This is a genomic window from Streptomyces sp. NPDC088910, from assembly GCF_044749865.1.
Classification (GTDB): domain Bacteria; phylum Actinomycetota; class Actinomycetes; order Streptomycetales; family Streptomycetaceae; genus Actinacidiphila.
Genome location: NZ_JBIVIV010000010.1, coordinates 171020 through 227543 on the forward strand (window position 1 = coordinate 171020; position 56524 = coordinate 227543).

Annotated in this window: 48 protein-coding genes and 8 pseudogenes (1 of these 56 only partly in view); 19 read left to right on the plus strand and 37 right to left on the minus strand. The window is 70.9% G+C overall.

The genetic code is table 11. The features are described from left to right. The 5 genes and pseudogenes from ACIP4Z_RS23210 to ACIP4Z_RS23230 all read right to left on the minus strand — a co-directional run. Positions 1–366 carry the beginning of a hypothetical protein gene (locus ACIP4Z_RS23210; protein ID WP_401311017.1) on the minus strand. Its footprint begins 936 nt before the window's first position, so the window shows 366 of its 1302 coding nt (coding positions 1–366); its start codon is at positions 364–366; its stop codon lies beyond the left edge, outside the window. Positions 367–458: 92 nt separating this feature from the next. Beyond that, positions 459–1424: a hypothetical protein gene (locus tag ACIP4Z_RS23215; RefSeq protein WP_401311020.1), complete on the minus strand. Its 966-nt coding sequence runs from the start codon at positions 1422–1424 to the stop codon at positions 459–461. Beyond that, positions 1421–1951 (minus strand): hypothetical protein, encoded by a 531-nt coding sequence (locus ACIP4Z_RS23220; RefSeq protein ID WP_401311023.1) that lies wholly within the window; start codon positions 1949–1951, stop codon positions 1421–1423. The genes ACIP4Z_RS23215 and ACIP4Z_RS23220 overlap by 4 nt, the downstream gene beginning before the upstream one ends. 853 nt (positions 1952–2804) lie before the next feature. Beyond that, complete coding sequence (locus tag ACIP4Z_RS23225; RefSeq protein WP_401311026.1) at positions 2805–3086, minus strand: hypothetical protein; 282 nt, start codon at positions 3084–3086, stop codon at positions 2805–2807. 37 nt (positions 3087–3123) lie between these two features. Next, positions 3124–3311: pseudogene (locus ACIP4Z_RS23230) on the minus strand (IS5/IS1182 family transposase); the annotation flags it as partial. A 540-nt stretch (positions 3312–3851) separates the two neighbouring features. Between ACIP4Z_RS23230 and ACIP4Z_RS23235 the strand changes: the two are divergent. After that, a complete protein-coding gene (locus ACIP4Z_RS23235) occupies positions 3852–6326 on the plus strand; it encodes a SufS family cysteine desulfurase (protein WP_401311028.1) in 2475 nt (824 codons plus the stop codon). A 355-nt stretch (positions 6327–6681) separates the two neighbouring features. Here ACIP4Z_RS23235 and ACIP4Z_RS23240 read toward each other — a convergent pair whose 3' ends face one another. The 9 genes and pseudogenes from ACIP4Z_RS23240 to ACIP4Z_RS23280 all read right to left on the minus strand — a co-directional run. Beyond that, on the minus strand, positions 6682–7845 hold the full coding sequence (locus ACIP4Z_RS23240; RefSeq protein ID WP_401311031.1) for a hypothetical protein: 1164 nt from the start codon (positions 7843–7845) through the stop codon (positions 6682–6684). Positions 7846–8304: 459 nt separating this feature from the next. Continuing rightward, on the minus strand, positions 8305–9666 hold the full coding sequence (locus ACIP4Z_RS23245; RefSeq protein ID WP_401311034.1) for a hypothetical protein: 1362 nt from the start codon (positions 9664–9666) through the stop codon (positions 8305–8307). 169 nt (positions 9667–9835) lie between these two features. After that, entirely contained in the window at positions 9836–10585 is a 750-nt protein-coding gene (locus tag ACIP4Z_RS23250; RefSeq protein ID WP_401311037.1) for a class I SAM-dependent methyltransferase, read from the minus strand. 113 nt (positions 10586–10698) lie between these two features. Beyond that, the gene (locus ACIP4Z_RS23255; protein ID WP_355345479.1) at positions 10699–10896 is read right to left on the minus strand and encodes an MbtH family protein; all 198 of its coding nucleotides are present in this window, start codon (positions 10894–10896) and stop codon (positions 10699–10701) included. Between the two features lie 13 nt (positions 10897–10909). Then, positions 10910–12952, minus strand: coding sequence for a thioester reductase domain-containing protein (locus ACIP4Z_RS23260; protein WP_401311040.1), 2043 nt, complete (start codon positions 12950–12952; stop codon positions 10910–10912). A gap of 130 nt (positions 12953–13082) precedes the next feature. Then, positions 13083–13961 (minus strand): annotated as a pseudogene (locus tag ACIP4Z_RS23265) (AMP-binding protein); the annotation flags it as partial. Continuing rightward, entirely contained in the window at positions 13958–16033 is a 2076-nt protein-coding gene (locus ACIP4Z_RS23270) for a condensation domain-containing protein (protein WP_401311292.1), read from the minus strand. The gene ACIP4Z_RS23270 and the pseudogene ACIP4Z_RS23265, both read right to left, overlap by 4 nt. 75 nt (positions 16034–16108) lie before the next feature. Continuing rightward, positions 16109–17203 (minus strand): annotated as a pseudogene (locus ACIP4Z_RS23275) (AMP-binding protein); the annotation flags it as partial. A gap of 424 nt (positions 17204–17627) precedes the next feature. Further along, a pseudogene (locus ACIP4Z_RS23280) lies at positions 17628–18380 on the minus strand (transposase); the annotation flags it as partial. 117 nt (positions 18381–18497) lie between these two features. Here ACIP4Z_RS23280 and ACIP4Z_RS23285 point away from each other — a divergent pair. Then, complete coding sequence (locus tag ACIP4Z_RS23285) at positions 18498–18899, plus strand: hypothetical protein (protein ID WP_401311043.1); 402 nt, start codon at positions 18498–18500, stop codon at positions 18897–18899. Between the two features lie 286 nt (positions 18900–19185). Here the strand turns inward: ACIP4Z_RS23285 and ACIP4Z_RS23290 are convergent, their stop codons facing one another. Continuing rightward, positions 19186–19575: a hypothetical protein gene (locus ACIP4Z_RS23290; RefSeq protein ID WP_391045273.1), complete on the minus strand. Its 390-nt coding sequence runs from the start codon at positions 19573–19575 to the stop codon at positions 19186–19188. A gap of 255 nt (positions 19576–19830) precedes the next feature. Here ACIP4Z_RS23290 and ACIP4Z_RS23295 point away from each other — a divergent pair, with 255 nt between their 5' ends. Next, on the plus strand, positions 19831–20238 hold the full coding sequence (locus tag ACIP4Z_RS23295) for a DUF3224 domain-containing protein (RefSeq protein ID WP_401311046.1): 408 nt from the start codon (positions 19831–19833) through the stop codon (positions 20236–20238). Positions 20239–20380: 142 nt separating this feature from the next. Then, positions 20381–20947, plus strand: a pseudogene (locus tag ACIP4Z_RS23300) (transposase family protein); the annotation flags it as partial. Between the two features lie 132 nt (positions 20948–21079). On the opposite strand, the gene ACIP4Z_RS23305 reads toward ACIP4Z_RS23300, so the two are convergent. From ACIP4Z_RS23305 to ACIP4Z_RS23315, 3 genes and pseudogenes are all read right to left on the minus strand, one after another. Next, a complete protein-coding gene (locus tag ACIP4Z_RS23305; RefSeq protein ID WP_401311049.1) occupies positions 21080–21415 on the minus strand; it encodes a hypothetical protein in 336 nt (111 codons plus the stop codon). 646 nt (positions 21416–22061) lie between these two features. Further along, positions 22062–22202, minus strand: a pseudogene (locus tag ACIP4Z_RS23310) (IS5/IS1182 family transposase); the annotation flags it as partial. A gap of 84 nt (positions 22203–22286) precedes the next feature. Further along, complete coding sequence (locus ACIP4Z_RS23315) at positions 22287–22568, minus strand: hypothetical protein (protein WP_401311306.1); 282 nt, start codon at positions 22566–22568, stop codon at positions 22287–22289. Here ACIP4Z_RS23315 and ACIP4Z_RS23320 point away from each other — a divergent pair. Both ACIP4Z_RS23320 and ACIP4Z_RS23325 read left to right on the plus strand, forming a co-directional pair. Beyond that, a complete protein-coding gene (locus tag ACIP4Z_RS23320; protein WP_401311052.1) occupies positions 22545–22946 on the plus strand; it encodes a transposase in 402 nt (133 codons plus the stop codon). The genes ACIP4Z_RS23315 and ACIP4Z_RS23320 overlap by 24 nt on opposite strands. 70 nt (positions 22947–23016) lie before the next feature. Beyond that, positions 23017–23346, plus strand: coding sequence for a hypothetical protein (locus tag ACIP4Z_RS23325; protein WP_401311055.1), 330 nt, complete (start codon positions 23017–23019; stop codon positions 23344–23346). Positions 23347–23357: 11 nt separating this feature from the next. Here the strand turns inward: ACIP4Z_RS23325 and ACIP4Z_RS23330 are convergent. Next, a pseudogene (locus tag ACIP4Z_RS23330) lies at positions 23358–23458 on the minus strand (IS5/IS1182 family transposase); the annotation flags it as partial. Between the two features lie 252 nt (positions 23459–23710). Then, a pseudogene (locus ACIP4Z_RS23335) lies at positions 23711–23829 on the minus strand (transposase); the annotation flags it as partial. 502 nt (positions 23830–24331) lie between these two features. Here ACIP4Z_RS23335 and ACIP4Z_RS23340 point away from each other — a divergent pair. After that, the gene (locus tag ACIP4Z_RS23340) at positions 24332–25354 is read left to right on the plus strand and encodes a hypothetical protein (RefSeq protein ID WP_401311058.1); all 1023 of its coding nucleotides are present in this window, start codon (positions 24332–24334) and stop codon (positions 25352–25354) included. Between the two features lie 253 nt (positions 25355–25607). Beyond that, on the plus strand, positions 25608–26849 hold the full coding sequence (locus tag ACIP4Z_RS23345; protein ID WP_401311060.1) for a tol-pal system YbgF family protein: 1242 nt from the start codon (positions 25608–25610) through the stop codon (positions 26847–26849). 362 nt (positions 26850–27211) lie between these two features. On the opposite strand, the gene ACIP4Z_RS23350 is transcribed toward ACIP4Z_RS23345, so the two are convergent. From ACIP4Z_RS23350 to ACIP4Z_RS23375, 6 genes are all read right to left on the minus strand, one after another. Continuing rightward, positions 27212–28978: a thiamine pyrophosphate-binding protein gene (locus ACIP4Z_RS23350; protein WP_401311063.1), complete on the minus strand. Its 1767-nt coding sequence runs from the start codon at positions 28976–28978 to the stop codon at positions 27212–27214. Next, a complete protein-coding gene (locus ACIP4Z_RS23355; RefSeq protein WP_401311066.1) occupies positions 28971–29810 on the minus strand; it encodes a hypothetical protein in 840 nt (279 codons plus the stop codon). The genes ACIP4Z_RS23350 and ACIP4Z_RS23355 overlap by 8 nt, the downstream gene beginning before the upstream one ends. Then, positions 29803–30564, minus strand: coding sequence for a hypothetical protein (locus tag ACIP4Z_RS23360; protein WP_355350263.1), 762 nt, complete (start codon positions 30562–30564; stop codon positions 29803–29805). The genes ACIP4Z_RS23355 and ACIP4Z_RS23360 overlap by 8 nt, the downstream gene beginning before the upstream one ends. A 255-nt stretch (positions 30565–30819) precedes the next feature. Further along, positions 30820–32373 (minus strand): benzoylformate decarboxylase, encoded by a 1554-nt coding sequence (gene mdlC / locus ACIP4Z_RS23365; protein WP_401311069.1) that lies wholly within the window; start codon positions 32371–32373, stop codon positions 30820–30822. Then, positions 32364–33053 (minus strand): hypothetical protein, encoded by a 690-nt coding sequence (locus tag ACIP4Z_RS23370; RefSeq protein ID WP_355350257.1) that lies wholly within the window; start codon positions 33051–33053, stop codon positions 32364–32366. The genes mdlC and ACIP4Z_RS23370 overlap by 10 nt, the downstream gene beginning before the upstream one ends. A 9-nt stretch (positions 33054–33062) precedes the next feature. Further along, a complete protein-coding gene (locus tag ACIP4Z_RS23375) occupies positions 33063–34052 on the minus strand; it encodes a UbiA family prenyltransferase (RefSeq protein WP_401311072.1) in 990 nt (329 codons plus the stop codon). A 763-nt stretch (positions 34053–34815) separates the two neighbouring features. Here ACIP4Z_RS23375 and ACIP4Z_RS23380 point away from each other — a divergent pair. Continuing rightward, positions 34816–35427: a flavin reductase family protein gene (locus ACIP4Z_RS23380; protein ID WP_355350251.1), complete on the plus strand. Its 612-nt coding sequence runs from the start codon at positions 34816–34818 to the stop codon at positions 35425–35427. On the opposite strand, the gene ACIP4Z_RS23385 is transcribed toward ACIP4Z_RS23380, so the two are convergent. Next, on the minus strand, positions 35384–36187 hold the full coding sequence (locus ACIP4Z_RS23385; protein ID WP_401311075.1) for a TVP38/TMEM64 family protein: 804 nt from the start codon (positions 36185–36187) through the stop codon (positions 35384–35386). The two genes, ACIP4Z_RS23380 and ACIP4Z_RS23385, sit on opposite strands and share 44 nt — an antisense overlap. Before the next feature lie 199 nt (positions 36188–36386). Beyond that, on the minus strand, positions 36387–37622 hold the full coding sequence (locus ACIP4Z_RS23390; RefSeq protein WP_401311078.1) for an MFS transporter: 1236 nt from the start codon (positions 37620–37622) through the stop codon (positions 36387–36389). A 537-nt stretch (positions 37623–38159) separates the two neighbouring features. Between ACIP4Z_RS23390 and tuf the strand changes: the two genes are divergently transcribed. Continuing rightward, positions 38160–39347, plus strand: coding sequence for an elongation factor Tu (tuf, locus tag ACIP4Z_RS23395; RefSeq protein ID WP_401311081.1), 1188 nt, complete (start codon positions 38160–38162; stop codon positions 39345–39347). 372 nt (positions 39348–39719) lie between these two features. Beyond that, positions 39720–40520, plus strand: coding sequence for a spermidine synthase (locus ACIP4Z_RS23400; RefSeq protein ID WP_401311295.1), 801 nt, complete (start codon positions 39720–39722; stop codon positions 40518–40520). Here ACIP4Z_RS23400 and ACIP4Z_RS23405 read toward each other — a convergent pair. Both ACIP4Z_RS23405 and ACIP4Z_RS23410 read right to left on the minus strand, forming a co-directional pair. Next, positions 40460–41860: an MFS transporter gene (locus ACIP4Z_RS23405; RefSeq protein WP_401311084.1), complete on the minus strand. Its 1401-nt coding sequence runs from the start codon at positions 41858–41860 to the stop codon at positions 40460–40462. The genes ACIP4Z_RS23400 and ACIP4Z_RS23405 overlap by 61 nt on opposite strands. Before the next feature lie 90 nt (positions 41861–41950). Further along, positions 41951–43216 (minus strand): hypothetical protein, encoded by a 1266-nt coding sequence (locus tag ACIP4Z_RS23410; protein ID WP_401311087.1) that lies wholly within the window; start codon positions 43214–43216, stop codon positions 41951–41953. Positions 43217–43288: 72 nt separating this feature from the next. Between ACIP4Z_RS23410 and ACIP4Z_RS23415 the strand changes: the two genes are divergently transcribed. Both ACIP4Z_RS23415 and ACIP4Z_RS23420 read left to right on the plus strand, forming a co-directional pair. Continuing rightward, entirely contained in the window at positions 43289–43741 is a 453-nt protein-coding gene (locus ACIP4Z_RS23415; RefSeq protein ID WP_355341307.1) for a DUF4442 domain-containing protein, read from the plus strand. 163 nt (positions 43742–43904) lie between these two features. Further along, positions 43905–44567 (plus strand): DedA family protein, encoded by a 663-nt coding sequence (locus tag ACIP4Z_RS23420; RefSeq protein WP_355341304.1) that lies wholly within the window; start codon positions 43905–43907, stop codon positions 44565–44567. A 129-nt stretch (positions 44568–44696) separates the two neighbouring features. Here ACIP4Z_RS23420 and ACIP4Z_RS23425 read toward each other — a convergent pair whose 3' ends face one another. After that, the gene (locus ACIP4Z_RS23425; protein WP_355341366.1) at positions 44697–45209 is read right to left on the minus strand and encodes a gamma carbonic anhydrase family protein; all 513 of its coding nucleotides are present in this window, start codon (positions 45207–45209) and stop codon (positions 44697–44699) included. A gap of 143 nt (positions 45210–45352) precedes the next feature. On the opposite strand from ACIP4Z_RS23425, the gene ACIP4Z_RS23430 reads away from it, so the two are divergent. Both ACIP4Z_RS23430 and ACIP4Z_RS23435 read left to right on the plus strand, forming a co-directional pair. After that, positions 45353–46105, plus strand: coding sequence for an acyltransferase (locus ACIP4Z_RS23430; protein WP_355341301.1), 753 nt, complete (start codon positions 45353–45355; stop codon positions 46103–46105). Positions 46106–46169: 64 nt separating this feature from the next. Further along, positions 46170–46700, plus strand: a complete 531-nt coding sequence (locus ACIP4Z_RS23435) for a YbaK/EbsC family protein (protein ID WP_355341298.1) — start codon at positions 46170–46172, stop codon at positions 46698–46700. A 33-nt stretch (positions 46701–46733) separates the two neighbouring features. On the opposite strand, the gene ACIP4Z_RS23440 is transcribed toward ACIP4Z_RS23435, so the two are convergent. Together ACIP4Z_RS23440 and ACIP4Z_RS23445 are read right to left on the minus strand one after the other, a co-directional pair. Then, complete coding sequence (locus ACIP4Z_RS23440) at positions 46734–46970, minus strand: hypothetical protein (RefSeq protein ID WP_355341295.1); 237 nt, start codon at positions 46968–46970, stop codon at positions 46734–46736. A gap of 22 nt (positions 46971–46992) precedes the next feature. Further along, positions 46993–47400 (minus strand): CoA-binding protein, encoded by a 408-nt coding sequence (locus tag ACIP4Z_RS23445; protein WP_355341292.1) that lies wholly within the window; start codon positions 47398–47400, stop codon positions 46993–46995. 108 nt (positions 47401–47508) lie between these two features. On the opposite strand from ACIP4Z_RS23445, the gene ACIP4Z_RS23450 reads away from it, so the two are divergent. Beyond that, positions 47509–48141 (plus strand): YigZ family protein, encoded by a 633-nt coding sequence (locus ACIP4Z_RS23450; RefSeq protein WP_391045207.1) that lies wholly within the window; start codon positions 47509–47511, stop codon positions 48139–48141. A gap of 26 nt (positions 48142–48167) precedes the next feature. Here ACIP4Z_RS23450 and ACIP4Z_RS23455 read toward each other — a convergent pair whose 3' ends face one another. Then, positions 48168–48539, minus strand: a complete 372-nt coding sequence (locus ACIP4Z_RS23455; protein WP_391117895.1) for a MerR family transcriptional regulator — start codon at positions 48537–48539, stop codon at positions 48168–48170. 37 nt (positions 48540–48576) lie between these two features. Next, positions 48577–49638 (minus strand): MDR family NADP-dependent oxidoreductase, encoded by a 1062-nt coding sequence (locus tag ACIP4Z_RS23460; RefSeq protein WP_401311094.1) that lies wholly within the window; start codon positions 49636–49638, stop codon positions 48577–48579. 402 nt (positions 49639–50040) lie between these two features. Between ACIP4Z_RS23460 and ACIP4Z_RS23465 the strand changes: the two genes are divergently transcribed. Next, entirely contained in the window at positions 50041–51240 is a 1200-nt protein-coding gene (locus tag ACIP4Z_RS23465) for an exonuclease SbcCD subunit D (protein WP_401311097.1), read from the plus strand. Next, a complete protein-coding gene (locus ACIP4Z_RS23470; RefSeq protein ID WP_401311099.1) occupies positions 51240–54638 on the plus strand; it encodes an AAA family ATPase in 3399 nt (1132 codons plus the stop codon). The genes ACIP4Z_RS23465 and ACIP4Z_RS23470 overlap by 1 nt, the downstream gene beginning before the upstream one ends. On the opposite strand, the gene ACIP4Z_RS23475 is transcribed toward ACIP4Z_RS23470, so the two are convergent. After that, positions 54628–55074, minus strand: coding sequence for an Lrp/AsnC family transcriptional regulator (locus ACIP4Z_RS23475; RefSeq protein WP_355341274.1), 447 nt, complete (start codon positions 55072–55074; stop codon positions 54628–54630). The genes ACIP4Z_RS23470 and ACIP4Z_RS23475 overlap by 11 nt on opposite strands. Before the next feature lie 94 nt (positions 55075–55168). Here ACIP4Z_RS23475 and ACIP4Z_RS23480 point away from each other — a divergent pair, with 94 nt between their 5' ends. Beyond that, positions 55169–55687, plus strand: a complete 519-nt coding sequence (locus tag ACIP4Z_RS23480) for a rhodanese-like domain-containing protein (protein ID WP_401311103.1) — start codon at positions 55169–55171, stop codon at positions 55685–55687. Between the two features lie 25 nt (positions 55688–55712). Here ACIP4Z_RS23480 and ACIP4Z_RS23485 read toward each other — a convergent pair whose 3' ends face one another. Then, the gene (locus ACIP4Z_RS23485; protein ID WP_355341268.1) at positions 55713–56237 is read right to left on the minus strand and encodes a GNAT family protein; all 525 of its coding nucleotides are present in this window, start codon (positions 56235–56237) and stop codon (positions 55713–55715) included. Positions 56238–56524 lie beyond the last annotated feature (287 nt).

Here is a 56524-nt window from a genome sequence, read left to right on the forward strand (position 1 = left end):
CGTGCGGGGGGCACACTGCATCGCGATGCCGGGGCTGTCGTCGAAGGTGACCGTGACCCGTGCGCCCGGCCGCACACCGCGCAGACGCTGCTTGAACTCGTAGGACGAGCCGTTCTGGGGCAGCATCGCCGCGGCCTTCCCCCCGGGGTGGCCCGTGACGGTGCCCGCGTAGCGAAACACTCCGCTGGCGGTTCCGGCACCGTTGTTCGCGGACGTCGAACCCACCGACCATCCCGTGGGCGTGAGGGTGTTGCCGTTTCCGGTGATCGCCGGAAGCGCCAGGTCGCCGTTGATCACGGCGACCGGCTCGGGCGTGTCCGCCGAGGACGCCTCAGGAAAGGCGACGGCCACCAGGCCGAGACACATGGCCCCGACAGCGGCACGGCGAAGCACGGGGCGGGCTGTGGTCACGAGGGTCCTCTCCGGGGCCGGACCGTGCGGCGGCTTCGTGCGGGCGCTCACGAGGCGACGCCCGCGAGGTGAACGCGGTGCTTGAGCCAGGCGCCCGCGGGCAGCCTTTCGACGGTCAGGCCGGCGTCGGACCCGGCGCGCGCGCCGGCACGGCGGGCCGGAACGCTGCGGGTGGGCGGGGGCGTGGTGGTCTCGTCGATGGCGTCCCTGCCGCCGGGCCGCAGCCGCTGGCAGGTGTTGCCGGGCACGGTGTAGGTGTCCGCGACGAAGGTGCTGCGGTTGACGGTGGAAGGACCGTCCACGAAGACGTTGTGCGCCCCGAGACCGCTTCCGGTGAGGATGCTGCCGGCCACGCGCTGCATCGCAGCGCTCGCGCCGAACATGAGCGCGTCGCCCGGGGCGACGGTGACCTCGTATGTGGTGGACTCCGTCTGCTGGGTGCTCCAGTTCTTGGAGTACGACAGCTTGAAGGCGCCCTCGAAGGCGGCCCGCAGGCCCGCCGTGCCGGTCAGGGTGCCGCTGCCGTTGGCGGTTCCCTTCGCGGTGGCCTCGGCGCTGGGCCCCTTGGACTGGTCCGGGGTTTTGAAGGTCCCGCCGGCCTCGCCGCCGACGCCGGCGGTCACCGAGCCGGAGGCGTTCAGGCTTCCCTCGATGGTGATCTGCCCGGTGATCTCGCCGCCGAGGTTGTCGGAGCTGGAGACCTGGAGGGAGACCTGACGGCTGACCTTGATCGGCTCCTTGGTGCAGTTGAGGACCGCATTGCCCAGCGATCTGACAGCGGTGACGTACTCCCTGGAGGCGTCGCGGTTGATCTCGAAGCGGCAGGCACCGGCGTGTGCGGCACAGTAGTCGCTGATCTTCTGCGGGGAGTCCAGCGGCTTGTCGCCGTCGAAGGCCTGCGCGACGGGGACGGCGGGGTCGGGGCCGTCGGCCGCTGCGGCGGCCGGGGCGGACAGCGCGACCGCCAGGGCTGCGGCGGCGGCAAGGACTCGGCGGTTCGTCGTGGCGGTCATGGGTTCATCAACTCGCAGACGCGGGTGAGGTCGGCGGGGTCACCGGAGGACGACAGCGCGGGGGGCAGATCGGCTCCGAACGCGGAGCACTCGCCGCTGACCGCGGTCTGTGCGTTGTTTGAAGGAGCGGGGTGGACGCCTTCCAGTTCCTGCTGGGTCTTGGCCATGCCCTCCTTCTGCTCGTGGCCGTCCCCGGCGAGGTTGGTCATGCAGTCCTTCGAGGTGGGCGGGCACTTGGTGGCCTCGCCCTTGGCGGCGGCGATGTCCTCCTTGGCCTGCGCCTCGTCCTTCTCCACCTTGTCGCGCTGCCCGTCCACTTCCTCACGGTCCTTCGTGGACGCGGGGCAGGGCTTCTCCGCGCCGTCCGGGCAGGTCGAGTCGGTGGGGGAAGGCGTCGGATCGTCGGCCGCGCGGACGACAGCGACGGTGGGAGCGTCATGCAGAACTGCCCGGGAGGCGGGGAGGGCGGCAGCGGTGATGGCCACCGCGAGAGCGGCGATGCCGCGGGAGACAGGGATACGCGTCATGTTTCTGGGCACGACCTTTCCAAACACATGTTCATATACGGTGCATGTCGTCATGAACATATGAAAATCAGTACAATCTCAAACCCATCCGTGCCGCAGCCGGAAAACGATCACGCGATCGGCTCTGCGACCCGCCTCCTGAGCCCCGGCCACCGCCGGAACGGGGGCTGTAGACGCGGCCAGTGGACGTGGATTCGCGCGGTGGACGTCGTGGCGGACCCTGCAAAAGGGAGGCGTCGCCCTGACCTGGGGCCCCACGGGAGCGCAGATACTCCGCCAAGCCGTCGGGTCGAACCGTTATACCCGGGTGGAGTTGCTCGCGCCGCGCAAGCGCGTCCTGGGCGAACCACTTGCGTTTGAGCAGGTGTCCGCCGTCAGCTGTCGGGACAAAGGAGGCATAGCCGCGCTCGGCTTCGGGCCCGAAAACCTCGGCCAGTGCTGCCGCTGCGTGCGCTGCCAACGCCGGTCCGAGCCAGCACAGCGCCTCGGGGAATGAGCCTGCACCAACCGGCTCGTCGGTGGGGACGAAGCAGGCGTCCTCGGCGTGGGCGCGTCGCAGCCGAGCGCCTTACGAGGGCGACGAGCGGTCACAGTGACGGTTACCTCCGATCCCGGGCTCTATCGCTTACTAAGCTCGCGACCTTGACCATGGGTATGGGTGACCCCAGCGAAGCTGTAGCCACGGCCCAGAAAGCGCTCAGCGAAGTCGGCGGGTTGAGGTCCAAACGCGCTCTGACTGACGTGGCGGCGCTGTCCGATGCTGGCCGCCCCTTCGGGCGCAGGCCAGAGGCGGCCGAGCTGAGGCGGAGAATCGCCGATGTCGTCGCGCTATGGCCCGGCGCGAGTCGAAGCATCACGGCACATCCTTCAGGAAGCAGCCAGTACCGCCCACTTGGCAGCTGACGACGCCGAGCCGATCCGGTTCGCCGAAAACGATCTCTGGCGGATCCCTGGTGGCATCGTCGTGCGCATCGCCCGGCCGGGGCAGGACGCGGCAGCAGCGCGTGAAGTCGCCGTGGCAAGTTGGCTTGCCGGCCACGACGTCCGCGCGGTCGTGCCCCTGTCCATCGAGCAGCCCCTCATTGCCGCTGGCCGACCGGTGACCTTCTGGCATGAACTGCCCGAGCACCAGCACGGCACCGCCCGAGGACAGCCCTAAGCTCAACTGCCAGGCGCAGATGGATCAGCGTGGCCACCAGCCGATCGACGAACACCAGCTGGTGGCGAACTCCGGCACCCTCGGCCCGCTCGCGGATTCCGCCCCGCACAGCATGACGTCGGCCTGCCATGGCGCCGCCAACTCCTCGATCAGGCAAGCGAGATGACGCCGGGAGATCCCCGTGAACAGCCGGTGCGTCAGTACCGCCCGATTGACCTTGGGACCCGATGATGGTGGTGCGGCCGGACGCCGCTCGGCCGCGAATCGGAGACCGAAGCTTGAGCGCTCGGAGTGTGCAGGTTGTACGGCCTCACCCGCACCGGGGGCTTCGACGGGAACCCGTGAAGATGCTGGCTGCGCCAGAACGGGCGTCGGGGACTTGAAAACACCGGTGCCGGACCGTCCTGGTCGACAGACGGTCGAGCCGAGCGCCGTGCTCGGCCGACGCCGTAGCGCCCAAGCGCCACTGCCAGTGCGTCGGCGATGTCAGAGAGATTGACGAGATCGCCCTCGACCCGCAGCGGGTTGATGGGGATCACCGCGATGCCGTAGCAGCACGTCGCGGCAACTGAAGTTCTCCGCCGCCGCACCAGGCGCGTCCCGCGTGGCGTCAGCAATTGTAAACGTCCCGGCGCATTTAACACCTCCGTCACCGGCTTCTCTACACGTCCCCTGCGGAGAGTTGGTTAATGGGCGTGTTGCGGCCGTCCTCGAACTCATCGAATGAACTGGAGGGTGCATATGAATGCTGATTCTGACTGTCCGTGCGGTGCGCACTCGGCCCTGCGGGACTCTGTGCCGGGCGCGAGCCAGCGGGTGTTTGACCTTGACGAGATCCGGGCGGACTTTCCCATCCTTTCGCGCCGGGTCGGAGGCGGTGTTCCGCTGGTGTATCTGGACAGCGCGGCCACCGCACAGAAGCCGGAGATGGTCCTGGCGGCCGAGACCGACTTCTACCGTCTACACAACGCCAATGTGCACCGAAGTTCCCACCAGGTGGCGCGTGAGGCGACGGATCTGCTGGAGCGGGGGCGGGCCAGGATCGCCGGCTTCATCGGCGCCCGGCCGCAGGACATGGTCTTGGTGAAGAATGCCTCCGAGGGGCTCAATCTCGTCGCATACGCGTTGGCGAACGCCTCCCGTGCGGAGCGTGAGTTGCGTTCCATGGCGCTGGGGCCGGGGGACCGCGTGGTCATCACCGAGATGGAACACCACTCGAACCTGATGCCCTGGCAGCAGTTGTGCCGCCAGACCGGTGCGGAGCTGGCGTGGCTGACGATCACTCAAGAAGGGCGACTGGATCTGGACAACCTCGACGAGGTGGTCAACGAGCGCACCAAGGTTGTGGCCTTCACTCACCAGTCGAACGTGTACGGCACGGTGAACCCCTTGTCGGTGCTGGTGAAACGCGCCAAGGAGGTGGGGGCGCTGACGGTCCTGGACGCGTGTCAGTCGGTGCCGCACTTCCCCGTCGACGTCACCGAACTCGGGGTGGACTTCCTGGCGTTCTCCGGGCACAAGATGTGCGGCCCCACCGGGATCGGGGTGTTGTGGGGGAGAGGGGAACTCCTGCGGGCGCTTCCACCGTTCCTGACGGGCGGGGAGATGAATGACACCGTCGCCATGGGGCACTCCACCTACGCCGACCCGCCGCAGCGATTCGAGGCCGGCACTCCCATGATCGCCCAAGCCATCGGACTCGCCGCCGCCTGCGCCTACCTCGACACGCTGGGCCGCGATCGGATCGCCGAGCACTGCGCCCGACTGACCGCCCGCGCGCTCGAAGGGCTGGCGAACATCCCGGGCGCACGGATCGTCGGCCCCGCTGACAGCCGTGATCGCGGGCCAGCGATCTCTTTTGCGCTCAAGGGACGCTTTCCCGACGAGATCGGAGAACACCTGGACGAGCGCGGGATCGGCATCCGCGTCGGTCACCTGTGTGCCCGTCCGGCGTGTGTGCGCTTCGGACTGCCCGCCACCACTCGCGCTTCCTTCTACGCCTACAACACCGAGGACGAGATCGACGTGTTCCTCGAGGCGGTCGCCGAACTCGCCGAACACACCGGGCATCAGGCGGGCGGTCCACCCACGCGCGAGAAGGCGGAGGCGCGTGCGGTCGCCTCTCCCGAGCCCGCGGCGGCTTCGGCCCCGTCTGAGCTGGTGACGGCCTTTTCCGACCGGGTGTTCACCGACGCGGCGACCGCGGTGGGGGGACTGGCTGTCTCACTCGGCGACCGCCTGGGTCTGTACCGGGCGATGGCCGGCGCGGGACCGCTGACACCGGCCCAACTCGCCGAACGGACCGGTACTCAGGAGATCTACGTACGCGAGTGGCTGCACACCCAGTACGGCGCCGGATACGTGGTATCACCCGGCACCGAAGCGGACGGTCAGCGCACCTACGAGCTCCCCGACGCCCATGCCCAGGTCCTCGCCCACCCCGACGCCCCAACAGCCGGCGTCGGCATCTTCACCGCACTGCAAACCCTCTACCGGGTCGAAGACCGGCTCGCCCAGTGCTTCCGCACCGGCGAGGGCGTGGACTGGAGTGAATACCCGCCACAGATGTTCCGAGCCGTGGCGCGGTTCTTCCGGCCGGCCTACAACGCGAACATCGTCACTCGGTGGCTGCCCGCCCTCCAGGGAGTGCGCGAGCGCCTCGACAGCGGCGCCCAGGTCGCCGACATCGGCTGCGGGGTCGGCTACTCCACCATGCTGATGGCAGCGGCCTTCCCTCGATCTGCGTTCGACGGATACGACTACCACGCCGAGTCCATCGACCGGGCTGCGATCATCGCCGAAGAGCGCGACCTCGACGACCGCGTTCACTTCCACACCGTCGCCGCCGCCGACCTTGACGCCGACCGCCCGGCTTACGACCTGGTGACCTTCTTCAACTGCCTCCACGATATGGGTGACCCTCTCGCGGCCCTGAAAGGTGCACGCCGCATCCTCAAGCCGGCAGGCACGGTCATGCTCGTCGAGCCCAACGGAGAGGCGGATCCGACGATGAACACGCACCCCGTCAGCAAACTCTTCATGGCACTGTCCGTAGGGTTGTGCTTGCCCGCAGCGGTCGCCCAGCACGGCCCCCAGGCCCTGGGCAACCACGCAGGCGAACACGCGCTGCGTTCGCTGGCCCGAGAAGCCGGCTTCGCCCACTGGCGCCGTGCCGCCGAAACACCGCGCAGTGCCGTCTACGAAATCCGCGCCTGAACCCGGCGGGTAGGGACGATGCCCACCTGTACCCCCAGGGGGGCACACCGCGCGGCGGTATCCGTTCAGTCGCCCCGTCTCTCGGCTCGGTACCACCGCGCCGCCCTGGCATCGGGCGTCGGTATCTGCCGGTAGCGCCACCGTCGGGAGGGGCGGCCTGTCCAAGCCCTCCGCGGAACGACGCCGGGCCTGGGCCGGCGCGCCCACCGCGAAGGCCGGGGGAGGTCTGGATGGAGGGGCTCCGCCTTCTGTGCCTCCAGCATATGCCGTGGCCAGTCCCGAGTGATTTGCCTATATGTCAACTTACGCAAGGCCCCTCCCGTCCAGGTGCTCAGTCTCGGCATACGGCGCGGTACTACAGGTGCGCTCCGATCTCGTCCATGCGTCCGTCTGCCGACCGGAGGCCGGTAGTTTCAGTCGGGGAGGTCCTGGCCGACCGGAGGATGTGCTGGATGTCGTACTTCCGTGTCCGGTACTGCCGTTGGACGACGCTGAGCGGACCCAGCCCGGAAAGGGCGGTGAGGATCTGCCGGGTGAGGTGGGCGGAGTCGGGGCCACGTTCGACGAGCCCCAGGGTCGGTGCCTGCGCCAGATCGTCGGGGTGCAGGTCGCCGAGTCCGTCGATGTGCCGGTGCCGCTTGGGAGGCACGATGGCCCCGGCAGCGGGGAAGGGGCCGTGCCCGACGGTGATGAGCAGGTCGCTCGCGTCCGTGACCGAGGCGGACGCGGCACGGAAGTCCGATTCCGCGTAGCACCACTGGTCGGGATGCTGCCCGCGCAGCCTGGGGAAGCGAGTCCGCAAGACGCCGAGGATCTCTGCGGCCGGCTCGACCGGGGTGCACGGAGAGAGGACGAATGACAGCCGGTCGGGGTCCGCCGGCCGGAAGTGACGGGCGTGCTCCACGGTGGCGATGACGGTGACGGCGGTCCCACGTTCCCCTGCGGCACCGGGCACCTGGGGCACTCCGGACCGCCCGAGCACCACCACCGTCTCGCCCCGGGCGAGGAATTCGGCCGTCAGCATCTGGCTTGCGAGGCGGTGCGGGCATTGCCGGGACGCCCGCCCGCTCGGCAGGCTGCGGAGCGGGCGGGCGTCCTGAGCGGATCCGGCAGAAGCGGCCGGCCCGCGGAACAGCCCGGCGCACCGCTCGTCGGCGGAAACCAGAAGCACGCGCCGGGTCCTCATCGCCCGCGTCCACCGGTGCACCGCGTCCTCGGCCTCCTGCCAGTGCCCGGCAGACGCGACGGCGATGCCCACTGCCGTACCGTCGGGTTCGAGGTACGTAGTCCCGAAGACGGCTTCCGTGTCCCGCCGCGTCGGACCGTGAGCGTCGAGGGCTCCGAACGGCTCTTCCCGCACCTCGGCTCCCGCGCGTCCAAGCCACTCCGTCACCACGCCGGACGCCGGACACCGCACCTCGCCCCTGGTGGGATGGAGGAAAGTCGTGGCGATACGGAAGTCCGCAGTGGAGCGGTCTGCTGTGACATTGAAGCGCTCGGTCTTACGTGTCCTATTCATGCCCAGCCCTGCCTTACGCGATCTGTCCTATGTCCGAGTCATAGGACTGGCTCAAATCAGCAGAGCACAGACAGGTCTGCGCATAAAGGAAAAGGCCCGCTTTCGAATATATTTCCGGAGATTCCCAGCCACCTTTGACGGGCTGCGGTCAGCAGCGCACGGGGCCGTACTCCGCCGTGACCTGGGCTAGTTCGGAGGGGGACGTTTGCCCCGGCTTGCGCGGGCGGCGGTCAGAACGGCCGTGGTGGACGCCGGGCGCCCGCGTAGCCCGGCGGCGCGGGCGCTGACGCGGGCAATTCGACCGATTTCTGCCTCCGGCGCTGTCCTGCGGCCGGGTCGGCAGAGGGCTGGCCGGGCGGCGGGCCCGGCATGCGCGGCTTGAGAGCCGGCGCAGCCCAGTGCCGCACCGATTGTTCACCGACCCGACCCTTGTCGAGCCGTTCTCGACCGGTGCCTTCCTCAGCGCATGCCGGACGTCGCGCCGTCCCGGTCCGGGATCAGCGCGCTGTTCCGGCGCAGTAAGGCCGCGACTGCCGGAAGCGTACGGTAGGGGCGCAAGCGGGCGGCCAACTCGTTGCGGGCCCGGTCTATGCGCCGGGAGGTGAGGCCGGGGATGAGATCCAGGAAGCCGTGCCAGGTCTGGCATGCCGCTTCCACGTGGCCCTGGGCGAGTTGGCGCTCGGCCAGGCGCGCGAGCAGGATGGCCTGCGAGCGGGCCTCGCCAGGTCGGCGTAGGCGTACGGACCGTTCCAGCGCGAGGAGCGCGTCCTTCTTCTGCCCCAGGTAATGCATCACCACAGCTTCCTGATGGGCGAAGGCGGCGGTGTCGAACGCTCCGACGTCGTGGGGCGCGTCCGATGTCCGGCCGAGGTTGCTTTCGGCCCGGCCCAGCAGGCGCAATGCCTCCTTCTTGTTGCCGGACGCCGCCTCGGCCACGCCCAGCTGTCCGATGAGGCTGGCCCGGACGTGGCGCGGGGCCTGCCGGGCGCCTCGCGCTACTGCCGCCTCGGCCAGGACGCGAGCGTTGGCGAAGTATCCGAGGGCGCGGGACTGGACGCTCAGCGCACGCAGGGCCAGCGCTGCGCCTGTTTGGTCGTCGGCGCCCTCGCACAGGCTGAGGCTAAGCCGGTAGAGGGACTGAGCGGTGCCCTGGCGCTCGTCGTCGAAGTTCATGAAACCGCACAGGTAGGTCAACCGGGCAGCGGTCGTGAGCAGTTCACGGCGGACACCGGGCGAGGCCGGGGCCGACAGCCAAGGCGCGACGGTGTGGGCCAGGAACCCCTGGAGCGCGGGCCTGGCGTGTCCGCCCCCGAAGGTGCGGTCCGCAACAGAGAACAAAGTGACCATCGAGCCGGCCCAGCGCAGTTCGGCGGCGGACGGGGCCAAACCCTCAACAGCCGCACCGTCCGGCCAGGCCATCGGGATCTCCTCGGTGCCGGGCAGGCTCGCTGCCCGATAAATGCGCGTGGCCCCGGCCGCGGTGGACGGCTTGTCGAGACTCGTCAGCAGGACACTCCTCCAGTGGACGCTGTTCTCCTGCTCAGCGGTCGACGCCGGGGCCGGTTTCTTCGCAAATCCTGCGTCGAGCGGCGTAACCCTGCGGCCCAGGCGGAGCGTCAGAACCTCCGCGACCAGGTCGGAGACGGGCGGACGGGGCGTGGTGCCCGCCAACCACTGGGATACCGACGCCCGCTGGTAAGACAGCGCCAGCCCGGATGATCGGCCGGCCCGGTTGACGGCTTGGGCGAGTTGCTCACCCGTCCACCCGGCCTCGGCCAGCAGCGCCCGTAACTGCGAATTCGGCACGTTCAGTTTTGCCATGACGGCTCCTCGGCGAACGGCGGGAACGCCCTGCGACCGCGGGTGGAGGGAACCCGTCGCTATGGCGCTCGCTCTGGGAGCGTGCTCTCGCCCGAAGCAGGCTGTCAAACTCCTGGCGTCGTTGTCGGCCGAGGAGATCAGCAGCGTTCCCGGCCGGCCTCGCCGGTCGTCAACTCCTCCCCGTCAGCTGCTTGGCGGTGAGCAGCCCCGCGTGCGGGGCGTCCAGATAGGGGCGCCAGAACGTGTCGGGGCCAGCCGCGGCCGCGTCCGACAGCCGGTGCCTGTGCCACTGGGAGGGACCGAATCCGGTCTCGGCGAGAGCCTTTTCCAGGGTTGGTGCGCTCCAGTAGTGCGCGGTGACATGGGTGTCGTAGGAGCCGAAGAGGATGTGCAGGTCGACCTCGCCGCCGTCCTCGCGCCCGTGGAGGGGGTTCAGCCGGAAACCGTAGCGGGAGTAGTAGTCGGGGTCGGCGGGAACGTCCGGATGGATCGGGAGCGTCACTAACTCCCCTCCCGTGCGCAGCGCTCCGGCCGCGGTCCGGCACAGGTCCACCAGTTCCGGATAACTGCTCGCGTACGGCAGCACGTAGACGGCCAGCACCAGGTCGAACGTGCCGTGCAGTTCGGCGGGCAGCGGACCGGCGACGTAGCGGATACCGAGCCGCTCGGCCTCCTCGCGGCGCCGGGCGTAGCCGATCATCCCTGCCGACTCGTCCAGCCCGGTCACCGCGAACGCGCCGCGTCCGGCCAGCATGCGGCTGTACACCCCGCTGCCGCAGCCGAGGTCCAGGACCTTCCGCTCGGCGTTCACCGTGCCGACTGCCCCCAGGACTGTGGGGAACTCCAGGTGCTGGCGGAAGGGTAGGGCCGAGAAGTCCTCGTAGAGCTGGGCCAGGGCATCGAACTGACTTGACATCATGTCGTCACGTCTTTTCCTTGCTGGAGGACGGAGGAGGTGGCCGGGGTTCCGTGCCGCAGCGCGGAGCCCCCGGGGAGGGCGGCCCGCGGCTGACCCGGCCCTGCGCGCCGGGGTCAGCCGGCCGGGAGGTGGCCCATGTCGGTCCAGTGCGCGGCAATGTAGGCCGTGCACTCCTGGCGGCGCGCGGAGCGGACCACCGCGGACCAGCCGTCCGGGATCTCGGCGAAGGCCGGCCACAGGGAGTACCGGCCCTGTTCGTTGAGCAGCACGTGGAACGTGCCGTCCTGGTCGTCGAAGGGGCTGTCGGTCATCGCTGTCTCCTGATCAGTCGTCCTTAGGTGCGACGGGGGCGAGGAATCCGCTGCGGGTGAGCTCCCGGACGTATTTCGGGAGCAGTTCGTCGGTGGTGGGGCACGCCTGGCCGGTCAGCGCCCTGACGGTGTCCCAGGTCCGCGTGCAGGACAGCGCTGGCATCCGGTCCTCAAGGTAGAGTTCGAGGACGCTGGTGCCGGACTGCTCCAGGCGTTCGGTGAACAGCGGCAGGAACGGCGCTATCTGGGACTCGGCGTCCCGCGCGGCGTGCGCGGCCAGACGGTCCACCCATATCTTCCACGGGACGGTGTCGACGCCGTGGCCGGCTTGGTTGAGGTGCTCGATGAGGTCTTCCAGCAGGGCGTAGCGCGGGCTGTTGAGGTGGTACGCAGAGCCGTTGGCCGGACGGTCCAGCGAGAGCCGGACGATGGCGCGGGCAACAGTGTCCACCGGGGTGAAGTCCATCGGCAGCCGGATGTCGGGGGCGGCTCCGACATCGGTGAAAGACTTAATGAGGCTGCACAGGAAGCCGTCGGTCTTCCACGCCCCCGTTCGGGAGTGGCCGGTGACGTCGTGCGGCCGGTAGATGGCGAAGGGCAACCCGAGGGCTCCGGCCTTTCGGATCAGCTCCTCGGCCACCCACTTGGTCTCGGGGTACCCCATGAAGAGGTGCTCGGGGTGGACAGGGATGCTGCCCTCGTGGACGCCCCGGACACCGGACAGGCCGGCGGCCGAGAAGACCGCCTGGGTGGAGACGTAGTGGACGGACTTCGTCCGGCCGACGGCGGCGAACCGGACGACCTCCCTCGTGCCGCCGACGTTCACCGGGGAGAGGGCGGAGTAAGGGTAGAGGAAGTTCACTTGTGCGCCGTTGTGGTAGACGAGGTCCGTCTCCTCGGCGAGCCACCGGTAGCGCTCCGGGGTGAGACCCAGGCGGTCGGCGGCCAGATCCCCGGCGACGGCGACGATCCGCGAGGCGTCCCGGTCCGCGACTTCCAGGCCGTTGCCCCGCAGGGCCGACCTGACCCGCAGCAGTGCCTGTGCGTCGTCCGCGGCCCGCACCAGGCAGTGCACCGTCAGATCCGTGTCCGCCAGGAGGGCGGCGATCAGGTGGGCGCCGAGGAAGCCGGTCGCCCCGGTCAGCAGTGCCTGGCGGGGGCCGCTCGCGCGGGACGCCAGCGTCGCGGCGAAGTCGAGAGCGGTGCCCGGGTCCGACTCGGCGGCGAAGTCGGGGAGAATGCGCCGCCGGGCCGGTACGGAGGGCGCGGCGCGGGCGGTGCGCACGGCCGCGGTCAGTGCGTCAGGGGTCGGGTTGGCCAGCAGCGCCTGGAGTACGGCGCGGCTGTCCTCGGGGCGCAGTCCGAACGCCTTGACCGTGCGGGCGACCAGCCGGGTGGCCTGGAGCGAAGTGCCGCCGTGCGCGAAGAAGTCGTCACGCGGTCCGGCTCGGCGGCCGCCCAAGGAGTGCGCCCACAGAGCGAGCACCTGTTCGCCGGTGTCGTCCTGCGGCGCCGCAGCGGGCGAGGCCGCGGCAGGAGTGAGGGGCCTGGCGGCGAGAGCGGCCCGGTCGGTCTTCCCGCTGGTGGTGAGCGGAAGCCGGTCCAGTCGGACCAGTACGTCGGGCACGAGGTGCGGGGGCAGCTCGGCGGCCAGGTATCCGCGGACAGACTCGGCGGAGGGGCCAGCGCCGTCGACGGTGAAGTAGCCGACGAGGCGCTTGTCGGCGGGTGAGTCCCCGTGGACGACGACGGCGGTCCGGCCCACCTGGGGATGGCGGGTCAGCGCGGCCTCCACCTCGCCCGGTTCGATGCGGCGCCCGCGAACTTTCACCTGATCGTCGTTGCGCCCGGCGAAGACCAGGTTGCCGTCCGCCGACCGGAAGCCGAGGTCGCCGGTGCGGTACATCCGCTCGCCGGGGAGCCCGAACGGGCAGGCGACGAAGCGGGCGGCCGTCAGCACCGGCCTGGCGACGTATCCGTCCCCGACGCCCTCCCCTGAGATGTACAGCTCGCCGACGGTTTCGTCCGGCACTTCGCGCAGACGCGCGTCGAGCACGGACACCCGGCTGCCTCCGAGCGGGCGGCCGATCGGCACCGGGTCCCGCACATACGCCCTGGAGCCGGAGCCGGTGGCTGGTGGCCGCTACGGTGGTCTCGGTGGGGCCATAGGCGTCGACGACGGTGAGATCGGGGCAGTGCGCCAGCACCTCGCGCACCGCGGCGGCCGGTACCGCCTCCCCGCCGGTCCACAACTCCCGGACGCCTGCCAGGCAGCCCGGATCCTCTTGGGCAACCAGTTGCAGCAGGCTTGCGGTGAGCAGCAGCGAGGTGATGCGGTACTTCGCGATGCAGTGGGCCAGCCCGGCGATGTCCAGTGGTCCGTCCGGTGCCAGCACCGCCTGGTGGCCGCTGAGCAGCGGCGCCCACAGCTCGTACGTCGAGGCGTCGAACCCGTACGATGAGTGGACCAGCACCCGGCTGTGCGCGGCACTGCGCAAGCGGGGGTCCAGGACCAGCGCAGCGACGTTGGCCTGGGTGACCATCACGCCCTTGGGGGCGCCGCTGGAACCCGAGGTGAACATCACATATGCCAGGTCACTCGCGGCCGGCGGGCGGGTGCGCTCGGCGTCGCCCAGGTCGTCGGGGGCGGCCGCGGCCAGTTCCCTCGCCGTCTGCGGGGCGTCCAAGAGCAGCACGTTTGCGGCGAGGCCCTCAGGCAGCCGGTCGAGCAGGCGGCTCTCGGTGAGGGTGAGCGCCGGGGCCGTGTCCGCCGCCATCTGCGCCAGTCGCGCTGGCGGATGGCCCGGATCGAGCGGCAGATAGGCCCCGCCGGCCTTCACCACTGCCAGGACGGCGACGATCTGGTCCGTCGAGCGCGGCAGCAGCAGGGCGGCGGTCGTACCGGGGCCGACGTGCCGGTCCACCAGAAGGCGGGCCAGTCGGTTTGCGCGGGCGTTCAACTGTCCGTACGTCAGCGCGCCGTGGGCGCCGCCGATCGCGGCCTCATTGCTGTGCGCGGCGGCCTGGCGTTCGAAGAGGTGTGACAACGGCGGGGTGGTGGTCATGGAGCGGGGTTCCTTTCCGTGCGGGCCGGGTGGGCGGTGGGCGTCGCGAAGGATGCGGCCAGGAGCCGGCTGAGCGATAGTCCCGGGTCACCCGCGGCGGCGGTGAGGAAGCGCCTGAGCCGGCCGAGGACCCCGACGACCGTGCCCCTGTCGTACAACCTCGGGTCGTACTCGGCGTCGCAGGTGAGGCCGAACAGTTCGCCGGCGGGGTCGCGCCGCTCCCAGAACTCCAGCAGCAGGTCGAACTTCACGGCGCCGTTGTGGGGCACAATGACGTGGGCCGGACGGACGCCCAGATCGACGGTCGGCCAGGGGATGTTCTGGAGCACGACGACTGTCTGGAACAACGGGTTGCGGCCGAGACTCCGCGGCGGGTTGAGCCGTTCCACGACCCGTTCAAAGGGGACGTCCTGGTGCTCGAACGCAGCCAGCACCGTGCTCCGGACGCGGTCCAGGAGTCCGGCGAAGGAGGGGTCGCCGGATGTGTCGGTGCGTAATGTGAGGGAGTTGACGAAGAAGCCGATCGCCTCCTCCCACCGCGGGTCGCTCCGGCCGGCCGTCACCGTGCCCAGCGGGAGGTCTGTGGCTGCGGCCGACTCGGCCAGCACTGCGGCCACCCCGGCCTGGAGCACCATGAACAGCGTCGCCCCGTTGCCGCGTGCCAGCGCGACCAGCTCTCGGTGCAGGGCGGCGGGCCAGAAGGCGCCTACCGAGCCGCTGCCGCCGCCCATTCGCGCGCCCGGCGTCCTGGGGCGGTCGTACAGCCCCGGGAGTTCGGCGGGCAGATCCGCCAGCGTCTTCTCCCAGAAGGCGAGCTGGTCGGCGGCGGGCCCGGTGGGGTCGGCGCCGGCCCCGAAGGCCCGATCCTGCCAGACGGTGAAGTCGGCGTACTGCGCGGGTGCTTCGCGCGGTGCCTCGGCCCGCCCGGCAAGAACGGCCCGGTAGGCGGCCGCCAGATCCCTGGCCAGCGGCCCCACGGACCAACCGTCGCACGCGATGTGATGCACGACCAGCACCAGGACCGACCCGGCGAGGTCGGACCGGCCGCGCAACAGCCACGCCCGTAGAGGCGCTTGACGGGTGAGGTCGAACGGCTCGGCCACTGCCTCCCGCACCGCGACGTCGATCCCGTCCGGCTCGACGCGCTGCGTCCGTAGCGCAAACGGGCAGTCGCCGGGCGCCAGGACGTGCTGGACGGGCTCCCCGTCCAGCACCGGGAAGATAGTGCGCAGGCTCTCATGTCGCTCGACCAAGGCGCTCAGCGCCGCCCGCAGGCCGTCCGGGTCCACCGGGCCGTCCACCGGAATGAGCAGCGGCACGTGGTAGGCGGGGCCGGGGTCGAGCTGGTTGAGGTGCCAGAGCCGGGCCTGGCCGGGGGACAGCGGAAGCGGGTCAGGGCGCCGCTCCGTGCGGCGCGGGCCCGCTTCCGGCGGCCTCGGTCCGCTTCCGGGATCCCCGCGACGGGCCGCGCTGACCAGGTCGGCGACCGCGCCGAGCGAGCCGGCATCAAAGACGGTGCGGATCGGGAGGCCGACGCCGAACTCGCGGCGCAGCAAGTAGGTGAACCGGGTGATTTGGAGAGAGTTGGCGCCCGCGTCGAGGAAGGCGGCGCCCTGCTCCACCGGGGGCAGCCCCAGCGCGCTCCACAACGCGGCGACCCGGTTCCGTGGCTCGTCGTCCCCGGCTGCGGCGTTCGTCGGCCCGTCCGGCAGCGGGCGGTCCGCGAGGAGGGCGCGGTCCACCTTGCCGTGGGCGTTGAGGGGCAGCGCGTCCAACGGGATGACGGCGTCCGGCACCAGGTGGGGCGGCAGTGTACGGCGCAGGGAGGCCCGGATCCCGGCGCTCTCCAGGGCGCCGCGCGGACGTACGTACGCCACCAGCCGTTTGTCGTCGGGGCCTGTCTGATGGACGACCACGGCCGCCTGCGCCACCTCCGGCCTGCCCAGCAGGGCGGCCTCGACCTCGCCGGGCTCGATGCGGTGCCCGCGCACTTTGACTTGGGCGTCGGCGCGGCCTATGAAGTCCACGACGCTCTCCGGCAGCGAGCGTACGAGGTCGCCGGTGCGGTACATCCGCTCGCCCGGCGCGCCGAAGGGACAGGCCACGAAGCGCTCGGCCGTGGTCTCCGGTCGGCGCAGGTACCCGCGGGCGACTCCCGCCCCGGCGATGAAGAGCTCGCCGACCTCTCCGGCCGCCACCGGCCGTAACCGGGTGTCAAGCACGAAGAGCCGCTCCGTGTCGAGCGGGCCGCCGATCGGGATGGACGGACCGGCCGCGTCCGCTGTGGTAACTCGCTGCTGGGTGGCGAAGGTGGTGGTCTCGGTCGGGCCCTACACATGACGCAGCACGGTGCGCGGAGCGCCGCGAAGGAAAGCCCGCATGGCCTGCGGTGAACACGTCTCGCCGCCCGTCAGTACCTCGTCCAGACCTGCGAGGGCCGCCGGGGCGAAGCCGGTGATGACGTTGAACAGCGCCGTGGTGAGGAAGACGGCCGAAGCGCCGCTCGCGGTGACGACGGCGCCCAGCCGGTCGGAGTCGAGGGTGTCCGCCATCATTATGGCCCGGCCGCCGTTCAGCAGCGGCACCCACAGTTCGTAAGTCGCGGCGTCGAAGGTTTGCGGGGAGTGCACGAGCACCGCGCGGTGCGCGGGAGTGCTGAAAAGGCGGTCGGATGCGAGCGCGAGGATGTTGGCGTGTGTGGTGATCACCCCCTTGGGGCGCCCGGTGGAACCGGAGGTGTACATCACATATGCCGAGTCGTCACCGCTGCCGCTCATAGGCCCGCGCCCATCGTCCGTACGGCCCCGGCGCGTCCCGGTGAGGGAGCGCAGGAACGCCGGGTCGTCCAGGACGATCCATGCGGCCCGGCCGGCCGTCGTGTCGGTACCGAGGCGAGCGGCGATCCCCCGTCGGGTGACCAGCGCGGCGGGTTTCGCGTCGTTGAGCATCAGGGCGATCCGGTCCTCCGGATAGGCTGCGTCGAGCGGGAGGTACGCCGCTCCGGCCTTGAGGATCGCCAGCACTGTGACGGCGTAGTCGGCCGAGCGTGGGAGGGCGAAGGCGACGATGTCGCCGGCCCGGACGCCGTGCGCGGCAAGTAGCGCGGCGAGGCGGTCGGCGCGCGCGTCCAGTTGTGCGTAGGTTAGCTCGCCGTCGTCCCCGGCCACCGCGACAGCGTCCGGAGCCAACCGCGCCTGCCGCTCGAAAGCCGTCGGTACGGTGAGGGCCGGTTCAGCTGCCATGGTGGCATCGGCCGGTATCTGCGCACTCGTCACACTCACGTCCTTGGCGTTGTGTCCTGACAGATGGCTGCGGTCTCCTGGCTGGGATCCGTGCTGATCCGATGACAGGTGCCAGGGACGGAATCCGCAGGCTCGGCAGCTCCGCGGGCCCGTCAAGGAAAGTGACGATGCCGGCTCGGACCGTACCGGCGCGTCCCGGCCGGTACGTGCTGCGGACTCCTCCCAGCTTGGTGCGGCGACCTTGCCGAATACGGGGTCTGCCAGATCGGGACTGTTAAAAAGTCGGCGCTGTCAACAACAGACCGACCATGCGCGGGCGGCAGCGGTGGCCCGGACGAGAACGGCGAGGCGGTTCTTGACCGTCGGGCGGCGGGAGCCGTCGGCCATCCACGCATCGACGGTGTGGTCGAGGTCGCCGTTAGCGGCGTGCGACGTCGGCGTCGGTGGCGCCGGTGCGTGACCACCACAGCCAGACCGGCTTGTTCACCCCGCCGGACGGCAGGTGCTCGACGGCCAGGCGGATGACGGTGCCCTCGATGACGGGCAGCTGGTCGTCGTGGTCCAGCCACGCGGCCCGCTGGGCCAGCCTGAGGTCAGGCGGTCCCCTGCTGAGCGGTGGCCCTGCAGTAGAGGCGGGGGTCGGTGACCGTGACGGCCTGCGCGGGGCCCCAGGTGGCGGGGTCGCCGGAGACGAACTCCCCGCCGTGCTTGGGCGGCCGGCCGCCCTTCGGGCTGGACCGGAGGAACTCTTCGCCCGAGGGCGCCGGGCGGCGCATCACCCGGTCCGATCGGGTCCGGCAACAAGACCGCGACTGGCGACCCGGAACGAGCGGTTCGGCACGGTCCCGGCGTCCGGCCGAAGCCACGGCGAGACGTCCACCGCCAACACCAGCCGGCCGTCCGCCGCCCTCGGCAGCGGCACCCCGGCCAGGACCCGCCGCGGCCGGGCGGCCTCCACCCGGCCGCGGTTCAGGCCGGCGTACAGGGAACCGTGCCCACGGCGGTGCTCGGGCGCCAGCGCCAGGTCGACCAGCGACCACACCGGTCCGTCCGTGCAGAGCACGGCGTCGGCCAGCTCGAACAGCGCGTCCGCACGGGCGGTCAGGCGATCGCAGAAGTCGGCAGGAACTGCGTTACTGCATGACCGCCCCTCCCTCGCGCCGTGAACATCCCACATCCCATTGCACCCAGGTTGGCCGGGATTCTTCTCGCTCCTCCTCTTCGGGTTGGGCAACGGTGTTTGAAGGGGCTACGGGCGGACGTTGAGCCCCACGTTTTGAGAGGAACGGGTTACGTGAAGGTACGCAGGCACATCACCACGATCACGGCCACCGTCGCGCTTGCGGGGTTGGTCGGCTTAGGTCTGGCGGCGCCGGCACAGTCGGCCCCGCAGTCCTGGAAGTGTCGTGACGCCACCGCCTCGACCACCGGGGCGAAGATCGCTGCATCCATCTGCTGGAGTGGGAGTACGGTCAAGGTGGCTGGCCAGGTCTACGACACCAAGGCCGACAGGCACAGCGGCTGCGGAGAGATCATCAAGGCCTCGAACTCGGCCTACAACTACTGTGCCCGCAAGGGTGCGGGGACATCGGTGCACTTCGTCACCGGCGAATTCCACTACAGCCATCCCGTGTGGATCAGGGCATGCACGGAGAATGGTCCCGCATCCGGTCAGAAATGCTCGGCCTGGCACTGACGGACACGCCCGATGGCCGCCAACGTCTTGAACTGATACGGGCCCGCACCCACAGGTTGGTCGACATGGCACCTGGGTGCGGGCCCCCGCGGGGAACGGTCACGGCGGCCGTTCCCCGAACGGAACCTCTGAGGCTGGTGTGATGGGAGGGAGCGGAGCCGCGACGCTGATCAGCGTCTCCGCCCCGGACCCACCGAAAACGCTCGGAACCTTGATCGTTCTCATGTTCTCCAGGGGCACCTTGACCCAGGGTCTTGCCTGATTCGGAGGAACCGAGGGCTCACCTCTAAAAGCAGAACCAGCCGTTCTGCACGAAACCCTCCGCGTTCACGTTGCCCCAGGCGAAGCCGCGCACGTACTCGCTGCCGAACTCCGCATAGTTCTGGTGCACGGTGAACGTTTGTCCGTAAGTGAGATGGTTGAACGGCGTGCCACCGTAGGAGCTACGGACATCGAGGGTCTGAGCGCACACGGTCATGCGCTGACCTATGTTGCCGTCGTTCGCCCAGAGGTAGGGGCCGCCGGCATAGGCGGCGGACTGGGTGACGGTGAGCATTACCGCCGTGAATACGGCGGTGAGAGAGCTTCCGAGGATGGCACGCCGCGCCAACCGCCGGGGACGACGGTCCGTGCGCAGGGTCGGTTCGAACTGCTGACGTAACGCTGACGCGACCATGGGGTTGTCTCCTTGTCTCGGGGACTTACGGCACGGACACAGTAAAGGGACAGGCAGGCGTGCGACAGCCACCCGGGCCGGTAACCGACAGGGTCAAGCCACCTTCGAGTATCGGTAGCCGATGAACTGCCATGGCCTCCCCTTGATGATTGAGGTTCCGAAACAGGCATTTAGCTTGTTCTTTAAGGTCTCCTTGGGGGCTGGGGTTGCCTCAGGTGCTGCTTGATTGTCAGACCCCCTCGGTACGGTCGACGCATGAGAGCTACGGCAACCTTCACCGTCAAAGCGTTCGTCCCTACCGAGCTGAAGCCCGGGCCAGCCGTATCCACGGCGCTGCCGGTCGGTGTCGCGACCATGGAGAAGCACTACGAGGGGGAGGCAACCGGCCGCTCGGCGACCTTGTTCACTGCCGCGTTCGACCAGACGACCGGCGTGGGCACGTACATTGCCATGGAGTCGTTCGACGGATCGCTGCACGGTCGGCAGGGTTCCTTCAACTTCGCGCACTCGGCGACAACGTCTGGCAACGACCGCACTGCGGAGTTCTTCACCATCGTGCCCTCAAGCGGCACCGGCGAGTTGGCGGGGATCGTTGGCGCTGGCGGGATGGCTGTGGAGGCTGACGGCACGCACCGTATCTGGTTCGACTACCAGCTCGGCTGAGCGGCAGGCTTTGGAACGGAGCCGCCTGACATCCGTTGGCCTTCCTTCTCCTGACCGGCCGGGTGGTCACTCCTCTTACCGACGCCGAACGACGCTCCGAACGTGATCACTCGTACGGGGATTCCTCGGGCATGAACACGGCCGGCTGGTGGTGACGCTGATCCATCTGCGGCACGACCTGCCGCACTCGGTGCTGGAGCTGCTGTTCGGCGTCGACCGGTCCACCGTTGCCCGGGCGATCGGAGAGACGCGCACGCTCCTGGTGGAGCGGGGGTGCGCAGTTCCCGACAACCCCGGCCTGCGGCTTCGGACGCTGATGGATGTGTTTGCCTACGCCCGGGCCGAAGGCGTTGAGCTGCGTTTGGACGCCACCGAGGTTCAGGTCCGCCGGCCACCGGTCGGCCGCGGCGGACGGCGCGCGTTCGTCTCGGGCAAGAAGAAGCAGTTTACCTGGGCCTGAGCCGCGACCACCGTGGGCAAACGATCACGCCTCCGAGAAAACCCCGCCCGGGGGCACTACCCGGCAGAGCGGAACAGTGGGAACGAGACCGCCACCGCCACGCGTCCGACCGAATCACCGTCGGACCCGCCCCTCGCCGATCACAAACGCTGGAAGCAGCTCCATGGCTGGACCCATCGTCGTGACCGCCTCCCCGACACCTACCGAGCCATCGCAGGCATCGTCTCCGACCGCAACATCCCTGCCTGAAATCGGGCCATGCACGGTGCAGGCGGTCACCCAGGTCGTCCACACCGAACGAATCGGGGGAGCAGGAACTCGCAGCCGCGGACTTGGCGCGTGGGCCGTCTCCTCCACGCGCCTGTGGCGGAAGGTTCCGGATCAGGACTGAAGGATCTCCTGGATGCCGGGAACAGGTCCCACTGCCAGGTCTTCGATGACGAGGATGAGGAAACAGTCCGCGAGGGCGGAGGCGTTCCCCTCCGCGGACTCCCCGGCGAGCGTGTCCTCCGGGACGAACTCCGTCTCCCAGGTCCGGGCTGACTGCCATTGATCTGATTCCACCGTCCCCCGGACGCGGATCGGCCACCCCGTCCCCGTGCCCTGCGCGTCGACGATGCGGAGGGCGCCTGCCTGTGGGGAATGACCGGTTAGACCTTTCATCTTCTCCGCGACGAGCCGCGTTGTCTCGGCGGGTGGGAATTCTTCGCCTACCATGCCGCCACTGTACCTTCTTCGAACTGCGGTCCGGCAGTTTTCCGCAGATGCCGAGTTGTCAGCACGTCGGCTGGACTTCACCGCGATGGAGCGTTATCGAGTTTTCGTGGTAGGCGGTGATGATCCCCTTGATGCCGGTGGACCCGTAGCTGTTGAACTGGACCACAACCCGGAACTGACCTTCGCAGGGGGCCAGGTCACGGAGGATGAACGCTATGGAATTTCCCCCTTGCGGGACAGTAGAGGTGAAGTATGCCAACGTGTTGGCAATATCCTCGTCGACGTGGGCGGACCAGTGCTTGGAATGAATGTGGTTGAAACCCCAGGTGCTGCTTCCACACCGAAGCGGTACAAGTGCGTACGGCACGTGAGGCGCGTACCACTTAACGATGTGCCCCGCTGTCTGGCCGTTGCACGCGGTCGGGCTGAGCACTGCTGGCTGGACCGGCGCCGCTTGCGCGGCGGTGGATACACCTCCGGAAATGATCATCGGTTGTCGGGCTGGCTGCACCAATGGATCAAGATGTATCCAGAATGCACTTGCGTGATGACCTCTTCGCGGCTCTGCAGGTCGAGTATGGCGCACATCTATCGGCGAGACGGGCGACGTCCTGTATGGGGCGTCACTTACATCGGCTAACAACGGCTAACGCAACGAGCCGAGTTGGCGGTGGGTGATGAGGCAGCAGGCGAGTTTGAGGAACGCTTCGTGGATGTCGGCTCGCCGCTCCCCTCGGATGCGCAGACGTCGGAAGCCGTGCAGCCACGCAAAACTCCGCTCGACCACCTGGGGCGTGTTTTGAAAGTCGGCTCTGTTCGTCGTCCCATGCCGTGATGATCACGGTGTGGGGCGAGGGGATCTTTCTGACGATCAGTGGGCGGTGCTGAAGCCGTTGTACTGCAGGCTCGGGCGGATGCGGCAGGTCTGATCACGTGGGAGGTCAACGTCGACTCCACGATCTGCCGGGCCCATCACCACGTCGCAGGCGCCCGCCGGGACGGACATGCTCAGAAGAAACCGCCCGGCGGAACCCGCACGGAGCCCGACGACCACGGTCTGGGCCGGTTCCAGGGCGGCTTCACCACCTAGAATCATCTGGCGTGCGAGCAAGGCCAACGGCCGCTGTCTTTGCTGGTCACCGCCGGACAGCATGGTGACAGTCCTCAGTTCGCCGCCGTCCTGGACGGAATCCGAGTACCCCGCACCGGGCCGGGCCGTCCCCGTGTCCCACCTCTGCGGGTGCGGGGTGACAAGGCGTACTCCTCCCGCGCCAATCGGGCCTACCTGCGAAAGCGTGGGATCCGCTGCACCATCCCGGAGCCGACCGACCAGGTCGCCAACCGCAAACGGCGCGGGAGGGCCGGCGGGCAGCCTCCGGCCTTCGGCCGCGAGGACGACAAGGCCCGGCACGCGGTCGAGTGCGGGATCAACCGGCTCAAGCGCAACCGGGCGGTCGCCACCCGGTTCGGTAACCTCGCCGTCCGCTTCGAAGCCACCGTCCTGATCGCCGCGATCAGCGAATGGCTGTGACCCCTGAACTGTCAGTTCCACGTGCCATGCTGACCACGGCCAAGGTGAACCGGGCGAGGGAGAGACGACGATGGGGGCTCAGTACTACGGCGCCGACAGCGAGAACGGCGACCGCATCGACGACCCCTCCGAGGACGCGCTGTACATGATGCTCAGCGACCTCAACGACTCCGACAACACCTTCGTGGTCGTCCAGCCCGACGAGGACGACCCCGTCTGGTTCGCCTCCGTGGCCGTCCTGGACGAAGGCGGCTACGAGATCGTCCGCCGCGACACCACCCGCAACGAGCACGACGTCACCACGGCGAACAGCATCAACGACATCGCCCGCGACCTCACCATCTGGATGGCCGCCCGCGACTTCCCCGGACGGCCAACCAGACAGGCCACCGACTTGTAAAACGCGGCCTTGCGGTAGGTGCCCAGTCGGTGCCGTGCAGGGTGCCGCGGCGGGCGATCGCGGGCACGATGCCACGTGCGCTGACCTGGGCGCTGTAGATGTCGTGGTCGTAGGTTGGGGCGCAGTCCCGCCGCAGGCTTGAACCGGTTCCGGTGAAGGTCGAGGGCTTGCGTTCGAACGCCGTGCGTCTGGCCGCATGTGGTTGGCTGGCCGAGGACAGGCCGGAGACATTCAGCGTCCCTGCCAGCCCGAGGCGGCGGCATGACCGTGGTCATCGTCTGGGCGCTGTCGGTGCGCCGTTCGTAGTCTCGGGCCAGGCAGCGCGAGCGCATCAGGCCCGCGAACGTCCGCTCCAGCAGCCTGCGCGCCCGGCCTCGCGGTCGGTGACCGATGCCGCCGTGACCATCACGGTCAGCAGCAGCCCGAGCGTGTCCACCATGATGTGCCGCTTGCGGCGGTGACCTTCTTCGCAGCGTCGGAGCCGCTGGAGCCGTTCCCCGGCTGGGCGTCGCTGCTGTCCGGGGCGGGCTCAGAGATCGCAGCTGAGGAGGCGGCGGGTCGGGCGTGACACGAATGGGTGAATCCAATTGGCATATGCGGAGGCGGGCAATATCTGTGCCTCGGGCAGGGCACGAGTACGCAGTAGGAAACGCGCCGTTCGTTATGTTTGTCGCCGTTGTGTGGTTCCCGGCGGAGGCGTGGTCCGGTGCGACGGGAGTGTGCCGATGGAAAGGGCTGCCGAGACATGCAGAGGTCGTGCAGGACGGAGCACTGGCAGGTAGCGGCTGGCCTGGAAAGCCGGGAGGAGATCACCGTCTTCGCGACGGTCCGTCACCCCGTCCGGGGGCTCGTCCATTGCCGGGCGGCGGAGTTCCTGGGAGGGGCTCTCCAGCGGGAAGGCTGGTCTGTGCGTTATGAGGACGAATCTCCTCCGCTTCTGTCGAGCTTCCCGGACGGGGCCGGTCATGCTGCGGCAGGAGTCCAGGTGCTGTCCTACTTGCAACGTGACCGGCAGGCGGCAGGGTTGGCAGGGGCGGCTCCTTCTGGTGGGGCCTCGATCGCGTTGCAGGGGGCGCTGGCTTCCTGGCGGGCTGTGATGCGGACTCGCCAGTTCGTGGTCGCGGAAGGTGATCCTTTGTGCGGGGGTGCCGTGCGCGCCCAGGCTCTGCTGGACGGGGCCTTGTCGGCCGGTGGCGGCCAGGTGCGAATTCTGGCCGGCACGATGCCGCACTATTCAGCCGGTGCCGGTGATGAAGGACACTCCGCGTTGTCGACGGACGAACTCGACCGAGTGGCGTCGGGCACCCGTGTGGTGATCGGGCCGGCTGGCGTGGCCCCAACTGTGCGAGCCTCCCTGGTCCGCCAGGGGCTGCGTGTTATTGATGCGACCTGTCCGCTGGTGACGGCCGCCCAGGCCGAGGTCCGCAGATTCGCCGCGCACGGCGAAAGCGTCCTTCTCATCGGACCTCGGGACAGTGCCGTGCTGCCCGGCATGGTCGGGCAGGCTCTCGACGCGGTCCGGACGGTGCACGATGTCGCCGAAGCAGGAGACATCCGGGTGGAGGCCCCCGGCCGTGTGGCGGTGGTGACCGCGCCGGGGACCCCGGGCGAGCGGAACCGGATGGTCGCCGAGGCGGTGCGGGGCGCACTGGGGCATGTGCTGCCCCAGGACCCGACCACGTACTGCCACGCCGCCAGCGATCGGGAGCACGCCCTGCTCAGACTGGCCGCATCCAGCGATGCCGTCCTGGTCCTGGGACGCCAAAACTCCCCCACTCTGGCCAGCCTGAGGAATTCCGGTGTGCGGGCGTACGGGGCAGCTCGCAGTGCAGAGGTGAGGCCCGCGTGGCTGGCGGGAGCCGCCGCGGTCGGCATCGTCGCGGCCCCTGGAGCCAGCCCCGCTCTCATGGCCGACACGCTGCGGGCATTGACGGGTCTGGGGCCGTCGGCCGTGACCCGACAGGTTACGACCACCCTCGTGGACCGGGGCGACACGGAGAGCGGCTGACCGTCAGCTGGCCCTCTGCGCCCCGGCGTGCCGGTGTGTACCGCATGGGTGGGGCGTGCGGCTGCCCGCGCAATGTGTTCATCACGTGGTGCAGCCGGGGCGGGGACATCCCGAGGTGCTGACTGAGGTTCTGGCGGGTATGTGTTCTGTTCCCCCTAAAGTCGGAAAAGAGAGGGGATGCATCTCAATGGGTCGATTGCCCAACGTGCGGCTGCGAGCTCTCTTACGCGAGGCGAACATGACAGCCGGACATTTGTCCAGGGCCGTCAACCAGGCAGGCGGCGAAGTCGGCTTGGCCCTGCATTACGACCGTACGTCCGTCTCGCACTGGCTTTCCGGAACTCGTCCTCCGGAACCGGTGCCTTCCCTGGTGGCCGAGGTCCTCTCTCGCGCGCTGGGACGGCAGGTCACTGCTGCGGACACCGGTCTTCTGAACGGTAACGCTCCGGTCGCCACCCGCCAGTCGGACGACCTCGGCCTGTCCTTGGTGCGGCTGGCTCGCCCGCCCACGAAAGAACTCGCGGATTCCAGCGTCTACACGACCCTCCTTGAACTGGACGCGGCCGAGGGAAACTTCGCTATACCACTGGCGCCATCAGTACCGCACGCCCGGGAGGCCGAGCCCACCTCGGTGTCGGCCACGGAGTTGATGCTTCCCGTCTTCGCCCGGATCGACATGGCTTTCGGCGGGGGAGCGGCCCGCCAAGCCCTATCCTCCTACTTGGCCGTCGACATCACGCCGCGGTTAGTCCTGAGGATGCCTCCGGGACGCCGCGACCGTTTTCTGCGCACCGCCTCGCGACTCACCTATCTCGCCGGGTACATGCACTTCGACGACAACATGAACGGAATAGGGCAGTCGTATTACCAGACTGCCGTTCGCATGGCGGCCGCGTCAGCGGACCTGCGCACTTATACGACCGTCCTGCGGGCGATGAGCATCCAGGCTCTGCATTTGGGCCATCGGTCTCTGGCCCTGGACATCGCTGAGGCCGCAGCTCGGCACAACACAGACCTCCCGCCGGGGCAAGCCGTACTGCTTACCTCCCAGTGGGCACTCACCCTGGCGGCGAACGGTCAGCGCCGCAAGGCCTTCGCGGAACTGCGCCGGGCTGAACAGACCTTTGCCCGAGGCCCATTGAGCACGGGAACGATCGATGACTTCCACGCCGCCGCCTTCGCACACCAGAGCGCGGAGACATTCGCCTACGCGGGCGAGCCCGCCCGGGCCATCCGGGAACTTACCTCCTCGCTGAGGCAACGGCCTGCGGACGAACGCCGAGCACGTGCCCTGATCAATGCGCGGCTCGGCGGGCTGCAACTCGACCAAGGGCACCTCGAACAGGCATGCGCGGCCTGGCACCTCTTCCTTGATGACCAGGCCCACTTGCGGTCAGGTCGGATCGCCTCCGCGCTGGCTGAGATGCGGTCACGACTGCGGCCCTTCAGGCAGCAGCCCGTAGCGCGAGAAGTCCTCAACCGGAGCCACTCATAGGCGTTCGCCAGCGACGCCCCGCCGGTCGATTCACCGTAATGCCGAGCAGGTCGTCCGGAACGGGAAGGCCACGTCCAGCGGGAGCGCGAAAGCGCTGAGGGCGGCGAGGAGATCGTCGTCGGATCCGGCGAGGACGGGTCCGATGTGGAGCCGGCGCTCCCAGGTCTACTTCGCGGTCGGCGGCTCGCCGGAACGGCCCTGCGGCCACTGCCCGGTTCCCGGAAACGCGGGTCGGATCCGCACACCGGCAGTGCGGCCGATACCGGCGGGCCGTTCTCGCCGACCCCCCGGCCGAGAACGCCGGCAGGGCAGGAAGGGGCGGCCGAACGGATCCAGGGGCTTCGAAGGGCGCGCCGCTGAAGTCAGTGACCAAGGCCGGCGGAGGGGACGTGTTTGAGCCCGGCGAAGCGTCGCTGAGTGGGAGCGAGTGCTTCGGGGTCGATCAATACGTCGACAACACACGGGCCCTGGACCGTTGCGGCTTCCCGCAGGGCGTCGTGCAGAGCCTCCGGGGCGGTGACGCGGATACCGCGGGCGCCGAGGGCTTCGGCGTACTGGGCGAAGTCGGTCATGGGGAGCGAGGAGTCGGCGTAAGGCAGGCTGAGAGCTTTCGTTCCCTGTCTGCACATACCGTAACTCGCGTCGTTGAGGACGATCCACACGACGGACGCGTTGTACTGGACCGCGGTGCTGACCTCGTTCTGCATCAGCATGGCCCCGTCTCCCACCAGGGCGACGGCGCGTCTGCCGGTGGCAAGGGCCGCGCCGACCGCTCCGCAGGCGAAGTGCCCCATGGAGCCCAGGTAGAGGTTGCTCACACGCCACTGCCCCGGGCGGGAGAAGCGCAGATAGCGGTTCCCCCAGGCGAACGCGTTGCCGTTGTCCCCCATCACGAGGTCGCCCCGGTCGACGAACCGGCTCTGGATCTCGTGCAGGAGCCGGCGTGGGTGCACGAGGCGCTCTGTTCGCGGCGGTGGGGCTGAGGGAGTGTGCCTCGGTGCGGGGCCGCCGGTGTGATGCGTATTGGTGGGCGGCGCGCACATGGCGGGCGCCGCTTCCACGAGCGCGTACGCGAAGGCGGCGACGTCAGCCTCTACACGGATGAGCCGGTCGGCCGGGTAGACGTGAGGCAGGTCGTCGGGAGCGAGGTCGACCTGGATGAGCTGGGCTCGGGCGAGATACGCCTCGTCGTAGCAGGAGGCCCCGTCACCAAGCCTGCTGCCCAGCGCGATCACGAAATCCGGGTCGTGGCGCCGCAGTGCGTCGGCGACTTCGGGATCGCCCCCCAGTCCGGTCACGCCCAGGTATCGGGGACCTGCCTCGGGGAAGATGCCCTTGCCGCGGGGAGTGGACATCACCGGCGCGTCGAGACGTTCGGAGAGTTCGGCGACGGCCGCTGCTGCCCGGCGCGCGCCCCAGCCGACCCACAGCGCGCACCGACCGGCGGCCAGCCGGGAGAGGAGCGCCTGGTCAAGAGCCGGTGTGTCCGCAGCGGTGGCACGCGGAGGAGCGGACAGCGGCACGGGAAGGTGACCGCGCTGGGCCGGAACGGTCAGGGCGAGATGGTGCACATAGCCGGTGGACCGGGCGAAGCCTGCCGCGCACGCCTCCCATACGCCGGCCAGAGATTGCGGGCTGTCGAGGATGGTGACTCCCTGGACCGTCTGGTTGGGCGTGTGCAGCGTCTGCGGTGGCAGGGACAGAGGGCTCGTTTCCTGGATGGGGAATCGGCCGACATAGGCAGGATCGGTGTAGCCGCTGATCAGCAGCACCTTCGCGCCCTCGTAACGCGCCGCCATCAAGCCGGTGAGACTGTTGGTCAGACCTGGTCCCGTGGTGACGAACACAGCGACCGGACGGTCGGCGGCGATGCTCGCCTCACATGCCGCGAAGAGGGCGCCTGTCTCGTGTCGGCAGTGATAGGTGGGGACGCCGGAGGCGGAGAGGGCATCCCACATGTAGACGATGCCTCCTCCGGAGACACCGAACGTCTCTTTGACACCCAGTGCCCGGAGCATCATCACCACGCCCTGCGCGAGTGTGGAGGCGGTGCCGTCCGGGGAGGCTGGGCGAACGTCGGCCGGCCGTGCGGGGGCGGAGGTTTCTGCCTGGTCGGACACGTCAGCCACGGAAGGTCCTATCGTCGTGTTCGGCGTCGCGGTGGCGTGGACTCGTCCGGGGGGCGACTCCCCGGTAGCGCAGGGCGGAGTGCGGCAGAGAACGCAGGACAGGGGCCTGCTGTGCGGCGCCCTCGACGGCGTTGCCGATGAAGGACGGCTGAATGATCAGCATCATCATCACGGCAGCGGTGTCGGCCGCGAAGCCGAGGTCGAGCAGGACGGCGATGCCGAGGCCGCCGATGTTCACTGCCGTCTTCCTCCGCCGGGACAGCTCGGCCTCGACGTCGTAGACCAGCAACTGGTAGGTGCCGACCGGCCATTGGCGGACTCGGACGCACTGCTGGAATGCCAGCACACGTTCGTCCGCGGGTCGCAGCGGCACTCCGAAACCCGGCAGCCGGGGGTTGCGCTCCAGCAGTTCACCCACTGCGGTGGGCAGGCTCACTCCCTCCGCGGCACTCAGCCGGCTGCGCAGATCGAGCAGCATCTGTGCGCAGAGCCGGGAGGTGCCCGGGCCGGCCACACCTGTGGCGGCAAGGACGGACGCGGCGAACCCTGCCGTCGGATTGCCCCAGGACGCCGCGATGCGGCCCGCCTTGAGCGGCCAGATCCGCGGATCCGCGAGAGCGGACGACGCGGCGAGGTCGTCGAGCATCGAGCTCTCCGCGTCCGTCAGCTTGCGGTGCCCGAACACCAGCGACATCAGACTCCAGACGGACGTGGAACCGGCGAGGTCACCGGCGACCGCGTAACCGGCCAACTGGTTGTCACCCCAGCCGAACCTGCCGATCGCTGTTCTGATCTCATCAACGTTCCTGGCTTCATCAAAGGTCTCAGCCATTGCCTTCGGACTCCGGGACATAGCGGACGGGTGGCAGGTTGATGGGGTAGCGCAGCATTTCGGTCGCCGAGTGGCGTAGTACCTCAGCGGTGACTGCGGGCAGTTGAGCCATGACGATCGAGGTGATCAGTTCCTGCGGATCCCGCAGTCCGCAGCAGAACAGCAGGGCCAGCGCGCCCGCCGTGACGGTCGGAACGAAGGATCTCGGGCCGGGAAGGAGGGTCTTCGCGTCGGCGGGCACGGCCTCCCAAGCGGCTTGGTCGTCCGGTGTGCTGGCGGCGTAGGCCGCGGGCGGCGTGTCCTCGGGACCCCTCAGCCACTCCAGCCACGCCGTGTGCTCGTCGAGCACCCCTTGAGCCGATTCGGCTAGCGTGATCGCCGCGACCGACAGCACCTGAGCCGGTGGGCACGCCGTAATGCGCGCCAGCAGTGCCGCATGCGCGCCCGCGTCGGTCAGCGGGACGGGCATCAGCAACGTCCACGCGGTCTCCATCGCGACGGCCTCCGACTCGGCAGGCAGTTCTCCGCGCCAGGCGAGGAATGCCAGTTCGGAGAAGCGATAGTGCCGCGCGAGGTCGCCGAAGACGCCGTAGCCGTGCATCCGCAGCGGCACGGAGGGATCGACGACATTGCAGGTCAGCCGAGAATCCCAGGAGGTGCGTTCGAGAGGCCCGGCCTCCGTGTAGGTACGTCCGTCCGGGCTGTCGGTCGTGCTGCCTTCTGCTGACGTTGTCCCTGGTGAGTCCGACAACACAGCTCAACCATCCTCTCTCCAAGGAGTTCGGGATGCCGGTCGTATCGCGTGAAGCTCCCTCCCGGCGCTCTATTTCTGCCGCGACGGTGTCCGGAGCCAGGATTCAGGAGACCATCAATGCACAGCCTCGGACGGGAGCGCCATGCGTCGCCCGAACCGGAGGCGTTGAATGTTCCGCGGCGTTGAACGTCCACGGCTCTCCTCCCCACCGTCGTTCGCGGGGTGGGGTCGCTCGGCTGGAGGAGGACCGGGTCGTCACAGGTCGGCGACGAGAACCTTCGGACGCTTTTCGGACACTGGATGGTGCAGTAGGGCGGGCAGGGCCGCGAGGTCGACGACCTGATGCGCGGTGGCTCCGTAGCCGCGGGCCAAGGACAGGTGGTCCAGGCCCGGGATGGTCAGCCCAGGGACCATTTTTCGGCCGGTGAGCTGGGCGTACCAGTCCAGGACGGCGTAGCGATCGTTGCGCAGGACAAGGACGGTCAGCGGGAGCCGAAGAGCGGCGGCGGTCCATAGGGCGGTGATGGAGTACTGGGCCGATCCGTCGCCGATCACGGCGACCACCGGGCGGGTGGGGTCGGCGAGTTGGATGCCGACAGCTGCGGCGAGGCCGAAGCCGAGGCCGCCGTCGGGGCTGGTGTAGTAGCCGCCAGCGCGGCGGATGGTGACACGGTTCCAGAAGGTGTCCAGGGTGGAGGGGGACTCGTTGACGATGACGGTGTCGGGGGACAGGTGGGCCAGGCAGTCAAGGATCTGGTCGGCCCGGTCGGTGGGTGGAGCTGCGGCGGGGCGTCTCGGGACCAGGGGCCGGTGGCCGCCCGGGGCGGCCAGATCGGCCAGGGCGGCGAGGGCGAGGGCCGGATCGGCCAGTACGGCGTCACCTACCGGGGCGCGGGCGGCCTCGTCTGGATCGTCGGTGAGCAGGACCAGTTCACTGCCCGGGGGGATGAGGGGGCCGGGCAGGTCCAAGTAATGGCGGAAAACCGGGGCTCCGACGACCAGGATCAGGTCGTGTTCGGCGAGTGCCTGGCACAGGAGCGGCGCGGCGGGGCGGAGGACGCCCTGATAGTGGGGGTGGTCTTCGGGGAACGGACTGCGCCCTTGGGAAGGCGCAGTCCACACCGGTGTTCGGGTGCGTTCGGCAAGATGGACGGCGCTGGCGCGCCCCGCCTCGGAGTCCAGGCCGGAGCCCAGAACGAGCACGGGTCGTCTGGCCCGGTCGAGGCGGTCGGCCAGGGCGGCGAGGGTGCCCGGGGCGGGAACGGACCGGGCACTGATACGGCGGCCGGTGAGCGGGGCCGGGTCTTCGCCCTCGACGTCCCAGTCGTCCGCGGGCAGGGACAAGAACACCGGCCCTTGGGGAGGCTGCATCGCCAGGTGCCGGGCGCGGGCCAGGGCGGCCGGGACGTCCTGCGGGCGGGGCGGTTCGAAGGCCCACTTGACCGCCGGCCGGGGCAGCGTGGTGGCATCGGCGTTGGTGAGCAGCGCTTCCATGGTGACGAGGCGTCGGGTCTGCTGGCCGGCGGTGATGACCAGGGGCGCTCGGCCAGCCTTGGCTGCGAGGATGGCACCCATCGCGTTGCCGAGGCCAGGGCCGCTGTGGAGGTTCACCAGTGCCGGCCGACCTGTGGCCAGGGCATGGCCGTGGGCGGCATGGACGGCGACGGCTTCGTGCAGGGTCAGGACGTAGTTGAGGTCGCTGGGGAAGTCCTGCAGGAATCCGAGTTCGGTGGAGCCGGGGTTGCCGAAGATGGTCGTCATCCCCCATTCCCTGAGCATGTGGTGGACGATGTCGCGGATCACAGCCACTTGGTGGCCTCCTGACCGGGTAGCGCCTCGGCACCGGCACGGGCCGTTGGTACGCCGGCGCCCGCTGTCCTGCGGGAGCGGACGGCATCGCGCACGGCGAGAACGTAGAGCAGGTCAAACACGAAGATCGCGGCACACAGGAAGTGGATCAGCGAGGAGTCGCTGTAGGGGCGGCGGTAGAGCGAGAACGCCAGCGAGGCGGGGACCGTACCGAGCAGTTTGGTGACCGCGATTCCCAGGGACTGGCCGGCCAGGGTGCCGCGGTGGTGGAGCATGGTCAGGAACAGTACGGACATGGCCAGGTTCTGGCCGAAGGCGGCGTAGGCCCCCCAACGGTCGCCGAGTTCGCTGCTCAGCAGCAGAACACTCAGATAGGTGGACGCCATGGTCAGGGCGAACATCGCGTAGAAGATTCCGCGTTTCAGGGAGGGGAACTGCGCAGGCCCGAACTTGAGGGCCTGGTACACCAGAATCAGGTCGACGCAGAACCAGACGACGGTGACGGGGCGCAGCAGGTGCGGGTAGGGGTGGACGAACGCGAAGATGAACTCCCAGGAGATGTTCGCGCACAGCGCTGCCAGTGGCATGCCGTAGACGCGGTCGCGGACGCCGTGCTGGATGATCTGGACGTAGGTCGCGGTCCAGCCGATTCCGGCGGCGACGACCAGGATTGCGAACACGGTTCACTCCTACGGGCTGGTGTGCTGTCCCTGCGTCGGACGAGCCGACCGGGTTTGTTCGTAGGCCGCGCGCATGCGTTGCTGGGTGAGCCCGCTCAGAGTGAGCAGCAGCGCGAGCGCTGGCAGGCACCACCAGCCGATGCCGATGGCGAGTACGGCGCTAGTGAGCACCAGGCGTTCCAGTACCAGCACCTCATGGCCACGCAGAGCAGTCGCCTGGTCCAGAGCTCCGCGGCGGCGGTACAAGCGCCAAAATCCGAGCGCGCCCATGACGGTCGCGGCAGCTACGAGACTGCCGAACAGCAGGTGGTGCCTGGGCCTGGCAAGAAGTTCCACTGCCCACCCGATGGAGAGCGCCACCGAGTAGCTGGCTGCGGCCACAGTGAGAGCGGGCCCAGCACCGTAGCGCACGGGAAAGGTGCGATAGCCGCCGGACCGATCGCCGTCAATGTCGCGCAGAGTGCCAACCAGGTTCGAGGCGGTGTCATGAGACAGGAATGCGAGAGCGAGTGGGATGACGAGCCGCCAGTCCGGGTGGCCTGGGGCGAGCGCTCCAAAGACGAATGCCGCCGCAGTCAGGCAGCCGCGGACCAGGTTTCCGGCCAGCCCTCGCGCTTTCAACGCACCGCTGTACAGAAAAATCCCCGCACCGATCGCACCAGCGGGCAGGAGTTCGCGCGCACCCAGCACCACAGCGGTGCCACTGAAGGCCATTAGCCCCAGTCCTGCGCTGGCGAGCGCGGCCTGCTCAGCGATGCGCCCGGATGGGATGGGGCGGCCTGGCTTGGCGTGGGCGTCCAGTTCACGGTCGAGGAAATCGCCTAGGTAGTGAGCGGCGATCCAGGCGGCGGTCGGTCCCAGCCAGGCACACACCAGGCCGGCAGGAGCGGCATCTCCGGTTAACCAGGCTCCGGACAGCCCGACCAGTCCGGGATACCAGATGGTGTAGAGCCGCCACGTTTGCAGGTGCGCGACGCAGACCTGACGGTAGCGGAACAAGACGGCAGGCTCGATACGAAAACATTGAGAAGTCACGGCAGAGCGGGACATGTTGTGTCTCCCTCGGGGCGGCAGTACCGGACGTGCTGTCGGGCAGCGAGGTAATCCCGGATCAGCGCAACCGAGAACGCCGACGGACGACCTTTCGCAATCGTCCGGTACCCCACGGCCGCCAGCCTGCGGCCTTCTCTGTTCTCAGTAGTGGCGGCCGGTCCACCGGGAAGCCTTACACGATGATGGTGGCACTGGGCCGAGGAAATCGACCAGCTTTTTTTGTGACCCGCCTGTTGAAAGTTGGTCGCGTGTTGAAAGCCGCTTAGGCGGCGGCGAAAGCAACCAGTAAAGGTCAACCCGCCTCAAGGCGTTGCAGGCACCCGGCGCAAGTCTGGCCGGTGTTGGCCCTCTTCGTCGTGGACAGGTCGCGATGGTGAGCCCCTGGCCGAGGTCGCGCGGAACGGCGCGAAAACCGTTGCGGTCGGAGACCGGTCGCAGATTCGGGTGATCGGGGTCGGCGATCTGTTCGGTAGAGGGCACCATCAGGCCGGGCCTTGACGCTCAGGGCCGGGCTACTGGAATGTCGGCTTGCATCACCAGGAACAGCATCCGAGGAACGGGGCGTCACCGGTATCGAGCTCGGCCAGGAAGAAGCTGTCGGGTTGCAGTGACGCTCAGAACTACGTGGATGATGTCATCGGCCTCCCATCTGAGAAGAAGCCGCGATCCGGCGTGGGGATCGGTGGGGGGCGCATGGATACTGAGGACCATGCGCATCGACATTGATCCCGGCCAGGTTGAACGGAACGTCTTCTACAAGCTTCTGACCTCGGTCGTTGTACCCCGGCCGATCGCCTGGGTGTCGACGACGTCGGCGGCGGGCACGGACAATCTGGCCCCGCACAGCTTCTTCACGGTGGCGTGCGTGAGTCCGCCGGTGGTGCAGTTCACGTCGGTGGGGCGGAAGGACTCGGTGCGGAACATCGAGGAGACCGGGCAGTTCGTGGTGAGCCTGGCGCCGGAGCATCTGTTCGAGCAGATCAACGCGACGGCGACGGACTTCCCGCGCGGGACGAGTGAGTTCGACGCGGTGGGGATCGCGCGGGAGCCGAGCCTGAGGGTGAAGCCGCCGCGGGTGGCGGCCTCGCCGGTGGCGCTGGAGTGCGAGCTGCACAGCACGGTCCGGCTGGGGGACTCGACGGTGGTGTTCGGGCGGGTCGTGCACGCGGCCGTCTCGGAGGCGGTGATGGACGACGGGCACCCGGACGTACGGAAACTGCGCCCGCTGTCACGGCTGGGCAAGGACGAGTGGGGGACGCTCGGCGAGATCCTGGAGATCAAGCGGATTCCGCTGGCGGACTGGTCCGGTCCGGGGATGTGACCGCTCCGGCGACCGTCTCGGAGGAGTCCGAGGGCTCGGCGGAATCCGGGTCGGCCGCGCGCGCCGAGCGGGTGCGGCGGGCCACCATGGCCGCCGCCACACCCGTGACGCCCAGGAAACCGAGGGCCAGCAGGAAGACCGGCGAGGTCGGGGAGGCGGCGCGGCTGCCCGCGACCACGTAGGCGGCGGTGTTCGCCGCGCTGCCCGCCGCCGTGGCGGTGAGGAAGGGCAGCAGCCGGATACGGGAGACGGCCGCCGCGTAGTTGGCGGCGGCGAAGGGCACACCGGGGAAGAGCCGCAGCGCCAGCGTGCTGCGGAAGCCGTGCCTGCTGAGCTGCCGGTCGAGCGAGAGCGCGATCCGCCCGCGCAGGAAGGGCCGTACGGCGTCACGGCCGAGCAGCCGCCCGAGCAGAAACGCGAGACCCGCGCCCAGCACGGTCCCTGCTATGGCGGCGGGCAGCCCGGCGTGGATGCCGTACAGGGCCCCGGCGGCGGCGTTGAGCAGCGGTCGCGGGACAAACGCGACGGTGCACACGCCGTACGCGAGCGCGAAGAGGACGACCGCCATCGTGCCCGACGTACGCGGCAGGCCGTGCGCCAGCAGATGCTGCGGCTGCCACGCCAGTACGGCGGCCCCCGCGCCCGCCAACAGCAGGATCAGCAGCGCGAACCGCGCCCACGGGGAGAGCAGTACGCGCGAAAGACGGACGGCCGCCCCGTACGGAGCGGAGACCGGGACTCGCGGGAAGCGGTCGAGCATTCAGGCAGCGTAATCGAGACGGGCGGCAGATGGCGCCTGTCGGGTTGCCGCACGGCGGGGGCGGGGCGCCGCGACACGTCTACGGCCGGGGACGGGTGCGTGGCGCACGCCGTACGGGCCGGGGACGGGTGCGTGGCGCACGTCGTACGGGCCGAGCGCGGAGTCCGGCGGAAGATCGTCGGACCGCGCGGCCCCCGCGTCACACCGTGTCCGCCACCGTCAACTCCCCGTCTCCCCCCGCCTTCTGAAGCTGCGGGCCGCTGCCGGTGACGACAGGGGAGGCCGCGTGGGGCGAGCGGCGGTCGAGGACGCCGGCGGTCACGGCGATGCCGAGTCCGGCGGCGGCGAGGACCGCGCCGACCAGGGCGGGGGAGGTCCAGCCCCAGCCGACCGAGATGGCGACGCCGCCGAGCCAGGCGCCGCCGGCGTTGGCGAGGTTGAACGCGGAGTGGTTGGAGGCGGAGGCCAGGGTCGGGGCCTGGCGGGCCTTGTTCATGACCAGCATCTGGATCGGTGTGGTGGTGAGGAAGCCGACGGCGCCGAGCACGACCACCCCGATCGGGGCGGCGACCTTGGACTCGGCCGCGTAGTGGAAGCCGAAGAGGACGACGGCCAGGGCGCCGAGCGAGAAGTACAGCGTCGGCCGCAGGGCCCGGTCGGTGAGGGGGCCCGCGGCGAGCGTGCCCAGCGTCATGCCGACGCCGAAGAGGGCGAGCAGCCACGTGACGGAGGAGTCGGCGTAGCCGGTGACCTCGGTCATCATCGACGCGAGATAGCTGTAGACGGCGAAGATCCCGGCGAAGCCGAACACGGCGGTGAGCAGGCCGAGCAGCACCTGCGGCTCGCGCAGGGCGCGGAACTCCTGGGCCACTCCCACGTGTTCGTCGGTGGGCAGACGCGGGATCAGCAGCGCGAGCGAGCCCAGCGCGATCAGGCCGATCACGGACACCACGAGGAAGGTCGCGCGCCAGCCGAGACTCTGGCCGAGCGCGGTCGCGGCCGGCACGCCGACGATGTTGGCGATCGTCAGGCCGAGGAACATCGCGGCCACCGCCCGCGCCCTGCGGTCCTCGCTCACCATCCGGGCCGCGACGACGGCGCCGACACCGAAGAAGGCACCGTGCGGCAGGCCCGCCAGGAAGCGGCCCACGAGCAGGGTGCTGTAGCCGGGGGCCACGGCGGAAGCCGCGTTGCCGAGCGTGAAGAGCGCCATCAGCAGCAGGAGCATCCGCTTGCGCGGGACGCGGGAGCCGAGCGCGGTGAGCAGGGGCGCGCCGAGCACGACGCCGAGGGCGTAGGCGGAGACGAGATAGCCCGCGGTGGGCACCGATGTGCCCAGGTCGTCAGCGACGTTGGGCAGCAGGCCCATCATCACGAATTCGGTCGTGCCGATGCCGAAGGCGCTCACCGCCAGAGCGAGTATGGCCAGGGGCATGGAGCAGCATCCTTCTGAAGTGTTCGGGGTTCGGGACCCGTGGGCGCCGGGTTCGTACGGGGAGGGTTCGTGCACGCCGGGTTCGTACGGGGAGGGTTCGTGCACGCCGGGTTCGTGCGGGCGGACATCATGAGTGCCGCGCTCGGGCTCGCGGCGGTGCCCGCCACCTTCTAAGTTCCTTCGCGGAACAAATTCTCGCACGCGGTTGCTTCGCATACGTCACCACCGGGTGAAGTCGTGTCGACCATCACGCCACGCCTCCCCGGAAGGCGACGGAAAACCTTTGGACGTACCACCGACCCGGCAGGGATGATCACCGCATGTTCCGGCTCACCTTCCTCGCAGACGCCACCGCAGCAGCGGTCGCGCCGACGAAGGCTGCCCGGAGCGCACGGGACACCTTCTTCGACGGCGCACGACGCTGACCCTCCCCGGACAGTCATCCGGCGGACCCCGCAGGGGGAGGGTCGGTCCGGCTCATGGGGTCCGGCCGCGTCAGACAACTCCGTCAGAGGAAGAGAAGAGACGACGTCCGTCATGTCCAAGCAGAACTACGTGCGCACCAAGCCACACCTCAACATCGGCACCATGGGTCACGTCGACCACGGCAAGACCACCCTCACCGCCGCCATCACCAAGGTCCTGGCCGACCGCGGGACCGGCACCTTCGTGCCGTTCGACCGGATCGACCGGGCCCCGGAGGAGGCGGCCCGCGGGATCACCATCACCATCGCGCACGTCGAGTACGAGACCGACACCCGGCACTACGCGCACGTGGACATGCCGGGGCACGCCGACTACGTGAAGAACATGATCACCGGCGCCGCGCAGCTCGACGGCGCGATCCTGGTCGTCTCCGCGCTCGACGGCGTGATGCTGCAGACCGCGGAGCACGTCCTGCTCGCCAAGCAGGTCGGTGTCCGGCACATCGTCGTCGCGCTGAACAAGGCGGACGCGGGGGACCCGGAGCTGGCCGACCTGGTCGAACTGGAGGTGCGCGAACTGCTCACCGCCCACGGGTACCCGGGCGACACGCTGCCCGTCGTGCGCGTCTCCGGGCTGCGCGCGCTCGACGGCGACCCGCGGTGGACCGCCGCGATCGAGGCGCTGCTCGACGCGGTCGACACGCACGTGCCGGTCCCGGTGCGCTACACCGAGGCGCCGTTCCTGCTGTCGGTGGAGAACGTGCTCACCATCACCGGGCGCGGCACCGTCGTGACGGGCGCGGTCGAGCGAGGGACCGTACGGCCGGGCGACCGCGTCGAGGTGTACGGCGAGGGGCACGGCGACGGGCCGCTGGTGAGTGTGGTGACCGGTCTGGAGACCTTCGGCAAGCCGATGGAGTCCGCGCAGGCGGGTGACAACGTGGCGCTGCTGCTGCGCGGTGTGCAGCGCGCCCAGGTGCGGCGCGGCGACATCGTCGCGGCGCCGGACAGCGTGGCCAGCCACACGCGGTTCACGGCGACGGTCTTCATGGTGCCCGCGGCCGAGGGCGGCCGGCACACGCCGGTCTCCACCGGCTACCGGCCGCAGTTCTACATCCGCACCGCGGACGTGGTCGGCGACGTCGACTTCGGCGGGCCGGGCGGCATGGCGCTGCCCGGCGACACCGCCGACATCAGCGTCGAGCTGGGCCGCCCGCTCCCGCTGGAGCCGGGTCTCGGCTTCGCGATCCGCGAGGGCGGGCGCACGGTCGGCGCGGGCACGGTCACCGCCGTGGGCTGAGCCGCCCACCCGGCGACCGCTCCCAACAGGGCCCGGCCGCAAGAGGGCTCGGCCCATCGCGGCCCGGCCGCGACAGAACCCGGCCCCGTCGAACCCCGAACAACCGGGGGACGGCGGGGCCGGGCCGTGCGCGGGGCCCCGCGCACGCGCCGGTACGGATCACGCCCGATCCCCGCCCGCTCGGTAGCCCCGATCCCACGGCAGCGGCCATCGGCCCGCACGGACACCCGCACCCCCGTACGGAAACCGCCCGCCTGGGACAATGACCCCGTGAGCCACACCCCGGAGGACCCGCCAACCGCCCCAGAAGAGGCCCCCGCCCCCGAAGCGGTCCCCGTGATCCGCCCCGTGGACTTCGGGGAAGCCCGGCTGATGCCGGACGTGGACCGGCCACGGGGCTGGCTGTTGACGGTGGACGGGGCACCGCAGTCGTATGTGGACCTGGACGATCCGGAGTGCCTGGAGTTCGAGTACGTGCGGCGGATCGCGTACGCGCTGGAGGCCGGGAGCGCGCCGGGGGAGCCGGTGGCGGCCGTGCATCTCGGGGGCGGCGGGATGACGGTGCCGCGGTGGCTGGCGTGGGCGCGGCCGGGTTCGCGGCAGGACGTCATCGAGGCCGACCGGCGGCTGGCCGCGCTGGTCGCCGAGCATCTGCCGCTGGCCGACCCCGCGTCGGTGACGGTGCACACGGCGGACGCGCGCGCGTGGCTGGCCACGGCGGCCGAGGCGAGCGCGGACGCGGTCGTGGCGGACGTCTTCGGCGGCGCGCGCGTGCCCGCGCACCTGACGTCGGTGGAGTTCGTGCGCGCCGCGCGCCGCGTCCTGCGCCCCGGCGGCGTCTACGTCGCGAACGTCGCCGACGCGGCCCCCTTCGCCTTCCTGCGGTCCCAACTGGCCACGGTCCGCGCCGTGTTCCCCGCCCCCGCCGAGATCTGCCTGCTCGCCGAGCCGGGCGTGCTGCGCGGCCGTCGCTTCGGCAACGCGGTGCTCGTGGCCAGCGCCGCGCCGTTCCCGGTGGACGCGCTCGCCCGGCTGTGCGCCGCCGACGCCTTCCCCGCCCGCGTGGTGCACGGCGCCGCGCTCGACCGTTTCACCGGTCGCGCCCGCCCGGTCTACGACACGTCGGCCGCGCCCTCGCCGACCCCGCCGGACGGCGCCTTCACCGTCGGCTGAGCGGGAACGGCGTCCGGGTGCGCCACGGTGCTGCCCGCCACCACCCCGTGCCCGCCGCCCGTACGCCGTTCCAGCCGTCGTACGTCCGGCAGCGTCAGCACGGCGCCCGTCAGCAGGACGACCACCGCGGAGCAGCCCCACAGCGCCTGCGTACGGCCGAAGAGGCTGGCGGCGGGACCGGCGAGGGCCAGGGCGATCGGTGTCACGGCCACCGAGCCGAACCAGTCGTACGCCGACACGCGTGACATCTTGTCCTCGGCGATCTCCTGGTGCAGCGCGAGCATCCAGCCGACCGCGAAGACCTCGATGGCCACGCCGGTGATGAACATGGCGAGCGCCAGGATCCACAGGGGAGAGGCGAGGGCGAGCGTGGCGCTCGGCAGGGCCAGGGGGAAGACGCCGAGGGTGCCCGCGAGCAGCATGCGGCGCGGTTTCCAGCGCATCATCAGCAGGCCGCCGCCGACCGTGCCGACACCGAAGGCGGCCATGGCCAGGCCCCAGGGTCCCGCGCCGCCGAGATGGTCGCGGGCGACCAGCGGCCCGTACACCGCCTCGGCCGCGCCGACCACCGCGTTGACCACGGCGAACTGCACGACGATGCCCCACAGCCAGGAGCGGGAGACGAACTCCCGCCAGCCCTCGCGCAGATCGCTGACGATGCCGGACGCCCGCGCCGGGCGGTCGCCCGCGGCGACGTGCAGCCGGGAGCGCATCGCGGCAGCGGCGGCGAAGCCCAGCGCGTCGATCGCCAGCACCCAGCCGGGCCCGAACGCGGCGACGAGCGCGCCGCCGACGGCCGCGCCGCCGATGGTCGCGCCGTTCATCGACATCCGGAAGACGGCGAAGGCATTGCCCGCGTGCGCGGACTCGACCGTGGAGAGCACCATGCCCTCGGAGGCGGGGGAGAAGAAGGCGTGCGCGCCGCCGCCGACCGCGGTCAGCAGCGCCATCTGCCACAGCGCGGCGTGCCCGGCCAGGACGAGCACCGCGAAGGCGGCCTGCGAGAGCGCGTTGACGAGGTTGGCCGTCACCATCACTCGCTGACGCGGGATGCGGTCCGCGACCGCGCCGCCGATCAGCAGGAAGACCACCATGGCCAGGGTCCTGGCGGCGGCCACCAGACCGACGCCGGTGGCGCTGCCGCCGGACTCGATGACGGCGTAGGCGGCGGCGATGAGCGCGCCGGAGTTGCCAAGGTTGGTGATGAACGAGGCGGTGACCAGCAGTTGGAAATTCCGCCCGGCCCAGGACGGGAGGCGGCTCCTGGGGTCCCGAGAACGCGGACCGGGCGGGCGGGCGTCGGAGGGGCCGCCGCTGCGGGCCGTGTCGTTCGAGGTCACCCGGGGGACTATGCCCGCAGTCCGTTTCCTCTCGCAAACGGATTCCGGCCGGTCCGGGAGCGGCGGGCACCCGCCGCCCGCCGCTCCTTGCTACTTCTTCAGCGGCCGGATCGTGCTCTTGATCTTGTCGATCACCGAATCCGAGAGCTGGTCGGGCACCCCGCGGTCGGCGTAGAGCACCCACACCACGAGCTTCTTGGCGGCGTCCGTCTGCGTCGGGTCGCTCCAGGCGACGGTGTACGCGGCCCCGTCCGCCGAGCACTTGCTGCTCTTCGGGATGTTGGCGGCGGTGGCCGACGCCTGCCAGCCCGAGATGCCGTGCGCGTTGTGGAACGCCTTGCTGTTCTGCACCTTGGAGAAGGTGCCCTTGCCGTTGTCCTGATAGGCCCAGTACGCCCACGACACGGCCTGCACCTCGGCGGCGTTGCGCACGCTCTTCGCCCCGTTGGCGCCCTTGGTGCCCACGGCGGCGCGGTCGGCGCTGCTGTTGCCGTTCTTGCACCAGTCCTTCTTGTAGTACGCGGGCGCGCTCATCGCGACGGCCGGGTCGCCGTTCTTGTCCTCGAAGCCGATCGTCATGCCCTCGCTGTCGACCGACCAGTCCGGCGGTACGTCGAAGGCGACATTGCGCTCGCTGCGGATGACGACCTTCCAGCCCGGAATGACCGGCTTGACGTCGAGCGCCGCCGGGTCGCCGCGCGGCGAGTCGCCCGTGTCGGCGTTGCCGCCCGTGGCGGTGGAGGTGGGCGCGGTGGTGGACGGCGTGCCCGTGGGCGACTGCGGCGCCGACGCGGTCGGACTCCCGTCCTTCGCGTCCGTCTTCTTCTTGTCGTCACCGGTGAGGTAGACCGCGCCGACGACGACCGCGGCGATCACCGCGACAGCGGCGGTGATCGCGATGCCGACCGTCAGCCCCTTGCGGTCGCGCTGCGGCGGCTGGCCACCAGGGCCGCCGGGACCGCCGGGACCGCCGGGCACGGGCGGCCCCCAGTTCTGCGGAGTCGGGTAGCCGCCGGGCGGCTGCTGTCCGTAGCCGGGCTGGCTGTACGGGGACGGGGTGCCGTAACCGGGCTGCCCGTACGGCTGGGTGGGCGCCGCGGACTGGTTCGGCGGCGCGGCCTGGCCAGGTCCCGAGGGCGGCTGGCCGTAGGGCGGGGCCGACGGATGCTCCGGCGGCTTCTGGAAGTTCGGCGGACCGGACTGGGCGGGCTGGTTCGGTTGCTGCTGGTAGCCCGGCTGAGCGTACGGCGAGGGCGTGTCGTAAGGCGTCGGCCGGCCGTACGGCCCCGGCGGATTCGGCGGGGGGGCGCCCTGCGGGTTCTGCTCTCCCCCGTTGTGCTGTTCTCCTGGCCACATGGCTGGAAACACTAGGGGAGTGGGCCCGACGGTTCCACGCCGGATACCGCTACTGGCTGGTAACATCGCGCCATGTCCGAGACCTTGCCTTCCATTGGCGACATGATGGCGGCCACCGTGCCGATGGCCCGCACCCTCAACCTCGAGTACATCGAGACCACGGCGGAGCGCGCCGTCGTGCTGCTGCCCGACCAGCCCGACTTCCACAACCACGTCGGCGGTCCGCACGCGGGCGCGATGTTCACCCTCGCCGAGTCCGCGAGCGGCGCGATCGTGCTCGCCGCCTTCGGCGACCAGCTCGGCCGGGCCGTGCCGCTCGCCGTCCGCGCCGAGATCGCCTACAGCAAGCTGGCGATGGGCCCGGTGACGGCCACCGCCGAACTGGGGCGGCCCGCCGCCGACGTGGTCGCCGAGCTGGACGCGGGGGAGCGCCCCGAGTTCCCCGTCGAGATCTCCATCAGCAGGGAGGACGGCGCCGAGACCGCGCACATGACGGTGGTGTGGACGCTCCGGCCGAACCGGTGAACCGGGCACTTCACGCCGGTCGCGGAGCGCCGCCCCGGACGGCCCGCCGATCGGCTTGTTTGACTCGCTCTTGACCGGACTTTCGCGGCGATCGGTCCGTTAGGCTTCGGCGGTGTGCGCCGCGTGCGCGCAACCCACCGTTGTCCAGGGGAGGAACCCCGCTGTGCACGTCCAGGAGTGGCTCGACGGCATCCCGCCGATCCTCGTCTATCTGATGGTCGGTCTGGTCGTCGGCGTCGAGAGCCTGGGCATTCCGCTGCCCGGCGAGATCGTCCTGATGAGCGCCGCGCTGCTGTCCTCGCAAGGGCACGTCAACCCCTGGCTGGTCGGCACCGCCGCCATCATCGGCGCGGTCGGCGGCGACTCCATCGGCTACTCGATCGGGCACCGCGGCGGCCAACCGCTGCTCGACCGGCTCGGCCGCAGATTCCCCAAACACTTCTCACCCGGCCATGTGGCCACCGCGGAGCGCTCGTTCCAGCGCTGGGGCATGTGGGCGGTCTTCTTCGGCCGCTTCGTGGCCCTGCTGCGGATCTTCGCCGGGCCGCTGGCCGGTGTGCTCAAGATGCCGTACTGGAAATTCCTGATCGCGAACCTGCTCGGCGGCATCGTCTGGGCGGGCGGCACCACCGCGGTCATCTATTACGTGGGCGTGGTCGCCGAACCCTGGCTGAAGAGGTTCGGCTACTTCGGACTCGCCGCGGCCGTGCTCTTCGGCATCGCCTCGTTCCTCTTCGTGAGGCGGCGCGCCGCCAAGGCGCAGGCGGAGTTCGAGCAGCAGGAGGCACCGGCGGCGCCCGGTGTCGCGGTGGCGCAGGGCGAGTAGGCCATACGACACTGCGCGGACGGCGGGCCCCGGATCTCCGGGCCCGCCGTCCGCGTGTCGGCCGTCGGTCAGGGACTCGCGGTGCGCGCATCGGCCGTCAGCCCCGCCACTCGCAGTGCGCGTCCGCCGTCAGCCCAGCGACTCCCGGTGCGCGTCGGCCAGCGCCACGTAATGCTCGGCGTTCAGCCGTACCGTCGCCTTCTCCTCCTCGGTCAGCTCCCTGCGCACCTTCGCGGGCACGCCCGCAACCAGCGATCCCGGCGGCACCCGCATCCCCTGCGGGACCAGCGCCGCCGCCGCGATCAGCGAACCGGTGCCGATGTGCGCCCCGTTGAGCACCGTGGCGCCCATCCCGACCAGGACGTCGTCCTCGATCACACAGCCGTGCAGGACGGCGTTGTGCCCGACCGTGACGCCCTCGCCGACGACGGCGGGGAAGCCGGGGTCGGCGTGCACCGTGCAGTTGTCCTGGATGTTGGAGCCCGCGCCGACCGTGATCGACTCGCAGTCGCCGCGCAGCACCGCGTGGTACCAGACGCTCGCGCCCGCGCCCAGCGTGACGTCCCCGAGCACCACCGAGCCGGGAGCGGTGAACGCGGTCGGGTCGATCTCCGGTGCGCGGCCCAGAATGTCCGCGATCAGCGGTACGGGGACGCCGCCGCCCGCCGTGCTCCCGCCCTCCGCGCCTGCCGCGCCCGCGCTCCGCGTAACCGCCGAGTCCGTCATGCCCACCGCCCTCGTCGTCGGTCCTGTGGTCTCCACCCGGCACCGTATACGGTGGGCCCGTGCCGAAGAACGAGAACGTGTTCTCCTCCGCGACCGCCGCCGCCACGGCCTGGCGTCGCCGCGTCGGATCGCGGATGGTGCACCGCGGCTGGCGCTGGGTGCAGAACGCGGGGGCGGTCACCGCCGCGCGCCCGGGACCGCTGCGCTTCGGCCGGATCGGCGAGGGCACCCGGCTCGCCTTCCCGCAGGGCACCGTCTTCGGCGAGCCGTGGATCCACCTCGGCGACCACTGCGTCATCGGCGAGCAGGTCACCCTCACCGCCGGGATGATGCCGGGCCTCGACCTCGGGCCCGACCCCGTCCTGCGCCTCGGCAACGGCGTCGTCCTCGGCCGCGGCAGCCACGTCGTCGCGTCCGTACCGGTGGTTTTCGGCAACGACGTCTACTGCGGCCCGTACGTCTACGTCACCAGCGACAACCACTCGTACGACGACACGACCCAGCCCGTCGGCAAGCAGTGGCCGCGCACCGCGCCGGTCGAGATCGGCAGCGGGAGTTGGCTCGGCTCGGGGTGCGTGATCCTGCCCGGTGCGCGGCTCGGCCGCAATGTGGTCGTGGCGGCGGGCGCCGTGGTCCGCGGCGAGGTGCCCGACTTCGCGGTGGTCGCCGGAGCGCCGGCCCGGATCGTACGGCGCTGGGACCCGGACACCGGCTGGCAGCCGCCCCTGCGCACCCCGCCGCCGCTGCCGGTCCCCGAGGGCGTCACCCCCGAGCAACTGCTGGCGCTGGCCGATCTGGAGGACCGGCCCTGAGCGCCCGGCCCCGGCACTCGCCCTGAATCTCCGCCGCCGTGCGGGCATTTGTTACGTTGCCCGTATGCGCGCACCGATCGGCAACTTCGACGAAGCCCACCCCGCCACCGAGCGCCGCGACCTGCTCCCGCCGCCGGTCGCCGCCGCCGTGACACCCGACATGCTCTACGTCGACACGGACCCGGAGAAGGCCGACACCGCCGTCTTCGTCGAGACCTACGGCGACGACCTGCTGACCGCCTCGGCGAACTGCGTGGTCGTCGCGGGCAAGCGCGGCCAGGACGTCACGCTCGCCGCGTGCCTGGTGCTCTCCACCACCCGCGTCGACGTCAACGGCGCGGTCCGCCGCCACCTGGGCTCGCGCAAGGCGTCGTTCGCGCCGATGGACACCGCCGTGGGCGAGACGGGCATGGAGTACGGCGGCATCACCCCCGTCGGTCTGCCCGCCGACTGGCCGCTGCTCGTCGACGCGGCCGTCGTGGAGGCGCCGCACCTGGTCATCGGCAGCGGCGCGCGCCGCGGCAAGCTCATCGTGTCGGGCAAGGCGCTGGCCGCGCTGCCCGGAGCGGTCGTCCTCGAAGGACTCGGCATCTGACGACGCGGGGCCACGGGGCTGCGGAGCCGCAGGTCACGAGCGGTCCTCCAGCCTGCGGTGCAGGGCCCTGCCGCCCGCCACCACGGCCGTACCGACCGCCACGCCGGCCAGCACGGCGAAGATCTTCCACGCCCCGGACAGCACACCCATCAGCGCCACGAGCACGACCAGACCGAGGACGAAAGCCAGCACCGGCAGCGCGTAGTACCAGAGCTGCGCATACGTCCGCTCGTCGAGTCCGAACGGCGGCGGCGGAGCTTTGCGTCCCATACCCCCACCGTAAACCCACAGGTCAGGGCAGGCGCGGGATCTCGATCGCCGGGCAGCGGTCCATCACCATCTCCAGGCCGGCCGCCCGCGTGCGCTCGTACGCCGCCTCGTCGATCACGTCGAGCTGGAACCACACCGCCTTCGCGCCCACGGCCACCGCGTCGTCCGCGACCCCACCCGCGAGCGAGGAGTTCACGAACACGTCGACCACGTCGACCGGGAACGGGATGTCGGCCAGTGAGGCGTACCCCTGCTCGCCGTGCACGGTCTCGGCCTTCGGGTGCACCGGCACGACCCGCTTGCCGAACCGCTGGAGCACGCCCGCGACTCCGTAGGCGGCCCGTGAGGTGTTGTTCGACAGCCCCACCACCGCCCAGGTGTCCCCGGTACCGGTCAGGATCTTCCGCACCGTCTCCGCGTCGCCGTACACGCCGTCCTCCAGCCGCTCGCCGTCACATCGTCCACGTACTGCCGTCGTGCCTGGTCAAACACGCCTCCCGCGCCCGCCATTCCCGGTCGCGGCCCGTAGGCTGACCGGATGGTGGACCGGTATCTGACGGTGGCGCGGGCGGGGGTCTGCGAGAGCGAGATCAAGCGCTCGCGGTTCCTGTGCGCGCTCGCGCCCGTGGCGAGCGAGGAGGCGGCGCAGGACTTCATCGCCCGCGTCCGCAAGGAGCACGCCGGGGCCAGCCACAACTGCTTCGCGTACGTCATCGGCCCCGAGGGGCGGCTGCACCGGGCCAGTGACGACGGGGAGCCGGGCGGGACGGCGGGCACCCCGATGCTCCAGGCGCTGCTGGGCCGCGAGGTCCGGGACACGGCGGCCGTCGTGACGCGGTACTACGGCGGTGTCCAGCTCGGGGCGGGCGGACTGGCCCGCGCGTACGGGGGCGCCGTCACCGCCGCGCTGGACGAGATCGGCACGGTCGAGCGGCGGCGGCTCGTCCTGGTCACGGTCACCGTGGACCACCAGCGCGCCGGGCGGCTGGAGAACGAGCTGCGCGCCGCCGGACACGCCATCCGCGGTGTCGCGTACGCCGCCGCCGTGACCATCGACCTGGGCGTACCGCAGGCGGATCTCCCCGGCTTCCGTTCCTGGCTGGCGGACGCCACATCGGGCGCCGCCGAGGTGACGGTGGGCGGCAGCGCGTATGTGACCGTGACACCCTAGGACATGTCCGACTTTACGGACACGCCCTAGCGCCCTCGGGCGCGCTCCGCGAGGTCGGTGCGCAGGCGGGTGAGGCGGTCGATCTCGGCGTCCAGGAGGGCGAGCCGGCGGTCGACGACGTCGGCGAAGGAGCCGGGCCGGTCGGCGGACCCGTCGCAGGGGGCGGGCGGGTCGGCCGCCAGGAGGTGGAGGCGGTGGGCGCGGCTGCGCAGATCCTCGACGGTCAGGCCGAGGGCGAGCAGCTCACGGATCACGCGCAGCCGGGCGACCTCGGCGGGACCGTAGTCGCGCTGGCCGGAGCCGGTGCGGGCCGGTGGCGGCAGCAGGCCGCGCTGCTCGTAGAAGCGCAGTGCGCGCGGGGTGGTTCCGGCGGCTGCCGCCGCTTCGCCGATCCGCATCCGTCCCCCCGACGGTCCTCGTACCGCTAGCCCATTCCTACTCCAGCTCCACTATCGCAGCCCCGAAGTGCCGCCCGCCGATCAGATCCGGCAGCGCCTCGGGCGCGCGCTCGATGCCGGTGACCGTCGTGTGCGGGAAGCGGATCTCGCCCGAGCGCAGCCAGCCGCCGAAGCGCGAGGTCCACTCCGCCTCGACCTCCGGGTGGTCGGTACCGCTGTAGCCGCGCAGGGACAGGCCCTTGACGACGAGCCGGTACGAGTCGATCTCGACGGGAGCGCTGCCGCCCGCCCGGTCCGCGGAGAGCTGTCCGGACAGCGCGCCGATCAGTGCGAAGCGCGCGCCCTGGTTGGCCGCGCCGAGAGCCGCGGCCAACTGCTCGCCGCCGACGGTGTCCAGCACGACGTCCACACCGCCGGGCGCCGCCTCGGCGAGCTGACGCGCGAACGGCCCGGAGCCGCGCAACACGACCGCGTCGTAGCCGAGTTCGGAGCGCAGCCGGTCGGCCTTCCACGGCGAGCCCGTACTGCCGATCACCCGGGCCGCGCCCAGCAGCCTGGCGACCTGCCCGGCCAGTGTGCCGACCGCCCCCGCCGCGCCCGTGACGAAGACGGTGTCGCCCGCCCGCACCTGGGCCAGCCGGGTGAGCGCGCCGTACGCGGAGGAACCCTGGGCGAGATACGCCACCGGGTCGGGCAGTGTGTCGTCCAGCACGGCGCACTGGGCGGCGGGCACCAGCGCGTACTCGCGCCAGCCGAGCAGGTGCAGCACCGGGTCACCGGGACGCGGCCCGTCGCCGTCGGGCGCGGCGACCACCTCGCCGACGGCGGGCCCGAAGAGCGTGTCGCCGTGGCGCAGCGGCGGCAGCGGGACGCCGTCGCTCTCACCGCCGAGCAGGGTGCGCAGGCCGGGGAAGACGAGGAAGTGCCGGTTGCGGACGAGGACTTGGCCGGGGCCCGGCTCCGGGAGCGGCGTCTGCACGACGGCGAAGTCCCCGGGCGAGGGCAGTCCTCGGGGGACGGCGACGATCCGCACTTCGCGGCTGGTGCGGGGCAGGACAGAGGGGCTTGCCTGAGGGGTTACCGGTGGCGTTGCGGACATGGACGGGTCTCCTGAGGACGCGCGGATTCGGGGCGGCGGTGTGGTGCGGTGCCGTCGGCCGGGGCGCGGTGACGTTAATCCCTGACCCGCGCGTCAGGGTCAAGCGGTGTGCCCTTTTAGGGGAGTTACTAACGAATTACAGGGTCTTACAACGGTTTCATGCCTTCCGGTGACCTGATCACCGATCTCCACCGCCTGCCGGGCGGCGACCTTCTACACTCCATGACCACCGCCGGTGAGCCACGGCGCACGGGCCGCGAGCCCGGATGAGAAGATCGCAGCGGTACGGATCGGGCGCCGGAAGCGGCGCGGCACAGGTGCCCGCGGAAGCCAGTCGAAGTCGTCTGACGCCCGCGGGAGTCGAGGAACGGCGAGGGTGAGCGTGCGGGTCGGAGCGGTCGCGTGAGATTTCTGCACACCTCGGACTGGCACCTGGGACGCTCCTTCCACCGCGTCAGCCTGCTCGACGCCCAGCGCGCCTTCCTCGACCACCTCGTGGACACCGTCCGCGCCGAACGCGTGGACGCCGTCCTCGTCGCCGGGGACGTCTACGACCGCGCGGTCCCGCCGCTGTCCGCCGTCGAACTCTTCGACGACGTACTGCACCGGCTCGCCGACCTGGACGTGCCCACCGTCATGATCTCCGGCAACCACGACTCGGCCCGGCGGCTCGGCGTCGGCGCCCGCGTCATGGGCCGCTCCGGCATCCACCTGCGCACCGACCCGGCGAGCTGCCACCGGCCCGTCGTGCTCACCGACGAACACGGCGACGTCGCCGTCTACGGGCTGCCGTACCTCGAACCGGCCCTGGCGCGCGAGGAGTTCGCCGCCGACCGAGCCGACCACACGGCGGTGCTCGGCGCCGCCATGGACCGGATCCGCGCCGACCTCGCCGAACGCCCCGCGGGCACGCGCAGCGTCGTGCTCGCGCACGCCTTCGTCACCGGCGCCGCGCCCTGCGCCAGCGAGCGCGACATCACCGCGGGCGGCGTCGAGGCCGTACCCGCCGGGGTCTTCGACGGCGTCGACTACGTGGCACTCGGCCACCTGCACGGCTGCCAGACCCTCACCGAGCGCGACGCGACGGGCGAGCCCCTGGCCGAAGGCCAGGGGAGGATCCGCTACTCCGGCTCGCCGCTCGCGTACTCCTTCTCCGAGGAGCACCACCGCAAGAGCATGTGGCTGGTCGGCCTCGGCCCCGAAGGCGCCATCGACGCCGAACGGGTCGACACGCCCGTGCCGCGCGCGCTCGCCCGGATCCGCGGACGTCTCGACGACCTGATCGCCGACCCGGCGCTCGACCGGCACGAGGACGCCTGGGTGGAGGCCACCCTCACCGACCCCTTCCGCCCGCACGAGCCGATGGCCGCGCTCGCGAAACGCTTCCCGCACGTCCTCAGCCTCGCCTTCGAGCCCGAGACCGGTGACGACGACCCGCTCGCCTCGTACGCCAGGCGGCTGCGCGGGCGCAGCGACCAGCAGATCGCCGAGGACTTCGTCGCCCACGTCCGCGGCTCCGCGCCCGCCGCGCACGAGAGCGCCACGCTGAGCGCGGCCTTCGACGCGGTACGGGCGGACACCGTACGGACGGAACGCGCCTGATGCGACTGCACCGCCTCGAACTCACCGCCTTCGGCCCCTTCGCGGCCACCCAGCGCGTCGACTTCGACGAACTCTCCGCCGCCGGGCTCTTCCTCCTGCACGGCCCCACCGGCTCCGGCAAGACCTCCGTCCTGGACGGCGTCTGTTACGCCCTCTACGGCCAGGTGCCCGGCGCCCGGCCGGTGACGCGGCTGCGCAGCGACCACGCGGCGGCGGGCACCGCCACCGAGGTCGTCCTTGAACTCACCCTCGGGACACGGCGGTTGGAGATCACCCGGCGGCCCGAGCAGCCGCGGGCGAAGAAGCGCGGCACCGGCACCACCATGGACAAGGCCGTCACGCTGCTGCGCGAGCACAAGGACGGCGGATGGCAGGCGCTGTCCAAGTCGCACCAGGAGATCGGCGAGGAGATCAAGCAGCTCGTCGGCATGAGCTGCGAGCAGTTCTGCCAGGTCGTGCTGCTGCCGCAGGGCGAATTCGCCACCTTCCTGCGCGCGAGCGCCACCGAAAGGACCGCACTGCTCGGACGGCTCTTCGACACGCGCCGCTTCAAGGCCGTCGAGCACTGGCTGCGCGACCGCAAGCAGGACGCGGCCCTGCGGCTCGCCGCCGGTGACAAGGGGCTGGTCCACCTCGCCGAGCGGATGCGCCAGGCCGCGGGCGGCCTGGCGGCCGGGGCCGTTGCTGACGGAGCGCCGGACGAAGGCCCCTCGCCCGAAGGGCTGTTGGAGTGGGCCGCGGTCCTGCGCTGCGACGCCCGCGAGACCGCCACGATCGCCGCGCAGGCCCTGCGGCACGCCGAGGCCGCCCACCGCGCCGCCGCCACCGGCTTCGACGCCGCCCGCGACCTCTCCGCCCTCCAGTCCCGGCACGCCGAGGCCCGCCGCCGCGCCGCCGCCCTCGACGGTGAGCGCGCCCACCGCGCCGCCGCCCGCGACCGCCTGGCCCGAGCCCACCGCGCCGCGACCGTCGAACCCGCCCTCGCCCTGCGCGACAAGGCCGCCCTCCAACACCGCGAAGCCGTCGCCCTCGAACACCGCGTCCTCACGGACCTGACGACCGCGGGCGAACAGCCCCCGACGCCCGCCGTACCGCACCACCGATCCCCGGTGGAGACGCCCGCCCGGCAGGCGGCCGGTCCACTGGCGGCCGACGCGCCGGGCCCCCGACCGGCTTCCGGCCCGGCCGAGCCCGGCCGGTCCTCGGACGGCCAAGACACCGGGTCCGGTGGCCAGTTGCCGCTCGGCGGACCCGGCGAGCAGCGGTCGGCCGGTGGGCCCGCAGATCGGGCGTCGATCGGGTACGGCGAAGAGCGGACCGTCGGCCCGACCGAGGTCAGGTCCGTGGACCGTCAGGACGTCAGGCTCGGCGAGCAACGGAAGGCCGGCCGGGCCGAGAGGGCGCCCGAATCCGCCTCTGTGCCGCCCAACAGCCCAGCGGAGCACGGGCCTTGGCGCGCCGAGGCGCTGGCGGGACGCGCGGGGGAGCTGCGGGAGGAGCTGGGCGGCCTCGCCCGCGCCGGAGAGGCCGAGCAGCGCGTGCGGGAGATCGCCGAGCGGCGCGCGGCGCTCGACCGGGAGGAGCGCGCGGACGAGGGAGCCGTACGCGAGGCCGACGGATGGCTGGAGGAGTGGCCGACGCTGCGCACCGCCTTGCAGACCAGGGCGGACGGCGCGGCCGAGGCCGCGACCAGGGCTGCGGGCCTGGCGGCTGAGCTGGAGACCGCGCGCCGCCGCAGGGACGCGGCGGACCAACGCGACCGGCTGGCGCAGGAGTTGACGCGGGCTCAGGACCGGGCGCGGGACGCGCGGGACACGGCGGCACGGGCCAGGGAGACGTGGCAGGACCTGCGGGAGGCCAGGATCGACGGCATCGCCGCCGAATTGGCCGAGCAGTTGGCGGACGGCGAGCCCTGCCGGGTGTGCGGCTCGCCGGAACACCCCGCCCCCGCGCGGCCCGCCGCGCAGCAGGTCACCCGCGCCGACGAGGACGCGGCCGGCGCCGCCTACGAACGCGCCGCGGCCCGGCACGAGTCGGCGCGTACCGAAGCCGACCGGATCGGGGCCGCGTGGGAGGCCGCCGCCGCCACGGCGGGGGACGAGCCGCTGGCCCGGCTGACCGCCGCCTGCGCCGTACTGGATGCCGAACACTCCACCACCGCACGCGCGGCGGCCGACGTGTCCGAGGCGCGCCGGGCGCTGGAGCGCGCGGAACAGGAGCGCGACCGCCGCACGGCGCAGCGGCACGAGGCACAGAGCAGGACCGACGTACGCACCTCGCGGCGGGAGGAACTGGACGCGCAGCAGCGGCGGTTGAGCGCCGAGTTGGACCAGGCGCGGGCCGGGTACGCGAGCGTCGCGGACCGGCGGGCCCGGCTGTCGGCGCGGATCGCGCTGCTCGACCGGGCGGCGCACGCCGTACGCGACCGGAGCGACAGCCGGCAGCGGCTCGCGGAGGCCGACACGGCGCTCGCGGAGGCCGCGACCCGCGCCGGTTTCGCGGCGCCCGCCGACGCCGAGGCCGCGCTGCTCGACCCGGAACGGCTGTGGCGCGCCGAGCGCGAGGCCGAGGCGTGGGCCAAGGAGGAGGCCGCCGTCGAAGCGGATCTCGCCGCGCCCGAACCCGCCACCGCGGCCCAACTGCCGCCCGCGGACCCGGCAGCCGCGCAGGCCGCACTCGCCGCCGCGACCGACCGGCTGCGTGCCGCATCGGCCGCCGAGTCCGCCGCCGCGACCCGCCGCGCCGAACTCGACCGGCTGTCCGCGCAGGCCGCCACCCGTACCAGGGAACTCGCCCCGGCCCGCGCGGAGTTCGACGCCATCGCCCGGCTCTCCGACCTCGCCTCCGCCACCACCGCGGAGAACCGCTACCGGATGGAGCTGGAGACGTACGTGCTGGCGGCGCGGCTGGAACAGGTCGCCGCCGCGGCGGCCGTACGCCTCCAGCGCATGTCCTCGGGCCGCTACACCCTCGTGCACACCGACGCGCGCGGCGGCGGCCGGGCCAAGTCGGGGCTCGGCCTGATGGTGGTCGACGCCTGGACCGGCACCGAACGCGACACCGCGACGCTCTCCGGCGGCGAGACCTTCTTCGCGTCGCTCGCCCTCGCGCTCGGCCTCGCCGATGTCGTGACCGACGAGGCGGGCGGCGCCCGCCTCGACACCCTCTTCATCGACGAGGGCTTCGGCAGCCTCGACGACCAGACCCTCGACGAAGTGCTCGACGTCCTCGACGGCCTGCGGGAACGCGACCGCGCGGTGGGCATCGTCAGCCACGTCGCCGACCTGCGACACCGCATTCCGGCCCAACTGCGGGTCGTCAAGGGCAGGGACGGATCGAGCGTGCGGATGCGGACCGGGGCACCGGCCGCCGCCGGAGGCGGGCCGGTCAGAGCGTGAGGGGGCGCCGCTCCAGCGGTGAGGAGTAGACGATGCTGGTCGTGACCGCGCCGAGCCCGGCGATCCGCCCGGTGGTCTCCTCCAGATGTCGCATGGACCGCGCCGCGACCTTCATCACGAAGCAGTCGTCCCCCGTCACGTGATGCGCCTCGAGCACCTCGGGGGTGGTCGCCAGCATGTCGTGGAACGGCCGGTAATTGCCGGTCGGATAGCGCAGCCGGACCATCGCGAGGATCGGCAGCCCGATCCGGTCGTGGTCGATCACCGCCGAATATCCGGTGATCACCCCGGCCTCCTCCAGGCGCCGGACCCGCTCCGTGACGGCGCTCGGCGACATCGAGACGGTACGGGCCAGCTCGGCGTAACTGGCCCGGCCGTCGCGTTGCAGGGCCTCCAGCAGCCGCCAGTCGGTCGGGTCGAGGGAATAAGCGGTCATGCACGAGGGATAGCAGGGGAAAGCCCGGCCGATCAAGGCATTTGCGGGGGAAGCGCACTTCCGGCAAGCCGGGCGCGACCGTAGATTCTGCGCCATGACACAGCGGACATCCCAGCTCAGCGCCACCCCTGCCACCGCCGTCGGCCCGGTCCTGCGGGTGCCACCGGCAGCCCCTGCCGACGCCGCCGCGTACTTCGCGGCCTCCCTGGCCTTCCACACCGACGTCTCCGATGTCGCCGCGGCACTGGAGGCGGCCCGCGCCACGGGCGGCGACCCCGGCTTCGTCGTGCTCGACTCCCGCTCCACCGAGTCCTGGGACCAGGGCCACATCCCCGGCGCCGTCCACCTGCCGACCGCGCGCGTCCACGAACTCGCCGCCGAATTCCTCGACCGCGACGTCCCGGTCGTCGTCCACTGCTGGGGCCCCGCCTGCAACGGCGCCACCCGCGCCGCCCTCGCCCTGGCCGGCCTTGGCTACCGGGTCAAGGAAATGCTCGGCGGCATGGAGTACTGGATCCGCGAGGGCTTCGCGTACGAGACGGCCGACGGCCCCGCCCGGCGCACGGCCGACCCCCTGACCGCGCCGGTCGGCGCCGACGACTGCGGCTGCTGACCCCGACGTCCGCCCGTTCGGCCGTTCAGTCCGGCAGCGACGTCAGCTCGTACGCCCACAGCTCCCCGCGGTCCGCGACCCGCACGAAGCCGACGCGCTCCAGAACGGCCTGCGACGGGCGGTTCGCCGGTTCCGTGGTGGCGAGCACCACCAGCACACCCGGCTGCGCGAGCGCCCACTGGCACAGCACCCGCGCCGCGTCCGTGGCCCAGCCCGCGCCCCGCCCCGACTCCGACAGGTCGTACCCGATCTCCACCGCGCCGCCGTCCGGCGGCCCGTGGAACCCGGCGCCGCCCAGCGCCACCAGGTCGTCACTGCGCTGTATCGCGAAGACGCCCCAGCCCGGCCGGTAGACGCCCGCCGCGGCGGCGGCCACCGTCATCGAGGCCGCGCCCACCGTGCCGTCCCCCGGCACGCCGTCGACCCACACCAACCCGGCGGGCTTGCCGTCCGCCAACAGCGCCGCGTCCTCCGGAAGCTGCTCACGCAGGGTCAACCGGCCCTGCGTCAGCACCAGCCGTCCACCGTCATGGGAAGCGTGCAACGTCATCGAGCCGTACCGCCTTCTGCGAGCTGTCGTCCCGGCGTCGAACCGGAAGGCAGCAGCGTAACCGCCTCGCGCGGCGACCCCGTGCCGAGGGCCGCGCCCGGCTTTTCCGCGGGCGGGGGGAACCGCGCGACCGGCCCCCACGGGGCCGCGGGCACAGGGTCGCCCCGGTGGGGCAGACGCTGTTTCGCGACCACCGGACCGGTGGGGGCCGAGCGCGCGGTTCCCCCCCGGCGCGCCTTCGGGGCACAGGTCTCCCCGGGCGGCGAGGCGGGGCTCGCGTCACCGGG

Coding starts and splice junctions, on each gene's coding strand:
- ACIP4Z_RS23290 (WP_391045273.1), bottom strand. CDS start 19,575: ATGGTCGCGTCAGCGTTACGTCAGCAGTTCGAACCGACCCTGCGCACG.
- ACIP4Z_RS23435 (WP_355341298.1), top strand. CDS start 46,170: ATGCGCGCACCGATCGGCAACTTCGACGAAGCCCACCCCGCCACCGAG.
- ACIP4Z_RS23250 (WP_401311037.1), bottom strand. CDS start 10,585: ATGATGTCAAGTCAGTTCGATGCCCTGGCCCAGCTCTACGAGGACTTC.
- ACIP4Z_RS23355 (WP_401311066.1), bottom strand. CDS start 29,810: ATGGCTGAGACCTTTGATGAAGCCAGGAACGTTGATGAGATCAGAACA.
- ACIP4Z_RS23220 (WP_401311023.1), bottom strand. CDS start 1,951: ATGACGCGTATCCCTGTCTCCCGCGGCATCGCCGCTCTCGCGGTGGCC.
- ACIP4Z_RS23400 (WP_401311295.1), top strand. CDS start 39,720: ATGCCGGACGTGGACCGGCCACGGGGCTGGCTGTTGACGGTGGACGGG.
- ACIP4Z_RS23235 (WP_401311028.1), top strand. CDS start 3,852: ATGAATGCTGATTCTGACTGTCCGTGCGGTGCGCACTCGGCCCTGCGG.
- ACIP4Z_RS23270 (WP_401311292.1), bottom strand. CDS start 16,033: ATGTACCGCACCGGCGACCTCGTACGCTCGCTGCCGGAGAGCGTCGTG.
- tuf (WP_401311081.1), top strand. CDS start 38,160: ATGTCCAAGCAGAACTACGTGCGCACCAAGCCACACCTCAACATCGGC.
- ACIP4Z_RS23390 (WP_401311078.1), bottom strand. CDS start 37,622: ATGCCCCTGGCCATACTCGCTCTGGCGGTGAGCGCCTTCGGCATCGGC.
- ACIP4Z_RS23240 (WP_401311031.1), bottom strand. CDS start 7,845: ATGAATAGGACACGTAAGACCGAGCGCTTCAATGTCACAGCAGACCGC.
- ACIP4Z_RS23305 (WP_401311049.1), bottom strand. CDS start 21,415: ATGGTAGGCGAAGAATTCCCACCCGCCGAGACAACGCGGCTCGTCGCG.
- ACIP4Z_RS23215 (WP_401311020.1), bottom strand. CDS start 1,424: ATGACCGCCACGACGAACCGCCGAGTCCTTGCCGCCGCCGCAGCCCTG.
- ACIP4Z_RS23325 (WP_401311055.1), top strand. CDS start 23,017: ATGGGGGCTCAGTACTACGGCGCCGACAGCGAGAACGGCGACCGCATC.
- ACIP4Z_RS23450 (WP_391045207.1), top strand. CDS start 47,509: ATGGTGGACCGGTATCTGACGGTGGCGCGGGCGGGGGTCTGCGAGAGC.
- ACIP4Z_RS23415 (WP_355341307.1), top strand. CDS start 43,289: ATGTCCGAGACCTTGCCTTCCATTGGCGACATGATGGCGGCCACCGTG.
- ACIP4Z_RS23315 (WP_401311306.1), bottom strand. CDS start 22,568: ATGCTGTCCGGCGGTGACCAGCAAAGACAGCGGCCGTTGGCCTTGCTC.
- ACIP4Z_RS23485 (WP_355341268.1), bottom strand. CDS start 56,237: ATGACGTTGCACGCTTCCCATGACGGTGGACGGCTGGTGCTGACGCAG.
- ACIP4Z_RS23475 (WP_355341274.1), bottom strand. CDS start 55,074: ATGACCGCTTATTCCCTCGACCCGACCGACTGGCGGCTGCTGGAGGCC.
- ACIP4Z_RS23380 (WP_355350251.1), top strand. CDS start 34,816: ATGCGCATCGACATTGATCCCGGCCAGGTTGAACGGAACGTCTTCTAC.
- ACIP4Z_RS23385 (WP_401311075.1), bottom strand. CDS start 36,187: ATGCTCGACCGCTTCCCGCGAGTCCCGGTCTCCGCTCCGTACGGGGCG.
- ACIP4Z_RS23295 (WP_401311046.1), top strand. CDS start 19,831: ATGAGAGCTACGGCAACCTTCACCGTCAAAGCGTTCGTCCCTACCGAG.
- ACIP4Z_RS23480 (WP_401311103.1), top strand. CDS start 55,169: ATGACACAGCGGACATCCCAGCTCAGCGCCACCCCTGCCACCGCCGTC.
- ACIP4Z_RS23255 (WP_355345479.1), bottom strand. CDS start 10,896: ATGACCGACAGCCCCTTCGACGACCAGGACGGCACGTTCCACGTGCTG.
- ACIP4Z_RS23410 (WP_401311087.1), bottom strand. CDS start 43,216: ATGTGGCCAGGAGAACAGCACAACGGGGGAGAGCAGAACCCGCAGGGC.
- ACIP4Z_RS23460 (WP_401311094.1), bottom strand. CDS start 49,638: ATGTCCGCAACGCCACCGGTAACCCCTCAGGCAAGCCCCTCTGTCCTG.
- ACIP4Z_RS23245 (WP_401311034.1), bottom strand. CDS start 9,666: ATGGCAAAACTGAACGTGCCGAATTCGCAGTTACGGGCGCTGCTGGCC.
- ACIP4Z_RS23470 (WP_401311099.1), top strand. CDS start 51,240: ATGCGACTGCACCGCCTCGAACTCACCGCCTTCGGCCCCTTCGCGGCC.
- ACIP4Z_RS23440 (WP_355341295.1), bottom strand. CDS start 46,970: ATGGGACGCAAAGCTCCGCCGCCGCCGTTCGGACTCGACGAGCGGACG.
- ACIP4Z_RS23455 (WP_391117895.1), bottom strand. CDS start 48,539: ATGCGGATCGGCGAAGCGGCGGCAGCCGCCGGAACCACCCCGCGCGCA.